The 57097-nt window shown below is 64.7% G+C and carries 46 protein-coding genes and 1 tRNA gene (1 of these 47 cut by a window edge); 18 read left to right on the top strand and 29 right to left on the bottom strand.

The window, feature by feature from the left end; translation table 11 throughout:
* Window positions 1-91: 91 nt before the first annotated feature.
* The 4 genes from DBR47_RS00005 to DBR47_RS00020 all read right to left on the bottom strand — a co-directional run bounded on the left by DBR47_RS00005 (window position 92) and on the right by DBR47_RS00020 (window position 5316).
* Complete coding sequence (locus DBR47_RS00005; protein ID WP_231512054.1) at window positions 92-1537, bottom strand: mannose-1-phosphate guanylyltransferase/mannose-6-phosphate isomerase; 1446 nt, start codon at window positions 1535-1537, stop codon at window positions 92-94.
* 25 nt (window positions 1538-1562) lie between these two features.
* Complete coding sequence (gene galE / locus DBR47_RS00010) at window positions 1563-2600, bottom strand: UDP-glucose 4-epimerase GalE (RefSeq protein ID WP_124445961.1); 1038 nt, start codon at window positions 2598-2600, stop codon at window positions 1563-1565.
* 12 nt (window positions 2601-2612) lie between these two features.
* Window positions 2613-3860: a hypothetical protein gene (locus DBR47_RS00015; RefSeq protein ID WP_124445962.1), complete on the bottom strand. Its 1248-nt coding sequence runs from the start codon at window positions 3858-3860 to the stop codon at window positions 2613-2615.
* A gap of 67 nt (window positions 3861-3927) precedes the next feature.
* Window positions 3928-5316: an undecaprenyl-phosphate glucose phosphotransferase gene (locus tag DBR47_RS00020; RefSeq protein ID WP_148090405.1), complete on the bottom strand. Its 1389-nt coding sequence runs from the start codon at window positions 5314-5316 to the stop codon at window positions 3928-3930.
* A 290-nt stretch (window positions 5317-5606) separates the two neighbouring features.
* On the opposite strand from DBR47_RS00020, the gene DBR47_RS00025 reads away from it, so the two are divergent.
* The 6 genes from DBR47_RS00025 to aspS all read left to right on the top strand — a co-directional run bounded on the left by DBR47_RS00025 (window position 5607) and on the right by aspS (window position 12301).
* Complete coding sequence (locus DBR47_RS00025) at window positions 5607-6071, top strand: hypothetical protein (protein ID WP_124445963.1); 465 nt, start codon at window positions 5607-5609, stop codon at window positions 6069-6071.
* Entirely contained in the window at window positions 6068-7624 is a 1557-nt protein-coding gene (gene ubiB, locus DBR47_RS00030) for a ubiquinone biosynthesis regulatory protein kinase UbiB (RefSeq protein ID WP_124445964.1), read from the top strand. The genes DBR47_RS00025 and ubiB overlap by 4 nt, the downstream gene beginning before the upstream one ends.
* A gap of 126 nt (window positions 7625-7750) precedes the next feature.
* Window positions 7751-9205, top strand: coding sequence for a sodium:solute symporter family protein (locus DBR47_RS00035; protein ID WP_124445965.1), 1455 nt, complete (start codon window positions 7751-7753; stop codon window positions 9203-9205).
* A gap of 140 nt (window positions 9206-9345) precedes the next feature.
* The gene (locus DBR47_RS00040; RefSeq protein ID WP_124445966.1) at window positions 9346-9669 is read left to right on the top strand and encodes an FmdB family zinc ribbon protein; all 324 of its coding nucleotides are present in this window, start codon (window positions 9346-9348) and stop codon (window positions 9667-9669) included.
* Window positions 9670-9708: 39 nt separating this feature from the next.
* Window positions 9709-10362: a DUF502 domain-containing protein gene (locus tag DBR47_RS00045; protein WP_124445967.1), complete on the top strand. Its 654-nt coding sequence runs from the start codon at window positions 9709-9711 to the stop codon at window positions 10360-10362.
* 139 nt (window positions 10363-10501) lie between these two features.
* Window positions 10502-12301, top strand: a complete 1800-nt coding sequence (aspS, locus tag DBR47_RS00050; protein ID WP_124445968.1) for an aspartate--tRNA ligase — start codon at window positions 10502-10504, stop codon at window positions 12299-12301.
* A 73-nt stretch (window positions 12302-12374) separates the two neighbouring features.
* On the opposite strand, the gene DBR47_RS00055 is transcribed toward aspS, so the two are convergent.
* Window positions 12375-13802 carry a hypothetical protein gene (locus DBR47_RS00055; protein ID WP_197046780.1) on the bottom strand — a complete coding sequence of 476 codons (1428 nt, stop codon included), beginning with the start codon at window positions 13800-13802 and terminating at the stop codon, window positions 12375-12377.
* Window positions 13803-13906: 104 nt separating this feature from the next.
* Between DBR47_RS00055 and DBR47_RS00060 the strand changes: the two genes are divergently transcribed.
* Window positions 13907-14641: a Crp/Fnr family transcriptional regulator gene (locus DBR47_RS00060; protein ID WP_197046781.1), complete on the top strand. Its 735-nt coding sequence runs from the start codon at window positions 13907-13909 to the stop codon at window positions 14639-14641.
* On the opposite strand, the gene DBR47_RS00065 is transcribed toward DBR47_RS00060, so the two are convergent.
* Window positions 14638-18108, bottom strand: coding sequence for a PAS domain S-box protein (locus tag DBR47_RS00065; protein ID WP_124445970.1), 3471 nt, complete (start codon window positions 18106-18108; stop codon window positions 14638-14640). The genes DBR47_RS00060 and DBR47_RS00065 overlap by 4 nt on opposite strands.
* Window positions 18109-18274: 166 nt before the next feature.
* On the opposite strand from DBR47_RS00065, the gene nudB reads away from it, so the two are divergent.
* From nudB to clsB, 3 genes are read left to right on the top strand one after another with little or no spacing between them, the layout of a single operon-like run.
* The gene (gene nudB / locus DBR47_RS00070; protein WP_124445971.1) at window positions 18275-18775 is read left to right on the top strand and encodes a dihydroneopterin triphosphate diphosphatase; all 501 of its coding nucleotides are present in this window, start codon (window positions 18275-18277) and stop codon (window positions 18773-18775) included.
* Window positions 18772-19599, top strand: a complete 828-nt coding sequence (locus tag DBR47_RS00075; RefSeq protein ID WP_124445972.1) for an endonuclease/exonuclease/phosphatase family protein — start codon at window positions 18772-18774, stop codon at window positions 19597-19599. Before nudB ends, DBR47_RS00075 begins: the two co-directional genes overlap by 4 nt.
* Window positions 19596-20912 carry a cardiolipin synthase ClsB gene (clsB, locus tag DBR47_RS00080; RefSeq protein ID WP_231512055.1) on the top strand — a complete coding sequence of 439 codons (1317 nt, stop codon included), beginning with the start codon at window positions 19596-19598 and terminating at the stop codon, window positions 20910-20912. The genes DBR47_RS00075 and clsB overlap by 4 nt, the downstream gene beginning before the upstream one ends.
* Window positions 20913-20961: 49 nt before the next feature.
* Here clsB and DBR47_RS00085 read toward each other — a convergent pair whose 3' ends face one another.
* The 5 genes from DBR47_RS00085 to hutU all read right to left on the bottom strand — a co-directional run bounded on the left by DBR47_RS00085 (window position 20962) and on the right by hutU (window position 28015).
* Complete coding sequence (locus tag DBR47_RS00085) at window positions 20962-21288, bottom strand: hypothetical protein (protein WP_197046782.1); 327 nt, start codon at window positions 21286-21288, stop codon at window positions 20962-20964.
* A gap of 204 nt (window positions 21289-21492) precedes the next feature.
* The gene (locus DBR47_RS00090; RefSeq protein ID WP_124445974.1) at window positions 21493-23391 is read right to left on the bottom strand and encodes a GGDEF domain-containing protein; all 1899 of its coding nucleotides are present in this window, start codon (window positions 23389-23391) and stop codon (window positions 21493-21495) included.
* On the bottom strand, window positions 23388-24473 hold the full coding sequence (locus DBR47_RS00095; protein WP_124445975.1) for an ABC transporter substrate-binding protein: 1086 nt from the start codon (window positions 24471-24473) through the stop codon (window positions 23388-23390). The genes DBR47_RS00090 and DBR47_RS00095 overlap by 4 nt, the downstream gene beginning before the upstream one ends.
* A 289-nt stretch (window positions 24474-24762) precedes the next feature.
* Complete coding sequence (hutH, locus tag DBR47_RS00100) at window positions 24763-26307, bottom strand: histidine ammonia-lyase (protein WP_124445976.1); 1545 nt, start codon at window positions 26305-26307, stop codon at window positions 24763-24765.
* A 25-nt stretch (window positions 26308-26332) separates the two neighbouring features.
* Window positions 26333-28015 carry a urocanate hydratase gene (hutU, locus tag DBR47_RS00105; protein WP_124445977.1) on the bottom strand — a complete coding sequence of 561 codons (1683 nt, stop codon included), beginning with the start codon at window positions 28013-28015 and terminating at the stop codon, window positions 26333-26335.
* 121 nt (window positions 28016-28136) lie between these two features.
* On the opposite strand from hutU, the gene hutC reads away from it, so the two are divergent.
* From hutC to DBR47_RS25310, 6 genes are all read left to right on the top strand, one after another.
* A complete protein-coding gene (gene hutC, locus DBR47_RS00110; protein ID WP_124445978.1) occupies window positions 28137-28877 on the top strand; it encodes a histidine utilization repressor in 741 nt (246 codons plus the stop codon).
* Window positions 28874-29416 (top strand): HutD family protein, encoded by a 543-nt coding sequence (locus DBR47_RS00115; protein WP_124445979.1) that lies wholly within the window; start codon window positions 28874-28876, stop codon window positions 29414-29416. The genes hutC and DBR47_RS00115 overlap by 4 nt, the downstream gene beginning before the upstream one ends.
* Window positions 29413-30645: an imidazolonepropionase gene (gene hutI / locus DBR47_RS00120; RefSeq protein WP_124445980.1), complete on the top strand. Its 1233-nt coding sequence runs from the start codon at window positions 29413-29415 to the stop codon at window positions 30643-30645. Before DBR47_RS00115 ends, hutI begins: the two co-directional genes overlap by 4 nt.
* Entirely contained in the window at window positions 30642-31451 is an 810-nt protein-coding gene (hutG, locus tag DBR47_RS00125; RefSeq protein WP_255420593.1) for an N-formylglutamate deformylase, read from the top strand. Before hutI ends, hutG begins: the two co-directional genes overlap by 4 nt.
* Entirely contained in the window at window positions 31448-32827 is a 1380-nt protein-coding gene (gene hutF / locus DBR47_RS00130) for a formimidoylglutamate deiminase (RefSeq protein WP_124445981.1), read from the top strand. The genes hutG and hutF overlap by 4 nt, the downstream gene beginning before the upstream one ends.
* A gap of 186 nt (window positions 32828-33013) precedes the next feature.
* Window positions 33014-34570 (top strand): methyl-accepting chemotaxis protein, encoded by a 1557-nt coding sequence (locus tag DBR47_RS25310; protein WP_124445982.1) that lies wholly within the window; start codon window positions 33014-33016, stop codon window positions 34568-34570.
* On the opposite strand, the gene DBR47_RS00140 is transcribed toward DBR47_RS25310, so the two are convergent.
* Together DBR47_RS00140 and DBR47_RS00145 are read right to left on the bottom strand one after the other, a co-directional pair.
* Window positions 34557-35630, bottom strand: a complete 1074-nt coding sequence (locus tag DBR47_RS00140; protein ID WP_124445983.1) for an asparaginase — start codon at window positions 35628-35630, stop codon at window positions 34557-34559. The genes DBR47_RS25310 and DBR47_RS00140 overlap by 14 nt on opposite strands.
* Window positions 35627-37171 carry a S10 family peptidase gene (locus tag DBR47_RS00145; RefSeq protein ID WP_124445984.1) on the bottom strand — a complete coding sequence of 515 codons (1545 nt, stop codon included), beginning with the start codon at window positions 37169-37171 and terminating at the stop codon, window positions 35627-35629. Before DBR47_RS00145 ends, DBR47_RS00140 begins: the two co-directional genes overlap by 4 nt.
* 42 nt (window positions 37172-37213) lie before the next feature.
* Between DBR47_RS00145 and DBR47_RS00150 the strand changes: the two genes are divergently transcribed.
* The gene (locus DBR47_RS00150) at window positions 37214-38062 is read left to right on the top strand and encodes a DUF429 domain-containing protein (protein WP_231512056.1); all 849 of its coding nucleotides are present in this window, start codon (window positions 37214-37216) and stop codon (window positions 38060-38062) included.
* Between the two features lie 16 nt (window positions 38063-38078).
* Here DBR47_RS00150 and DBR47_RS00155 read toward each other — a convergent pair whose 3' ends face one another.
* From DBR47_RS00155 to DBR47_RS00210, 12 genes are all read right to left on the bottom strand, one after another.
* Window positions 38079-38501 (bottom strand): DUF6916 family protein, encoded by a 423-nt coding sequence (locus tag DBR47_RS00155; protein ID WP_124445985.1) that lies wholly within the window; start codon window positions 38499-38501, stop codon window positions 38079-38081.
* Window positions 38488-39003 (bottom strand): GNAT family N-acetyltransferase, encoded by a 516-nt coding sequence (locus tag DBR47_RS00160; RefSeq protein WP_124445986.1) that lies wholly within the window; start codon window positions 39001-39003, stop codon window positions 38488-38490. The genes DBR47_RS00155 and DBR47_RS00160 overlap by 14 nt, the downstream gene beginning before the upstream one ends.
* Before the next feature lie 5 nt (window positions 39004-39008).
* Window positions 39009-39527, bottom strand: a complete 519-nt coding sequence (locus DBR47_RS00165) for a phage tail protein (protein WP_124445987.1) — start codon at window positions 39525-39527, stop codon at window positions 39009-39011.
* A gap of 10 nt (window positions 39528-39537) precedes the next feature.
* A complete protein-coding gene (locus DBR47_RS00170) occupies window positions 39538-40056 on the bottom strand; it encodes a phage tail protein (protein WP_124445988.1) in 519 nt (172 codons plus the stop codon).
* Between the two features lie 62 nt (window positions 40057-40118).
* Window positions 40119-40631, bottom strand: a complete 513-nt coding sequence (locus DBR47_RS00175; RefSeq protein WP_124445989.1) for a phage tail protein — start codon at window positions 40629-40631, stop codon at window positions 40119-40121.
* A gap of 37 nt (window positions 40632-40668) precedes the next feature.
* Window positions 40669-40965: a DUF6916 family protein gene (locus tag DBR47_RS00180; RefSeq protein ID WP_124445990.1), complete on the bottom strand. Its 297-nt coding sequence runs from the start codon at window positions 40963-40965 to the stop codon at window positions 40669-40671.
* Between the two features lie 2 nt (window positions 40966-40967).
* Window positions 40968-41708, bottom strand: coding sequence for a PEP-CTERM sorting domain-containing protein (locus tag DBR47_RS00185; RefSeq protein WP_124445991.1), 741 nt, complete (start codon window positions 41706-41708; stop codon window positions 40968-40970).
* A gap of 236 nt (window positions 41709-41944) precedes the next feature.
* A complete protein-coding gene (gene rocF / locus DBR47_RS00190; RefSeq protein WP_124445992.1) occupies window positions 41945-42865 on the bottom strand; it encodes an arginase in 921 nt (306 codons plus the stop codon).
* Between the two features lie 129 nt (window positions 42866-42994).
* Window positions 42995-43885, bottom strand: a complete 891-nt coding sequence (locus tag DBR47_RS00195; RefSeq protein ID WP_124445993.1) for a TIGR00730 family Rossman fold protein — start codon at window positions 43883-43885, stop codon at window positions 42995-42997.
* A 61-nt stretch (window positions 43886-43946) separates the two neighbouring features.
* Entirely contained in the window at window positions 43947-44708 is a 762-nt protein-coding gene (locus DBR47_RS00200) for a molybdopterin-synthase adenylyltransferase MoeB (protein WP_124445994.1), read from the bottom strand.
* 84 nt (window positions 44709-44792) lie between these two features.
* Window positions 44793-46241 (bottom strand): S41 family peptidase, encoded by a 1449-nt coding sequence (locus DBR47_RS00205; protein WP_124445995.1) that lies wholly within the window; start codon window positions 46239-46241, stop codon window positions 44793-44795.
* A gap of 245 nt (window positions 46242-46486) precedes the next feature.
* Window positions 46487-47638, bottom strand: coding sequence for an ABC transporter ATP-binding protein (locus DBR47_RS00210; RefSeq protein ID WP_124445996.1), 1152 nt, complete (start codon window positions 47636-47638; stop codon window positions 46487-46489).
* 173 nt (window positions 47639-47811) lie between these two features.
* Between DBR47_RS00210 and DBR47_RS00215 the strand changes: the two genes are divergently transcribed.
* Window positions 47812-49419, top strand: coding sequence for an iron ABC transporter permease (locus DBR47_RS00215; RefSeq protein ID WP_124445997.1), 1608 nt, complete (start codon window positions 47812-47814; stop codon window positions 49417-49419).
* A 306-nt stretch (window positions 49420-49725) separates the two neighbouring features.
* Here the strand turns inward: DBR47_RS00215 and DBR47_RS00220 are convergent.
* The 4 genes from DBR47_RS00220 to DBR47_RS00235 form a co-directional block, all read right to left on the bottom strand.
* Window positions 49726-49800 (bottom strand) — tRNA-Arg (locus DBR47_RS00220).
* Between the two features lie 73 nt (window positions 49801-49873).
* On the bottom strand, window positions 49874-54118 hold the full coding sequence (locus DBR47_RS00225; RefSeq protein ID WP_124445998.1) for a translocation/assembly module TamB domain-containing protein: 4245 nt from the start codon (window positions 54116-54118) through the stop codon (window positions 49874-49876).
* Between the two features lie 11 nt (window positions 54119-54129).
* Complete coding sequence (locus tag DBR47_RS00230) at window positions 54130-56088, bottom strand: autotransporter assembly complex family protein (protein ID WP_124445999.1); 1959 nt, start codon at window positions 56086-56088, stop codon at window positions 54130-54132.
* Window positions 56085-57097, bottom strand: the 3' portion of a protein-coding gene (locus tag DBR47_RS00235; RefSeq protein ID WP_124446000.1) for a VWA domain-containing protein. Its footprint extends 172 nt past the window's final position; 1013 of the gene's 1185 nt are visible here — the last part of the coding sequence; the start codon falls outside the window, past its right edge; its stop codon occupies window positions 56085-56087. Before DBR47_RS00235 ends, DBR47_RS00230 begins: the two co-directional genes overlap by 4 nt.

Consider the following 57097-nt stretch of genomic DNA (forward strand, 5'->3'; position numbering starts at 1 on the left):
AGACCAACGACGGCTAAAACGCTCATGACAATTCCTTGAGAGGATGGCTTTTTAATTGATGGAAAGACAAGATGACAAGGCTTGGCAGCGCTTACTGGCGGCCATAGCTGTCATCGAAGCGAACAATATCGTCCTCGCCCAAATAGGCGCCGGACTGGACCTCGATGATTTCCAGCGGCACCTTGCCGGGATTGGCCAGGCGGTGAGTCTGACCCAGAGGGATGTAGGTGCTCTGGTTCTCGCTCAACAAAATCGTTTTGTCACCGTTGGTGACCTCGGCCGTGCCGGAGACCACGATCCAATGCTCGGCGCGGTGGTGGTGCATCTGCAGGCTCAGGGTGGCGCCAGGCTTGACCATGATGCGCTTGACCTGGAAGCGTGAGCCCGAGTCGATGCTGTCGTACCAGCCCCAGGGGCGATGGACCTTGCGGTGCAGGGTTTGCTCCTCGCGCTTGGCGGCGTCCAGGCGGGCGACGATGTGTTTGACCTCCTGGCTGCGGGCGCGGTCGCTGACCAGCACCGCGTCGGCGGTTTCCACCACGACCACGTTCTCCAGACCCACGACGCTGACCAGGCGGCTGCTGGCATGGACCAGGGTGTTCTTGCTATCGCTAATCATGGCGTCGCCCCTGCTGGCATTGCCATCGGCGTCTTTGTCCGAGACTTGCCAGACGGCGTCCCAGGCGCCCAGATCGCTCCAGCCCGCATCCAGGGCCAGCATGCGCAACGGTAAATCGCTGCCGGGGCAGCGCTCCATCACCGCATAGTCCACCGACTCCGAAGGAATGGCGGCGAACTCGGCCTTGCCGGGGCGGACGAATTTGGCGTCGATCTTGCGCGCCTCGAAGGCGGCACGTGTCGCCGTCAAGATGTCCGGCCGGAAGCGCTGCAAGGCTTCAACCCAGCGGCTGGCACGCAGCACAAACATGCCGCTGTTCCAGCAATAGTTGCCGTCTGAGACATAACGCTCGGCGGTGGCGGCATCGGGTTTCTCGACGAACTGCTCGACCACCAAGCTCTCGCCCTCGGCGTGGCCGTGGATATAGCCAAAGCCGGTCTCGGCCCGGTCGGGTTTGACGCCCAGGATGACGATGGTGCCGTCGGCCGCCAAGCGCACGGCCTGCTGCAGGCTGGCCGTGAAGGCCTGGGGCTGGGTGACGGTTTGATCGGCCGGCGTGACGACCAACACCGGGTCTTGGCCGCTCTCAAGGGCTTGCAAGGCCGCCAGCGTCAAGGCCGGTGCGGTGTTGCGGCCCAGCGGCTCCAGCAGCACGGCACAGGGGTCTTGGCCGGCCTCCTGCAACTGATCAAGGATCAGGAAACGATGCTCTTCATTGCCGACGATCAAGGGCTGGGCCAGACTCAGATCGGGGGCCGCCAGGGCCGCCAGCCGAGTAGCCGCCTGCTGAAACAAGCTGGTGTTGCCGGACAAGATCAAGAACTGCTTGGGGTAGCGGGCGCGCGAGAGCGGCCACAAGCGTGTGCCGCTGCCTCCCGCCATGATGACAGGTTGAACCTGGATTGCTGAGTCTGTCATTGCCGTCCCTGTTTTTGCTGTTTTGTCAGACCGTCGTTTCGGACTTTGCGAAGCCGTTCGGATTCAGGCTTTGCCAACGCCAGCTATCCTCACACATACGGGCCAGGCCATGGCGGGCCTGCCAGCCCAGCTTGTCCTTGGCCATTTGCGGATCGGCATAGCAGGCCGCCACATCGCCGGCCCGACGGGCCACGATGTCATAGGGCACGGCGCGGCCGCTGGCGGCCTCGTAGGCCTTGACCAGGTCCAGCACGCTATAGCCCTGGCCGGTGCCCAGATTGACGGTGATGGACTCCTGGCCAGCCAGCAAGAAGCGCAGAGCCGCCACATGGCCCTCGGCCAGATCCTGCACATGGATGTAGTCCCGCACACCGGTGCCGTCATGCGTGGGGTAGTCATTGCCGAACACTTGCAGGCGTGCGCGGCGGCCCACGGCGACCTGGGCGACGTAAGGCATCAGATTGTTGGGGATGCCGCTGGGGTCCTCACCGATCAGGCCACTCTCGTGCGCGCCCACCGGGTTGAAATAGCGCAGGGCCGCGGTTTGCCATGTCGGGTCGGAGGCACCTAAATCGCGCAGAATCGTCTCGCCCATCAGCTTGGTAGCGCCGTAGGGGTTGACGGCCGACAGCGCCGCCTGTTCGTCCAGGGGCAGTTTTTCGGGCACGCCGTAGACGGTGGCGCTGGAGCTGAAGACGATGCGGCTGCAGCCATGTTGGCGCATCTGCTCGCAGGTATTGATCAGGCCGCCGATATTGTTGCGGTAGTAGTCCAGCGGCTTGGCGGTCGATTCACCCACGGCCTTGAAGGCAGCGAAGTGCACGACGGCGGCTGGGCGATGGCGGGCAAACACGGCGCTCAAGGCGGCCGTATCACAAACGTCTACTTTCTCGAACACAGGCGTCTGGCCGCTCAAGCGCTCCAAGCGCGCCAGCACTTCGGCCGAGCTATTGGAGAAGTTGTCGACGCCCACGACCGAGTAGCCGGCTGCTTGCAGAGCCAGCCAGGTGTGGGAGCCGATATAGCCGGTGGCGCCGGTCAGCAGAATGGTGGGCTTAGACATCGTTCTCAAAAATTACTTGACCATGATTTGGCCGTAGCAGCCGTAGTTGTTGCCTGAATAGGCATAGCCGGGGAAGCTGCTGTCACGCGATTGCCGCCCAAGCTGGCAGCCCAGGGTAATGCCGCGGGAGTAGGCCCAGCTAATGCCAAGGTTGTAGGAGCGATCCTTGTCGAAATCTGCCGCTGAGTTTTCACCCACCGACTGACTGCGATCGGTGTTGCTGAAACTCATACCCCCGGTGAGAGAGACTTTTGAGCTCAGCTCGTAGCTTGCATTGATCTGGACCGCATTGGTGAGGCGATCCTGGTCGTAGCTGCTGGTGATGGGGCCGCTTTGGAAGAGAGAAGATTCCAAGCCCGTGTCGCGACTTACTGAGGTCGAGATGTTCCAGCGCGCCGTTGGGCGCCAGTTCCAAGTCAGCTGACCCGTCAGGCCTGAGAAGGTGTTGTCGCCACCGACGGTGCGCTTGGACTTGCCCGAGCTCAGTCTCGCGTACAAGGAGCTCTTGCCACTAACGACCCAATCTGCGGTGAGATCGATTTCATCTCGTTCATAGGCTGCAGGCAAATAAACGAGCGGGGTGGCTTTCGGGTCGACGACTGAGTAGCGGGGGTAGTCGGTATTGGTTCTTCGCACACCCAGGCCAATTCGCAAGTCGATGCTGGGCTTGTAAAAAAGCCCCAAGGAATAGCGCTTTTGGTCGAACTCCAGTCGGGCGAACTCATCCAAGGTGAAGCGACGCTGGGCCAGGCCAAAACCACCTTCTAGCGTCAGTTTGGTCACCAAACCTAAGCGAACCACGCTGTCTAGTCGGTTGTTGGTCTCGATGTTCTTGGCAAACACCTGGGGAACGTTGCGATCAACGTTGTAGTTCGCCAGGGCTTGGCTGGTGCTGGCGCTGATGGTGCCTGAGAGCCGCTCGATAGTGGACCAGTCCAGCCCGCCCTTGAGGTTGTAGCCCAGATTGTTCAGGGTGCTGCTCTTGCGATAGCGATTGGCTTGTACGGACGCATCGACGAAGAGTCGTTGGCGGCCCAGATGCTGATCGATGCCGCCCAAGAGCGAGACGGTTGCCACCTCATCGCTATTGGCGTTGCTGCTTGCCCGGTAAATATTGGACACATGATTCAGGCTCAGCGAGGCGCCGTAGTAATACGGGCTTTGCTCCGCCCATGCCGTTGAGCTACCGAGGCAGGCCGCGCCCAGCAAGCCCAGGGCAGCGCTCAGACGCTGAATTCTTTTTGTGTTTGAGGCAGACATGGCAGTCCTTTTTGTTGGCAAGCCCTGAGCCGCGGGAAGGGCGGCAGAAGGCGTGGTCATCAATGCTTCAGTAGGCATTGCGGTCAAACACCATCAGCCGAGCGGTGCGCACAATGATTTGCAGATCCAGGGCCAAGGACCAGTTGCGCAAATACTCCAGATCCAGTTCGACCCGGGCCTTCATCTTGTCGATGGTGTCGGTTTCGCCGCGCAGACCGTTGACCTGGGCCCAGCCGGTGATGCCGGGTTTGACCTTGTGGCGAACCATATAGGCCTTGATCAGCTTGCGGTATTCCTCGTTATGCGCCACTGCGTGAGGGCGGGGGCCGACGATGCTCATGCGGCCTTGCAGCACGTTGATGAACTGCGGCAATTCGTCCAAGGAGGTGCGGCGGATGAAGGCGCCAAATGGTGTCACCCGCGCATCGCCCTTGGTGGCTTGCTTCACCACAGCGCCGTTGTCCTGGGCACGCATGGAGCGGAATTTGTAGACGATGATCTCTTCGCCATCCAAGCCGTTGCGGCGTTGCTTGAAGATGATGGGGCCGGGAGAGCTCAGCTTCACGCCGATGGCCACGGCCAGCAAGATGGGCGAGATCAGCACCAAAATCAGGCTGGCCAGCACCACGTCGCTGATGCGTTTGACTAACTCGTTGGTCCCCGTGAAAGGGGTTTCGCAGATGCCCACCACCGGCACGCCATTCATGTCCTGCAAGCGACCCTGGATGATGCTGATGCCGAACACATCGGGGACAAAGAACAGCGAAGCTGTCGTCCCCTGAATCTGCTCCAGCAGTTGCACGATACGAGGCTGCGAACCCAGGGGCAGGGTGATATAGACCTCGCGCACATTGTTCTTGCGCACAAACTCACTCAGCTCATTGAGCATGCCCAGCAACATGCTGGAGGCATCGGCGTGCAGTCTGTCGTCCTGCCGGTCATCAAAATAACCCAGGAAGTCGATGCCCTTGTCTGGGCCTTCACGCAGCGCGCGGGCCACCTTGACACCCAGAGGGCCTGCGCCCACGATGACCGCGCCGCGGCGCGCTCCCCGAGCAAAGTGGCGCCGTATATGTTTGCCAATCTCTAGCGCAATGACTTGCACCACGGGCGTGATCGCGGCCCACCACAGCAGCACATGGTCTTCGAAATAGCCCATGCTGTTGGTGGCATAGCCGCACAGCGCGAGGATGGCCAGCAAGGCCAGCCAGGCTCCCAAGACGTCGATGACGGCGCTGATCGTGTGGTCAGCAAAGCGGTTGCGGCCCGGGAAGGTGAGGGCAAAAACCAGCAGGCACAGGGTGAGGCTGGAGCGCAGAATGGGCTCGTCAAAATAGGCGTTGACGGCCAGATAGCACAGCACAATGATGCCGGGCTCAAGAAAGGCTGCGACCAGAGATTCGACGGATTGAGGCGCGCTATAGAACGTTCTTTTGTAACTTCTATCCTCGAACATTGATCCCTTGCTCCTTGGCGCCCTCGGCGCACAGGCACGGGGGCACGGTTGAATTCTTGCTGTTTGTTTTGAGCGATCCGCAGACACGCCCCTCCTTTTTCAGGAAATTGCCGCCGATTCTCGCTCAGAACCACAAGACTCTTGCTCACCCCCGCCCCCTAATTCGGCGGGGTAGCTTCACTGCCTACAATCTGATCATGATTCAAAACTGGTTCTCTCTTTTGACGCCTGCTCTGCAGGATCGTGCAATCCTGTTGCTTAATCATGTCATTTCGCGTGAAAGCCACGCCATGGCACGTTTGACACCTTTCGCGGGACGCTCCGTCTTGGTGCATTTGCAGGGTTGGCCCTCGATCTTGCCCCCGCTGCCCGATCTGGTCCTGGCCATCACGCCTGCCGGCTTGTTCGAGCGCATCCCGGCAGCCCATGAACCAGGCGCGGAGTTCCGTGCGGCCGCCGAGGGTGGCGAGGCCTTGCGGATTGAGTTGGATGCTTCCAACCCTGCCTTGCTGGCCTTGGGGGCCTTGACCGGCGACAAGCCGCGGGTCACGGTGCAGGGGGATGCCGCCCTGGCGGGCGAGATCAACTGGTTGATGGAGAACCTGCGCTGGGACATTGAGGATGATCTTGCCGCCCTGCTGGGCCCCGCCCCTGCGCACCAGCTGGCGCGCTGGTCCAAGGCCGTGGCAGGCGCTTTGGCTGCCCTGGCACGTGGCGCGGCTTCCTTCCAGCCGGGTGGACGCAGCGGCGCATGAGGTACTTTGCTCGCCTGCTGGTCATCGTCTGGACGATTATTCGTTTTGGCCTCGATGAGTTGGCCTTGTCTGGCCTGCGCCGTCGAAGATTCCAGTTACTGAGGCGTTTTGTTTCCTTTGGCCGCAGCTGGGAGCAGCCGCGCGGCGTGCGCCTGCGCCTGGCGCTGGAGCATCTGGGCCCCATCTTTGTCAAGTTTGGGCAGGTGCTGTCCACCCGCCGCGATTTGGTGCCGGACGACATCATCGAAGAGTTGTCCAAGCTACAGGATCGGGTGCCCCCGTTCCCGGCGGCTCAGTCGCGCGCCTTGGTGGAGAAGGCCTTCGGCCGGCCGGTGGAAGAGCTGTTTGGCAGCTTTGACGCCGAGCCTGTGGCCAGCGCTTCGATCGCGCAGGTGCATTTTGCGACGCTGAAGGACGGCCGCGAGGTGGCGGTCAAGGTCTTGCGCCCCGGCATGCTGGACACCATCGACGACGATATGGCCTTGCTGCGCACGGTGGCCGTCTGGGTGGAGCGGCTCTCGGCCGATGGCCGGCGCCTGAAGCCACGCGAGGTGGTGGCTGAGTTCAACAACTATCTGCACGATGAGTTGGACCTGGTGCGCGAAGCCGCCAATGCCGCCCAGCTGCGACGCAATATGGCCGGCCTGGATTTGGTGCTGGTGCCCGAGATGATGTGGGATATGTGCAGCTCCGACGTCATCGTGATGGAGCGCATGCACGGCGTGCCGATCTCGCAGTTGCAGAAGCTTAAGGATGCGGGCGTCGACATCCCCAAGCTGGCGCGGGACGGCGTCACCATCTTCTTCACCCAGGTCTTCCGCGACGGCTTTTTCCACGCCGATATGCACCCCGGCAATATCCAGGTGAGCCTGAATCCGGCGACCTTTGGTCGTTACATTGCCTTGGATTTCGGCATCATCGGCACGCTGACCGAGGTCGACAAAGAGTATCTGGCGCAGAACTTCATCGCCTTCTTCCGGCGCGACTACAAGCGGGTGGCCGAGTTGCACATCGCCTCGGGCTGGGTGCCAGCCGGCACGCGGGTGGACGAGCTAGAGAGCGCGGTGCGGGCCGTCTGCGAGCCGCATTTCGACCGGCCGCTGAAGGACATTTCCCTGGGCCAGGTGCTGATGCGCTTGTTCCAGACCTCGCGTCGCTTCAATGTGGAGATTCAGCCTCAGCTGGTGCTGCTGCAAAAGACGCTGCTCAATATCGAGGGTCTGGGCCGCCAGTTGGACCCCGAGCTGGATCTCTGGGCCACGGCCAAGCCCTTTCTGGAGCGCTGGATGAACGAGCAGGTGGGGTGGCGCGCCCTGATCAATCAGGTCAAGAAGGAGGCGCCGCGCTATGCCCAGCTCTTCCCCGAGCTGCCGCGCCTGCTGCACGATGCGCTCAAACAGCAGGGCAGCCGGCAGGACAATGCCGTCATGCTGGCCCTGATTCAGGAGCAGCGCCGCACCAACCGGCTCCTGCAAGCCCTGCTCTACGGGGCGGTGGGCTTTACCTTGGGTCTGCTGGGGGCAACGATCTTTCTGCGCACACACGGCTTCTGATCGGGTTTTCGAGGCCGGAGCTTAGTGCCTTCTGTGGCGATAATGCGCGCGCTCCAATTTTTCGGGCGCGCGGCGCCTGAACTCCCCCTCTTGCCCACTGTTCGCCTCAATTAAGAGCCTGATGCCATGCTTTTGACCCTCGTCATCGTCTACCTCCTGGTCACCATCGCGATCGGGCTTTGGGCCGCCAAACGGGTCAAAAACACCTCGGACTTCGCCATCGCCGGCCGCAACTTGCCCCTGGTGATGATCATCACCACCACGTTTGCGACCTGGTTTGGCTCGGAGACGGTGTTGGGCATCCCGGCCAAGTTCGTGCAAAGCGGCTTGAACGGCGTGGTGGAAGACCCCTTCGGCGCCGGCACCTGCCTGATCTTGGTGGGCATCTTTTTCGCCGCCAAGCTCTACCGCATGACGCTGCTGACCATCAGCGACTACTACCGTGAGCGCTACGGCCGGGCGGTCGAGGTGATTTGCAGCTTCATCATCATCTTGTCCTATCTGGGCTGGGTGTCGGCACAGGTCACGGCCCTGGGCCTGGTCTTCAATCTGCTCTCGGGCGGCGCCATCAGCATCCCCGTGGGCATGGTCATAGGCACCGCCTCCATCCTGGCCTATACCTTGTTCGGCGGCATGTGGTCGGTGGCGGTGACGGACTTTATGCAGATGATCATCCTGGTGGTGGGCCTCTCGGCCATCGCCATCTTTGCCGGCAATATGGCCGGCGGCGCCGACAAGGTGATCGATCTGGCCACTAGCAAGGATCTGTTCCGCTTCCTGCCCGAACCGAGCTTCCACGACATCGTCTTCTTCATCGCGGCGGCCATCACCATGATGTTGGGCTCCATCCCGCAGCAGGACGTGTTCCAGCGCGTGATGTCGGCCAAGGATGAGTACGCCGCCACCCGCGGCCCGGTCATCGGCGGCTTCTCCTACATCTTGTTCGCCTTTGTGCCCATGTTCCTGGTCACCAGCGCCCTGATCATCATGCCGGAGCGCGCTGCCCAGCTGATCGCGGAGGATCCGCAGAAAGTCATCCCCACGTTGGTGATGGAGCGCATGCCCTTCATCATGCAGGTGATCTTCTTCGGCGCTCTGCTGTCGGCCCTCAAGTCCACCGCCTCGGCCACGCTGTTGGCGCCCTCGGTGACTTTTGTGGAGAACATCTGGCGTCAGTTCTTCCCGCGCATCAGCGACAAGCAAGAGCTGCGCACCATGCGCGCCGCCGTGCTGATCTTCAGTGTCTGCGTCTGCGCCTATGCCATTGCCTTGCAGGGCACGCCCATCTACGAGATGGTGTCGGCGGCCTATCAGGTGACCCTGGTCGGCGCTTTCGTGCCCCTGGTTTTCGGCCTGTACTGGAAGCGCGCCAGCACCCAGGGCGCCATCTTCGCCATCGTGATGGGCATGTTGACCTGGTTGATTTTCCTGAACACCCCGGCGGGTGAAGTCTTCCCGGCCCAGCTGGCCGGTTTCCTGGCCGGCATCGCGGGCATGTTGCTGGGTTCGCTGGGCCCGCAAGCCATCCGCAATGTGCATGCTTCTCACCACAAATTGGCAGGCATCGAGCAAAAGGCTTGAGCTGAAGAGGTCGGGGCAGGGCGGCTAGCGCATCGCAACAGTCCTTGCCCCCTATAATTTGCGGTTTTGAATCAAGGGTTTAGCGAAGCGCGCGAACCTCGCTAACTTCCCTGACTTTGTTTAACGGACCACGAACAGCCATGCCTATCTACGCCTACCGCTGCGCCGAATGCGGTCACGCCAAAGACGTGCTTCAAAAGCTCTCCGATGCCCCGTTGACCACCTGCCCGGCCTGCCATGCCGAGGCTTTCAGCAAACAAATCACCGCCGCCGGCTTCCAGCTCAAGGGCTCGGGCTGGTACGCCACCGATTTCAAGGGCGGCGGTGCCGCAGCGACTTCGGCGCCGGCCACTGGCGCGGCGGCTGCCCCGGCCCCGGCCAGCAGCTCCTCCGACAGCGGCGCAAGCAGCACCAGCAGCAGCGGCCCGTCCACGGCCTGTGGCGGCTCCTGTGCTTGCCACTGAGCTTGCTGTCCTGAGCGCCGCGTGAAAACCATTGGGTTCATGAAAAAGTACATCATCACCGGCCTCCTGGTCTGGCTGCCCCTGGCCATCACCATCTGGGTGCTGCACTCGGTGCTGGGCGTGATCGACGGCGTGTTCGCCTCGATGCTGAGCGCTTCGCAGGCCGTGCTGCCCGCCTCCATGACCGAGAGCATCGAGCGCCTGCGTCATGTGCCCGGCTTGGGTCTGCTGATCCTGGTCAGCGGCATGCTGCTGACCGGCATGTTTGTGGCCAATATCTTTGGCCAGTGGTGGTTGATGCAGTGGGACCGCCTGCTGTCCAACATCCCCATCGTCAAAAGCATTTACAGCTCGGTCAAACAGGTGTCGGACACCTTGTTCTCCAGCAGCGGCAATGCCTTCCGCGAAGCGGTGCTGGTGCAGTACCCGCATCAGGGCTCCTGGACCATCGCCTTCGTCACCGGCAAGCCCTCGGGCGAGGTGGCCGAGGCCTTGGGCGGCGAGCATGTCAGCCTCTACGTGCCGACCACGCCCAACCCCACCTCGGGCTTCTTTCTGATGATGCCGCGCAGCAGCGTGCGGCCGCTGAAGATGAGCGTGGATGCCGCGCTCAAACACATCATCTCGATGGGGGTGGTGGCGCCGGAAGAAGACGCCCGCCCTTTGCAGGTGCCGCTTAATCAGAAGGGTTGAGCACCTGGCAGGTGTTCAGCCCTCAGAGCTTTCAACGCAGCTCCTAAGCGCCGAAGCGAATCGACTTTTTTGCCCTGCCCGCCCTGCTATCTGAGGCCTATGCGCGGTAGCGGTTTCAACCGAATTTTGGAGTGATCACATGAGAACTTGTTATGCCGGCCAAGTCAGCGAGAAGCTGCTGGATCAAACCGTTACCTTGATGGGCTGGGCCCACCGTCGCCGTGACCACGGCGGCGTCATCTTCATCGACCTGCGCGACCGCGAAGGCCTGGTGCAAATCGTCTGCGACCCGGATCGCCCCGAGATGTTCAAGGTGGCCGAAGAAGTGCGCAACGAGTTCTGCGTCAAGGTCATCGGCAAGGTGCGTGCTCGCCCCGCCGGCACCGAGAACGCCAACCTCACCAGCGGCAAGATCGAGGTGCTGTGCCATGAGCTGGAAGTGCTGAACGCCAGCGTCACGCCGCCCTTCCAGATGGACGACGAGAACCTGTCGGAAACCACCCGTCTGACCCATCGCGTGCTGGACCTGCGCCGCCCCTATATGCAGAACAACCTGATGCTGCGCTACCGCGTGGCGATGGAAGTGCGCAAGTTCCTGGACGAGCATGGTTTCGTGGACATCGAAACCCCCATGCTGACCAAGAGCACGCCGGAAGGCGCGCGCGACTACCTGGTGCCTTCGCGTGTGCATGACGGCATGTTCTTCGCGCTGCCGCAATCGCCTCAGCTGTTCAAGCAGCTGCTGATGGTGGCGGGCTTCGATCGCTACTACCAGATCACCAAGTGCTTCCGTGACGAGGACTTGCGCGCCGACCGCCAGCCCGAATTCACCCAGATCGATATCGAAACCTCCTTCCTGGGCGAAGAAGAAATTCGTTCCATGTTCGAGGGCATGATCCGCCACGTCTTCCGCAAGGCGCTGAATGTGGAGCTGGGCGACTACCCGGTGATGAAGTACGCGGACGCCATGCATTTGTACGGCTCCGACAAGCCCGATCTGCGCGTCAAGCTGCAGTTCACCGAGCTGACCGATGTGATGGGCGATGTGGACTTCAAGGTCTTCTCCACCCCCGCCACCACCAAGGGCGGCCGTGTCGTCGCCCTGCGCGTGCCTGGCGGCGCGGCCATGAGCCGTGGCGAGATCGACAGCTACACCGAGTTCGTCAAGATTTACGGCGCCAAGGGCCTGGCCTGGATCAAGGTCAATGAAGTGGCCAAGGGCCGCGAAGGCTTGCAGTCGCCTATCGTGAAGAACCTGCACGACAAGGCCGTGGCCGACATCCTGGCCCGCACCGGCGCTCAGGACGGCGACCTGATCTTCTTCGGCGCCGACCGTGCCAAGGTGGTCAACGACGCCATCGGCGCCCTGCGTCTGAAGGTGGGCCATAGCGAGTTCGGCAAGGCCAATGGCTTGTTCAACGATGTGTGGGCACCGCTGTGGGTGGTGGACTTCCCCATGTTCGAGCAAGACGAAGAAGGTGGCCGCTGGAACGCCGTGCACCATCCCTTCACCGCACCCAAGGACGGCCATGAGGACCTGATGGTCACCGACCCGGGTGCTTGCATCGCCAAGGCCTACGACATGGTCTTGAACGGCTGGGAGCTGGGCGGTGGCTCGGTGCGTATCCACAAGGCCGAGGTGCAGAGCAAGGTCTTCAGCGCCCTGAACATCAGCGCCGAAGACGCGCAAGAAAAGTTCGGCTTCCTGCTGGAAGCCCTGCAGTACGGCGCGCCTCCGCACGGTGGCCTGGCCTTCGGTCTGGACCGCATCGTCACCATGATGACCAAGGCCGAGTCCATCCGCGACGTGATCGCCTTCCCCAAGACCCAGCGCGCCCAGTGCCTGCTGACCGGTGCTCCGTCTAACGTCGATGACAAGCAGCTGCGCGAGCTGCACATCCGCCTGCGCAACGCCGTGGCCGCCACGCCCGCGGCCTGATTCGCTAGCGATTCAGCTGCCATGCAAAAGGGGTGCCGCGAGGCACCCCTTTTTTGTTTAGACCCGCTCGGGCTTAACGTTTTTCCAACAAGCAAGGCACGGCAATCTCAAACGCCGAGGTGGAGATATAGCTGCCGCGCGGGAAGTACTCACCCATGTCCTTGGCTTCATCACCGGGCTTGCCGATCGCCTGCACCGAGTGCTTGAAGTTCTGCGTGCCCAGCATATGGCGCAGCTGCAGCACGGTCACATCCTCGTCCACCGCGCCGTCACCGTCGTCCGCCATCGGCAGCCAGCTGACGCCGCACTGTGGGATGGCATTGCGCGGCCGGTCGGCCTTGCGGCTCAGCACCAGGGTGTAGTAACCGTCCGGCCCGACGGGGATGGCCTCGTCATGCACACAGGCATTGACCCGGGTGTTGGCAAAGCCCTGGTTGGAGCAGAAGGACCAGTAGCGCAACTCGCCCGTGCCCATCTTGGCGTCGCCGTTCAAGGTACGCGGCGTGGTCGGCGCCTTGCCGCGCACGACCAGCACCTTGCCCAGCTTGCGGTTGACGATGGTGCGGATGTATTGATTGTCTAGATTGGGATAGAAACCGCCCTCGCTGCGGCGTGCGTCCGCGGCCGGCGGTTTGCCCGTGTAAATGTCGTAAAGCGCCTGGCGGTCCAGCTGCTGGTGCCAGGTGGGCGGGTTGGTGGCGGGGAAGAAGGGCGACTTTTTGGCCGCCTCCTTCAGCAGTTCGTAATACTTGTCCATGGGCACGGCCATGGCGGCGGCGTCTAGCTGCAGGGGCTGGCGGGTGCGCAAGGCCTGGCATGTTTGCGAGCCGCGCAACTCACGGCCATCGGCCAGGGTCAGCACCGGCGTGGGCAGGCCAACACCGGCGCTCTCGTCCGTGCCCTTGTCCCCCGCGTAGATGCGGTAGAGCACCGCCTGCTGGCCAGGGCCGCCGCCATAGCGCGGCGCATGCAGCTGGGCCCGGTGCTCGCCGACCAAGTTCATGCCCGTCTTTATGCCGGCCGGGGGCGCGGCGTCCAGCACTTCCAGGCTGTAGCTGCGCTGCGTGCTCTTGCGGTCGGCGCCTTCCAGGAATGGGTTGCTGGAGCCGGGCAGGGGTTGGATCAGATAGTCCGCCACCGACTCGATGGGTCGGCCGGCGCCGTCATAGCTGATGAAGGACATATAGCGTGAGTGCGCAAACTTGCCTTCCAGACGCAGCTTGGCGCCGGCCGGTACGCTGAACACCGCCGCCCAGTAATAGGTGGCGGCGTCGGGGTAGGCGATGTTCAGATAGGGGTCGGCGCTGGCCGGGCCGCGGGCCCAGAAGCAGTCGCGCGGGCCCGGGATGGGGTCGGCACTGCTCGTCACGAGGGGGGCCGAGGCGGGCGCCGCGCTTTGCGCTTGGCTCGGCGGCGTCGCCAGGCCTAAGAGGCTCAAGAGGGCCGCGGCAAGGCCTGAGGCGGCTGGTTTCAAGGCTGGGCTGAAGGGCTTGAATTTCATTGGTTCTTCCTGTTTGCCCCTGTCTCATGGGGTCTCGCTGCAATGCTAGGATTCCCGCCAGCCGGTGTTTGTCCGGATTCAGACAAAGGTCTGTCGCCGTTCTCATGGTTAGTCCTAGTCCTGCCGCAAAACAAGCGCCGCAAGCCGCGCCCGTCGATGTCGAGGCCTTGCTGGCCCAGTCCCCCATCTTTGGCCTTTTGCCCGAGTCCGCGCGGGCCCGGCTGGCCGCCGTGTCGCGCCTGGAGTCCTACGACTGCAAGACCTTGCTCAATGCCGCCGATCAGCCCCTGGTCTGGCTGCGCCTGGTTTTGCACGGGCATATCGAAATCATGGCGCGCAGCGCGGCGGGCGAAGAGGCGGCCCTGATCGATGTGGGCCCGGGCGGCTGGGTCACCTGGGTGGCCTGTTTTGCCGAGCAGGCGCCCGAGCATGATTTCGTCAGCTCGGCTCAGCTGCGCTGCCTGGCCTTGCCGACCTCGGCCGTGCGACAGGCCGGCCAGCAGCACCCGCAGATCTTCCCGTCCATCATCGAGGCCATCGGCGTGCGTCTGCGCCTGCTGATGGAGTGGACGGGCCAATCCGTCATGCTGGCGCCGGAGCAGCGCATGGCGCGCCTGCTGCATGTGCTGGCGCGTGCCAACGGCAGTGTGGAGGGCAATCGCGCCAGCTTGCTGAGCACCCAGCAGGCCCTGGCCCGCCTGGCCCGCTGCTCGCGCCAGTCTGCCAACACCTTGTTGCGCAATCTGGAGCGCCGCCAGCTGTTGCGCGTCTCCTATGGGCGTTATGACATCGACGATATGGCCGCCCTGGCGGCCTTCACCGAGCAGGAGTTGCCTTAGCTTGCCGATGTGGCTGCCGCTGCCGGTACTTCGACTTCTTGCGGCGCGTTGAGCGGCAACTCCAGGCTGACCCGCGTGCCCTGGCCCAGCTCGCTGCTGATTGCGATGCGGCCGCCCAGCGGGCCGGTCACTAGGTTGTAGACGATGTGCAGGCCCAGGCCCGAACCACCCTGGCCCAGCTTGGTGGTGAAGAAGGGGTCGAACACCCGGGCCAGATGTTCGGGCGGCATGCCGCAGCCATCGTCTTGCAAGTCCAGCCTCACCCAGCCCTCGGCCAGGGTTTGAGCGCTGATGTGGATCACCCCGCCCTGGCCCGGCGCGTAAGCATGCAGCACGGCGTTGTTGATGATGTTCATCAGCACCTGGATCAGCGGGCCAGGGTAGCTCTGCAGGGTGATGCCCTCGGGCACCTCTTCATGCAGACGCACGCCGCTGCGGCGCAGGCTGGGGCCTAGGCTCAGCGCCGTCTCGTGCAGCACCGCACGCAGATCGAAGTCGCGGCGTTGGTGGCTGGACTGATTCACCGCCACCTGCTTGAAGCTGCTGATCAACTCATTGGCCCGGCGCAGGCTGGCGTCCAACATATCGCTGGCCTCGCGCAAGGTGACCAGGAAGTCGCTCAGCGTGCTGCGCCGCAAGCCGGCCTGCAAGCTGGTCTCGAACTGCTGCTGCTTGTCGCTCAAGGTGCTGGCCATCAGCAGGGCATTGCCAATCGGCGTGTTCAGCTCATGGGCCACGCCGGCCACCAGGCGGCCCAGCGAGGCCAGCTTCTCGGCGCGCACCAGTTCGCCCTGGGTGTGTTGCAGATGGTGCAAGGCCTGGTCCAGCTCGCCATTGCGCTTGGCCAGTTCTTGCGTGCGGGCGGCCACCCGCAGTTCCAGCTGGGCGTTGAGCTCGCCCAGCTCGGCCTCGACCTGCTTGCGGTGGCTGATGTCCACATCCATGCAGACAAAGCCCATGCGTCCCTCGGGCAGGGGCATGGCGAAGAGGGTGGCCATGACCCAGGGGCGGCTGCCATCGCGATGGTGCAGCTGCAGCTCCAGCGGCCCCACGGCCTCGCCGCTGCTGCGTATCTTTTGCAGATGGCCCATGAAGTCCTGGGCCTCCTGCGCATCCAGCAGGCCGACCTCTTCCAGGGTGCGGCCCAGGATCTCATGGCTGCTGGGGCCGAACAGGGCTTGCGAGGCGGGGTTCCAGTACAGCACCCGGCCCTGCTCGTCATACCACTGCACCGAGACGGCCGGCGTGTTCTCCAGATTGGTCAGCAGCTGCTGGCGGCTCAGGCGCACGGCGGCGGCGGCCTGCTCGTTTTCGGTGATGTCAAAAAAGCTCACCAGCAGGCTGTCGCCGACCCAGATGCCGCCCACGATATTGGTCAGCGGGCGCCCGTCCTTGGCGCGCAGCTCCACCTTGAGCGTGGCGATTCTGCCGTCGCGCAGGCGCGCGGCCTCGATGCGTTCTTGCCAGATCCGGCGGGTGCTGCGCCTGATTTGTTCATCCGGATAGGCCAGCAGCCACCATTCGGTGACCGTCGGGATGTCGTCCATGGTGAAGCCCAGCAACTGCACCCATTGCTGGTTGAGGGCCAGGATGCGGCCATCTTCGGCCGCATGCATCAGGGGCACCGGCGCGCTCTCGAACAGCTGGCGGAATCGTTGCTCGCTATCGCGCAGGGCTTGTTCGGAGAGGCGACTCTCGGTCACATCCAGATAGCTGGTCAGAATGATGCGCTCGCCCTGCACGTCAAGGTAACGTCCCGAGACCTCGCAAATCTTGACCGAGCCGTCGGCATGGCGCAGCAAGGCCTCGCGGCCCACCACCACCTGATCGCGCACCAGATCGGCAATGAAGCCGCTGCGTGCCTGCGGGTCCTCCCAGAAATTGAACAACAGGCCGCCGCGCCCATCGCAGCTGCCCGGCGCATAACCAAAGCAGTCATACCAGGCGCGGTTCCAAAAGGTCTGGCTCAGCTGCTCGCTCAGGGGCGAGCGCGCCATCGGCACGGGGGCCGATTCAAACAAGGCGGTGAAGCTTTGCTCGCTTTGCTGCAGCTGGCTTTCCACCTGCTTGAGCGCGGTGATGTCGGTGGCCACCGAGAGGATGAGCCGCTCCTCGTCCAGCTCGATCAGGCGCGAGGAAAACAGCAGCCAGCGCGTCTCGCCCTGGGCGTTCTGGATCTGGCTGCTGAGCCCGTCGACCCGGCCGGTCTGCAGCAGCAATTCGTGTTGGGCCTGCAGGTCTTGCTGGGAGCTGATCAGGTGGAAGTCGCGCGGCCCGTGCTGGCGGGCCTGTTGCCGGTCCACCCCCACCAGGCGCTCAAACGCGGGGTTGATGTCCAGATAGCGGCCGTCCGACACCCGGATCAGGCTGACCGGATGGGGGAAGACCTCGAACATCAGCCGAAAGCGCTCCTCGGTCGCCGCCAGCGACTGCGCCATGTGATTGAAGGAGCGGGCCAGCTCGCTGATCTCGTCATTGCCCACGACCGGCGCGCGGGCCTCTTTCTGCCCGGCTTGCAAGGCCGCATGGGCCTGGCGCAGCTGGCGCAGGGGCCGCACGACCACGCGGCGCGTCATCGCCGCACCGGCCAAGGCGAGCAAGGTGCAGGCCAGCAGGGCCAGCAAGCCCAAGCGCTGCTGCTCCAGGGCGCGGGCGAACAGGCTGCGCTCGGGCAGGGCGTAAATCACCCGCCATTCCAGCTCGGGCACACGCACCTGCAAGGCGCGCCAGGCCACATCGTCGATCTCGATGCGCGCCATCTTTGTCATCGCCAGCTGGGCCGGCCCCAGGGCCTGGATCAGGGCCGCCGCCTGGGGCGCACTGGCGGCCTTGGGCGCTTGCAAGGCCTCACCCGGCTCGCCCAGGCCGCCGGCCAGCAGGCGGCCGGTCTTGTCCAAGACCATCAGGTGAGCGTCACGCTGGGTGTTGTTGCCGATGGTGAAGGACAGCAACTGCTCCAGCTTCATGCTGCCGGCCAAGGTGCCTACTTTGGCGCCCTGACCGGCGTAGACCGGATTCATCACCAGCATCACCAGCTCGCCCGTGTCCTCGCTGAATACCGGGGCGGAATAGCTGGGGTTGAGTTGATTGAGCAGGGGCTGGAGCTGATCCTGCATATCGGGGTCGGGCAGCTCGGCGCCGCTGTGCATGCGCTCTTGCTGGTCAAAGAAGAAAAAGTTCTCGAAGCGCTCGGTGCTGCCGCGCCAGCGCTGCATGGCCTCGTTGCGTAGCCCCGCCTGGGGCCCGGCCAGGCCCTCGCTACGGGCCAGGATGCGCATGGTGTCCAAGGCGTCTTCCAGCCCCAGATTGAGACGGGCCACGCTTTGATTGAGGGTGGCGCGGGCCCGCTCTTCGACCTCTTCGCTGAGCGAGCGTTGCAGCAAATGTATGGCCAGATAGAGCGTGGAAGCTGCCGTCAACAGAATGGGCAGGATGATGCTGACGACGATACGAGGCAGCAGTTTCATGTGCTCTTCAGGCCTTTGCTCGGCGCCCAGGATACCGCGTAAGTCCCGCGCTAGGCGAGGCCGCTGTTGCGGATTGGCGCCGATGTGAAATACGTCGGAATTTCAGCCGCCTTGTTGCGCCGCCTTGGCTGCAGGTGGGCGGCATCAAAGAGGCTATGCTTTGGGCATGAGCGTCAGAATTGAACCCAGTGCCCTGAATCCCAGCTACAAGATCCCCGAGTCGGTGCTGGTGGTGATCCACACGCCCGAGCTGCAGGTTTTGATGCTGGAGCGGGCCGATCGGCCGGGCTTTTGGCAAAGCGTGACCGGCTCCAAAGATCATCTGGACGAAGCGCCGCGGCTGACGGCCCAGCGCGAGGTGCTGGAAGAAACCGGCATCAGTGCGGGCGATTTGCGCGACTGGGGCTTGGCCAACCATTACGAGATTTACCCCGTCTGGCGGCACCGTTATGCACCCGGCGTGACCCACAACACCGAGCATGTATTCGGCCTCACCGTGGCGGCCGACACGCCGGTGCGTCTGGCGCCACGCGAGCATCTGCAATACCGCTGGCTGCCCTGGCGCGAGGCGGCCGACCTGTGCTTCTCGCCTTCCAACGCCGAGGCGATTTTGCAGCTGCCGCGTTTTGTGACCCACCCGAGCCCGAGTCAAGCCATCACCCCATGAGCAGCAGTCCCGCCCTGAACGCGAGCTTGAGCCCAAGTGGCGCCACCCCAGCCCAGGATGCCAGTCCGCATCTGCGCGTGGCCACCTACAACATCCACAAAGGCGTGCGCGGCGTCGGGCCGCAAAAGCGCCTGGAGATCCACAACCTCAGCCTGGGGGTGGAGGCGCTGAAGGCCGATCTGGTGTTTTTGCAAGAGGTTCGGCAATTCCATCACCGCGAGGCCCAGCAGTTCCAGCGCACCTTTTTTGGCTGGCCCGAGCAGGGCCAGGCCGAGTTTTTGGCACCCGATGGCTATGAGGTGGCTTACCGCACCAATGCCGTCACCAAGCATGGTGAGCATGGCAATGCCTTGCTCTCGCGCTGGCCGCTGGGCGATGTGGGGCACCACGATGTGTCCGACCACCGCTTCGAGCAGCGCGGGCTTTTGCATGTGCCGGTGATGTGGCAGGGCCGCGAGTTGCACACGGTGGTCGCCCATCTGGGCCTGATGCACAGCGGCCGCCTGCGCCAGGTGCAGCGTCTGGTCGAGTATGTGCACAAGCATGTGCCGCCCGAGGCCCTGCTGGTGGTGGCGGGGGACTTCAATGATTGGGGCGAGCGCCTGGATGCCCCCATGCGCGCCCATGGACTGAGCCGGGCCAGCATGCCGGACGGGCGCTCACGCCTGGCCACTTTTCCCTCGCGCATGCCTTTTTTCTCGCTGGACCGCATCTACATCCGCGGCCTGCGCTGCGTGAATCTGCAGGTGCCCAAGGGCCCGGCCTGGGCCCGTATGTCGGACCACCTGCCCTTGCTGGCCGAGCTGGCGCTGGAGTCACCGTGAGCCAAGACAGCCCCACGGGCCACGAGCTGTCCGAGGCCGAGGCCTTGGCGACCTGGCATGCGCCGCATGGCGCCAGCTACCAGGGCGGCAACGAGGTCCAGCTGCTGCGTGGAGGCGATGAGTTGTTCCCGCTGCAGAACGAGGCCATCACCCATGCTTTGCACGAGGTCTGGCTCGCCACTTACATCTTCAACGACGATGTGGCCGGCCGTGATCTGGCCCAGGCCCTGCTGGCCGCGGCCGCGCGCGGCGTGCGGGTGCGGGTGGTGGTGGACGGCTTCGGCTCCAAAGCCAGCCTGCCCTGGTTGCGCGAGGTTTTTGCCGGCTCGCATGTGGCCTTGGCGGTGTTTCGGCCGATTGACCGCTGGTGGCGCTGGTTGCAGCCCGGCCAGCTGCGTCGCTTGCATCAAAAGTTATGTGTGGTGGACGGCCTGCAAGGCTTTGTGGGCGGCATCAATATCGTTGATGACCGCATCGACATCAACAAAGGCCCGACCGACCAACCCCGCCTGGACTTTGCCGTCAGCCTGCGCGGCCCCATCGTGCATGGCGTGGCCCAGGCCGCCCGGGCGGTCTGGACGCGCGCCTGGCTGGGCCGCGATTTTGGTGAGGAGTTGCGCGCCCTGGTGCGCAGCCCCGAGCCTGTAGCGCGACTGCGCCGCCTGGCTGAACGCCTGCGCATGCCGCGTGCCGCCGGCCGCCGCCAGCAAGAGGCGCAGCCGCTAGACCAGCCCCCGGTTTGCGCTGCATTTGTGCTGCGCGACAACCTGCGCCAACGCCGCACCATCGAGCGAGCTTATATCGAAGCCATACGCGGGGCCCAGCATCAGGTCGAGTTGATCACGCCTTACTTCTACCCCGGCCGAGCCTTTCGCCGCGCCTTGCGCGACGCCGCCCGGCGCGGTGTGCAGGTGCGCCTGCTGCTGCAGGGCAAGCTGGACTACCGCATCGCCGGCATGGCCGCCCAAGCTCTTTATGCGGAGTTGTTAGGCCATGGGGTGCAGATTTTTGAGTACACGCCCGCCTATCTGCATGCCAAGGTGGGGGTGGTGGACCAGGGCTGGGCCACGGTGGGTAGCTCCAATATCGACCCACTCTCCCTGCTGCTCAATCTGGAGGCCAATGTGATCGTGCGCGACGCCCCGTTTGCGCAGACCGTGGCGGCGCAGTTCGCCGCCGCCCTGGCCGTGTCGCGCCAGGTGGAGCTGAAGAATCTGGGCGGCAGCGGCCTGATCGGCATGCTGCGCCGCGCCCTGGTGGCCTGGGGCGCTTATGTTTATCTGCGCGTAGCGGGTGCAACGGGGCGGTACTGAAGCGCCACGTCTGAGGAAGACCTTGGGCAAACTTGGACAGCAGGGTCACTCATTCGTCCATGAACTGCCAGGTATCGGCGCCATCGAATTTGCGCACTCGAACAGAAGCGATGAGCGCGGGATCGAAGTTGCCAAGATTGACGCCATGCTTGCAGCCAGGTGTCGGGTCCAAGGGCTCCCAGTGGGTGACGCAGCCACAGGTTTTGCAATGAATGGTTCTCAGCGTCTTGTCGCCCCAGACGTAGGCGGCGGTTTCTGCTGGATGGCCCTCGATCTCCACCGTGCCGAACTCGAAGTAGACCCAGGGCCCGCCAATGCGGCGGCAGAGCGAGCAATTGCAATCGGTGCCGACCACCGGCGTCGAGGGCAGCTTCATCCGAACTGCGCCGCAGTGGCACGAGCCGTGGTGCATGGGTGATCTCCTTGAGCCGCCGTTTTGCGGAATGCCTGCTTTTTTGACGAAAGGTGGCAGACATATCGCGCTACCTCTCGCTTGGACTTTCAGTTTCTGTGCCCCTCAACGGAACCCCAATCCCGGATACAGCCCAGCACCGATGGGGGCACGCGTCAGCAAGAGATCTCAATCCGACACCCGATCCCGCCCGCTGCGCTTGGCGCGGTAAAGCGCGCCGTCGGCGGCTTCCAGGGCTTCGGCGATGAAGTGCTCGGGGCTGGTGCCGGCCTCGAAGCGGTCGGGGCGTACGCAGGACACGCCGGCGCTGATGCTGACTCTTTGCAGGGGTGAGCCCAGATGGGGGATGGCCAGATCGGCCACGCATTGGCGCAGGCGCTCGGCCTGGCCCAGGGCTTGCGCCAGATCGTGCTCGGGCACCAGCACGGTGAACTCCTCGCCGCCGACCCGGGCCGGCAACTCACCGGCGCGGTTGAAGGTCTGCTGGATCATGCGGCTGACGGCCACCAGGCATTGATCACCCTGGGCGTGGCCATAGGTGTCGTTATAGCTTTTGAAGAAGTCCACATCGATGGTTACCACCGCCAGCGAGGTGCCGCCGCGCATGGCCCGGCGGGTCTCCTCCAGCTTGACCTCGTCGAACCAGCGGCGGTTGGCCAGGCCGGTGAGGGAGTCGGTGTTGGAGCGTTGCTCCAGCTCCTGGTGCAGGCGTTGCAAGGCCAGCTGATCCTGCCAGTGGCGCATGATGTTGAACAGCATCTCGGCCGACATCTTGGCCATGCGGTCGTCGCGGAACACCCATTTTTCGGGCCGCGAGGACATGGCCAGCAGGAGCTGGGTGCCCGAGCTGCCGGTGAAGGCGCAGCAGACCATGGCCTGGATGCCGTGGCGCTGCATGGCGATGGCGCGCTGGGGCTCGGCGTCGGCCAGGCATTCAAAGCGCAGCACGATCCAGCCGCGCGGCAGGGGGCCGATCAGATCGGCCAGCAAGGGTTGGTCCAGGGCCACACCGGCCACGGTGTCGCGCGGCGCCAGCCAGACGAAGCGGCAGCTGGCCTGGGGCGCGCCCACCGGCTGCTCGGCGATGGCCAGGCTGCAGTCGCCGGAGTGGCTGGAGATGTCGCGCAGGGTGGCGCGGATCATGCCGGGGTACTCGTCCACCGCCAAGTTGAGAAAACGGCTGGAGCGGCGCGACATGGTTTCCAGATAGCGCGTCACCTCGTGCAGCTCGGTGGTGCGGCGGGCCACGGCCTGCTCCAGCTGTTCGGCACGGCGCTGGCGCTCGTCCACATAGTGCTGGATCTCGCCCTGCAGGGTGCGAAAGCCTTCCACCACCACATCCAGCTCGTCGCGCTGGGGGCGTGGCGGGCGAGCCAGCTCCAGCGTCGGCGTGGGCTTGCCGGGGGCCAGGGTGCCGGCGAAATGGGCCAGATCCTGCAAGGGCTGGTGCAGCTCGCGGCGCAGGATGCGCAGGGTCAGATAACCCAGCCCCAGGGTGGCCAGCAGGCCCAGCAGGCCGACCTGGGCAAAGGTCTGCATCAGCTGCTGGCGCAGATAGCTCTGGTTGAAGTCCAGGCTCAGCTGGCCCAGGGATTTGCCGCCCTTGGGGCCTGGCACTTCCAGGGTGATATCGCCTTGCTCGCCGGAGCGTTCGGCCTTGCTCAAGGCCTCGCCGGCCTGGAAGAACTGGCCGGTGCTGACGTTCAGGCGCACCGCCTGGATCTGCGGCGCTTTGGCGATGTCTTGCAGCAGGTGTTGGATGGCCAGGGGCTCGATGTCCCACAGGCTATTGGCCAGCAGGGGCAGGTGGGTTTCGCTGACTTTGCTGACGGCGGCCTCGAAGGCTTCACGCTCCTGCTTGTAGACCATGATCAGGCGCACGCCGGCCACCATCAAGGTGACGCCGACGCAAAGCCAGACGATGCGGCGCGTCAAGCTTTCCGCCAGCGAGCGCAAAGGGCGCAGATCGGGTGTCGCTTGCGGCGGCGGTGTGGGGGTCAGGCTTTCGTCCGGCCCGGCGCTGGGCGCGGGCAGGGAGCTGCTGAGGGGTTCGTGCAGCCAGTTCATTTGAGCAGCAGTTCGAAGTCGAACTCGTAGTGGCGGCGTGAGGGATTCAGCACGCGGCTATAGCCGCGGAAGTCGATCGCCCGGCCCTCGTTGGCAAAGCGGGCCAGAAAGCGCTCGGCGAGGTTTTTGTCAAACAAGATGAACATGGGCTTGCTGAGTTCCAGGCCCTCGTCGGCAAAGTCGCGGCCGTGGTGGTAGTCGTACAGCATCACCAGGCTCCAGGCGCCACACATAAAGTGCCCGCCCGCCAGGGCGCTGAGCCGCCCGTTGATCAGGGCTTGCATGGCTTCGGTGGAGGTGTTGATGCCGGAGACCAGCATGTCGCGGCCGGGCGTGAGGCGGGCATGTTCCAGCACATCCAGCACACCGAAAGCCATCTGGTCGCTGGCAGCCCAGATCAGGCGGGCCTGGGGGTGGCGGCGCATCAGCCAGCTCATCTGCTCGCCGGCCTTGTCGCGCCGCCAGTCGGCATAGACCTGCTGGTCCAGCACCACATCGGGCTGCTCGGCCAGGGCGCGCTGCATGCCTTGGTTGCGCTGCAGCGAGGAGGGGGTGGAGCGGTCACCGGCCAAGGCCAGCAGGTGCAGCTTGCCATCCGGCGCTTGCAGGCGCAGGCGCAGGCCTTCCTTGATGAGGGCGCGGGCGGTCAGGTAGCCAGCGTCCGAGCCATGCGGCTCCAGCGAACCGAGCAGGCCGCTGACGCCGCTGCGGGGCTCGCCAAACTGGGCCCGCTCTTCATCCGTCAGGCCGTTGAAGGCGGCGAAAGACTTGATGCCAGCCCGGTCCAGAATGCGCACGGTGCTTAGCAGGGTCTGCTTGTCATTGGTCAGCAGGGCGTAGTCGGGACGGCTTTCCTTGGGCCGGGCGGCCAGGCTGCGGGCAATCTCCAGCACGCGCAGATGATCGCGCTCGGCATAGATCTGTTCGAACTTGATGCCCAAGCTATTGGCCGCGGCCTGGGCGGCCTTGCCGGCGGTGACCCAATAGGTTTCGTCCGAGCGCCCTGGATTGATAAAGGTCACCGACAGCGCCAAGACCTGTTGGCAGAACATTCCACAGAGGAGGGCGATCAAGAATCTCATGGAATCAGGTGTCCGCTTGGGCTCTCATTGAGGGGGCTGGTCCTGCGTTTGGCTTGGAAGTCGATTGGCCGGAATCTTACGTTGGACTGACGCTGTCATCGTTCACGCTTTCACCCACTTCTGCGGGGTGCTCGGTCTTGCCCAAGCGTGAGTTTGAGGCTAAGCGCCGGCGCCGCGTGGCCCTAAAACGACAAAGGCGGCGTTGGAGCAAATCCAACGCCGCCTGTCGGCCTTTTCAGACCGTCTGTGCCCGGCGCTTGAGGGCGCCGGCGGGTCTAGTCATACCGCCTCAGGGCAGTACCACCAGGCCGGTGTCGCGGTCCAGCAACTGGGCCAGCTGGCCGCTGCCCACCAGCTCGAAGGCGTGCTCGATGTCCGGTGCCAGGTAATGGTCGCTGGGCATGGGCGGGCAGGTCTTGCGGACCAGGGCGTGCACCTCTTCCAGCGCGGCCGAGCTGGCCAGAGGGCGCAGGAACTCGATGCCTTGCGCCGCAGCCAGCAGCTCGATGCCGATGATGTGGCTGGTGTTGTCCAGCATGGGGCCCAGACGGCGGGCGCCGAAGGTGGCCATGGAGACATGGTCTTCCTGGTTGGCGCTGGTGGGCAGGCTGTCCACGCTGGCGGGGTGGGCCAGGCTCTTGTTCTCGCTGGCCAGGGCGGCGGCGGTGACATGGGCAATCATGAAGCCCGAGTTCAGGCCTGCGTTCTCGGTCAGGAAGGGCGGCAGGCGCGAGACGCTGGTGTCGATCAGCATGGCGATGCGGCGCTCGGCGATGGCGCCCACCTCGGCAATCGCCACGGCCAGGGCGTCGGCGGCCAAGGCCACCGGCTCGGCGTGGAAGTTGCCACCGGAAATCATCTGGGCCGTGCCGTCTTCATTGGCGAACACCAGGGGGTTGTCGGTGACGGCATTGGCCTCGCGCAAGAGTACTTCGCGCACATAGCGAGCCTGGTCCAGGCAAGCGCCCATGACTTGGGGCTGGCAGCGCAGGCAATAGGGGTCTTGCACCCGGTCATCGCCCTCGGCATGGGACTGGCGGATGGCGCTGCCGGCCAGCAGCTGGCGGTAGGCGGCGGCCGCCTCGATCTGGCCGGGTTGGCCGCGCACGGCGTGGATGCGGGCGTCAAAGGGGCCGTCGCTGCCGCGTGCCGCGTCCAGGCTGAGCGCGCCGCTGACGATGGCCGCGGCATAGACGTTCTCAAAACGCAGCAGGCCTTCCAACGCCAGGGCGGTGGAGGTTTGTGTGCCGTTGATCAGGGCCAGGCCTTCCTTGGCTTGCAGCACCAGGGGCGCGATGCCGTGCTTTTGCAGTTCGGCCAGGGCAGGGCGGCGCTGGCCATCGACCAGCATCTCGCCCTCGCCCAGCAGGGCCAGAGTCATGTGAGACAGCGGTGCCAGATCGCCCGAGGCGCCGACCGAACCTTGGGCCGGCACATAGGGGATCAAACCGGCGTTGAACACATCCAGCAGGCTTTGCACGACCTCGGGGCGCACGCCCGAGAAGCCGCGCGCCAGCGAGGCCGCCTTGGTGGCCAACATCAGGCGCACGACCGAGGGTTGCAGCGGCGCGCCCACGCCTACGCAGTGCGAGCGGATCAGATTGAACTGCAGCGTGGCCAGATCGGCCTTGCTGATGCGGGTGGAGGCCAGCTTGCCGAAGCCGGTGTTGACGCCGTAGACGGGGGCGTCACCGGCGGCGGCGGCCTGCACGACTGCGGCGCTGCGGCGGATGACTTCGGCTGCACTGGCGTGCAGGCTCAGCTGGACGCCGCCGTTACGGATGTCGCGCAGCTGGGCCAGGGTCAGATGGCCGGGGGTGATTTCGAGTTTCATGGGGCAGTCTTCGCTTGGGATGTTTTTACTTGTTCAGCATGGGCATGTTCAGGCCCCGCTCTCGGGCCGCCGTCTTGGCGATCTCGTAACCCGCGTCGGCATGGCGCATCACGCCGGTGCCGGGGTCGTTGTAGAGCACGCGCGAGAGGCGTTGGGCGGCGGCGTCCGTGCCGTCGGCCACGATGACCACGCCGCTGTGCTGGGAGAAGCCCATGCCCACGCCGCCGCCGTGGTGCAGGGACACCCAGGTGGCGCCGCCGGCGGTGTTGAGCAAAGCGTTCAGCAGCGGCCAGTCGGAGACGGCATCCGAGCCGTCTTGCATGCTTTCAGTCTCGCGATTTGGGCTGGCGACGGAGCCGCTGTCCAGGTGGTCGCGGCCGATGACGATGGGGGCCTTCAGCTCACCGTTCTTGACCATCTCATTGAAGGCCAGGCCGGCGATATGGCGCTCTCCCAGGCCCAGCCAGCAGATGCGTGCGGGCAGGCCTTGGAAGGCGATGCGCTCCTTGGCCATGTCCAGCCAGCGGTGCACCTGGGCGTGGTGAGGGAAGAGTTCCTTGATCTTGGCATCGGTCTTGTAGATGTCCTCCGGGTCGCCGGACAGGGCCACCCAGCGGAAGGGGCCACGGCCTTCGCAGAACTGCGGGCGCACGTAAGCGGGCACAAAGCCGGGGAAGTCGAAAGCGTTCTTCACGCCTTGCTCTAGCGCGACCTGGCGGATGTTGTTGCCGTAGTCCACGGTGGGGATGCCCATGGCCTGGAAGTCAAGCATGGCTTGCACATGCACGGCGCAGCCCTGTGCGGCGGCGGCCTTCAGTTCGGCATGTCGGGCGGGGTCGGCGGCAGCAGCCTTCCATTGCTCCACGCTCCAGCCTGCGGGCAGATAGCCGTTGATGAGGTCGTGGGCACTGGTCTGGTCGGTCACCAGATCGGGTTTGATGGCCGTGCCGGCACGGGCGCGCTTGACCAGTTCGGGCAGGATCTCGGCCGCATTGCCCAGCAGCGCGATGGAGATGGCCTTGCCTTCGGCGGTGTACTTCTTGATGCGGGCCAGGGCGTCGTCCAGATCCGTCGCTTGCTCGTCGACATAGCGGGTCTTCAAGCGGAAGTCGATGCGCGATTGCTGGCACTCGATATTCAGCGAGCAAGCGCCGGCAAAGGTCGCGGCCAGGGGCTGGGCGCCGCCCATGCCGCCCAGGCCTGCGGTCAGCACCCATTTGCCTTGCAGCGAGCCGCCGTAATGCTGGCGGCCAGCTTCGGCAAAGGTTTCATACGTGCCTTGCACAATGCCCTGGGTGCCGATATAGATCCAGCTGCCGGCCGTCATCTGGCCGTACATCATCAAGCCCTTGCGGTCCAGCTCGTTGAAGTGTTCCCAGTTGGCCCAGTGCGGCACCAGGTTGGAGTTGGCGATCAGCACCCGGGGTGCGTCAGCATGAGTCTTGAACACGCCAACCGGCTTGCCCGACTGCACCAAGAGGGTTTCGTCGGCTTCCAGCTTTTTCAGCGATTCGAGGATGGCTTCAAAGCAATCCCAGTTGCGAGCGGCCTTGCCGATGCCGCCGTAGACCACCAGGGCGTCGGGGTTCTCGGCGACGACCGGGTCCAGATTGTTCTGGATCATGCGGTAGGCGGCTTCGCTCAGCCAGTTCTTGCAGCTGAGGGTGGTGCCGGTGGGGGCACGGACGACGCGGGGCTGTGCGGACATGGGGTCTCCGATCGGGTTGGCCAAAGAGGATTGAGTGCAAGCACTCGGTCGAAAGAATTTGCAGAAAGAATGTGGCGAACTCTAGTTGTCTATACAAGTACAGTCAAGTAGGATTCAAGCCATGCCGAAAAAAACCTCTCCCTCCAGCAGCGCGCCGGCGCCGCAGTACCTGAAGGTCAAGAACCATCTGCGCGAGCGCATCGCCAGCGGGCATTGGGTGGCGGGGGATTTGCTGCCCTCGGAGGCGGAGCTGGTGCAGCAGTTCGAGGTCAGCCGCATGACGGTCAACCGGGCGCTGCGCGAGTTGACGCAGGAAGGCATGGTCGAGCGTCTGCAAGGTGTGGGCACGTTTGTGGCCCAGGCCCATCGCATGCACCGCATCTCCTCCACCTTGACCGTGCACGATGTGCACGACGAGATCAAGGCACGCGGCCACAAACATGAGTCGCGGGTGCATCTGTTAGAGAAAAAGCGTGCGACGGCCGCGCAGGCGGCGGACTTCGATTTGCCGCCGGGCGCGCCGCTGTTTCACAGCGTGATCGTGCACCTGGAGAACGGTGTGGCCATCCAGTGCGAGGACCGCTGGGTCAATGCGGCTTGCGCGCCCGACTATCTCGGCCGCGATTTCAGCCAGACCACACCCACCCACTATCTGTTGGAGGTGGCGCCGCTTTCGGAGGCGCGCTACACCATCGAAGCCTTGTTGCCTACGCCCGAAGAAGCCAAACTGCTGGGCCTGAGCAAGACCGAACCCTGCCTGGTGGTCAAGCGCCGCACCTTCAGTCGCGGCCAGACCGTGACCACGGTGCGCCTGACACATCCGGGCTCTCTCTACCTTCTGGAAGGAGCGTTTCAAGCATGAGCTGGAGCATTATTTCTGCGGCTGAAGTGAGCCCTCAGGCCTGGCGCAATGGCGGCGGTCAAACGCGTGAGCTGCTGGCCTGGCCGCATAGCAGCGACTGGGCCTTGCGCATCAGCGTGGCCGATATAGCGGCGGACGGGCCTTTCTCAAAGTTCGAGGGCGTGGACCGCTGGTTCGCCGTGCTGCAAGGCGAGGGCGTGCGCCTGGGTCAGCGTGAGCTGCGAGTGGGTGATGAGTTGCTGAACTTCGACGGCGCGCTGGCGCCGGCTTGCAGCTTGCTGGGCGGCCTGACCCGGGACTTCAATCTCATGCACAGGCGCGGCCAGGGCCGTATGCAGGTGCAAGCTGCAAGCCAAGGCCTGCTGCCCCAGGCCCGCTGGGTGGGCCTGTTCAGCGCCGAGGGTGGCCAGCTGCTGCATGGCGGCCGAGCCATGCCGCTTGCGCCCCTGAGCCTGGCCTGGTGCGAAAACCCCAGCGCCCAAGCCTGCGCTTTCGAGGGCAAGGGCCCGGCCTGGTGGATGACATGGAGCGAGGAATGACGGTGGACAGCACACGCACACTTTGGCAGCACGGCCATCTGGCCACTCTGGCGGGCGATCAGCCCTGGGGCGGGATTGCAGACGGCTCGCTCGTGACCGAGGGTGAGAAGCTGCTGTGGGTGGGGGCGGCCGATGCCCTACCTGCTGACTTGCTCAGCAGCGTCAGCCAAACCCATGATCTGAACGGTGCGCTGGTGACGCCCGGCTTGATCGACTGCCACACCCATCTGGTCTACGGCGGCCTGCGCGCTAACGAGTTTGAGTTGCGCCTCAAGGGCGCCAGCTACGAAGAGATCGCCCGCGCCGGCGGCGGCATTCGCTCCAGCGTCAGTGCCACCCGCGAGGCCAGCGAGCAGGCCTTGTTTGACTCGGCCGCTGCGCGCCTGCGCCAGCTGCTGAGCGAGGGTGTGACCACGGTGGAGATCAAGTCCGGCTACGGCCTCAATCTGGCCGCCGAGGCCGCCAGCCTGCGGGTGGCACGCCGCCTGGGGGTCGAGCTGGATGTGGCGGTGCAAACTACTTTTTTGGGCGCCCACGCCGTGCCGGCCGAGTTCGCCGGGCGGCAAGACGACTACGTCACAGCCGTCTGCGAATGGCTGCCGCAGTTGCAGGCCCAGGGCCTGGTCGATGCGGTGGATGCCTTTTGCGAGGGCATAGGCTTCACCCCCGCGCAGACGCGCCGGGTGTTTGAGGCGGCCAAGGCCCTGGGCCTGCCCGTCAAGCTGCATGCCGAGCAGCTCAGCGATCAGGGCGGCACCCAGCTGGCCTGCGAGTTCGGGGCCCTGTCTTGCGATCATCTGGAGCATTTGAGCGAGGCCGGTATCGAGGCCATGCGGGCCAGCGGTACGGTGGCCACCTTGTTGCCCGGTGCCTTCTACTTTTTGCGTGAAACCAAGCTGCCGCCCATCGCCGCGCTGCGCGCCGCCGGCGTGCCCATGGCCATCTCCACCGATCACAACCCCGGCACCTCGCCCACCTTGTCCTTGCTGCTGATGCTGAATATGGCCTGCACCCTGTTCCGTCTGACGCCGGAAGAGGCTTTGCGCGGCGCCACCCAGCATGCGGCGCGTGCCCTGGGGCTCCAGGACCGTGGTGTCTTGCAGGCCGGCTTGCGGGCCGACTTCTGCGTTTGGGATATCGCCCATCCCAATGAACTGGCCTATTTCTTTGGCCGCAACCCGCTGAACTTTTGCGTGCGCGGCGGGCAGATTCGAGGAGATTCCAAGTGACGACGAGCAGCCCCGTGTTCAAGCTCAGCCCGGGCAGCCGCCCCTTGCTGATCAGCATGCCCCATGTGGGTTACGAGATACCAGCCGATCAACACCACCGTTATGTGCCGCGCGCCCTGCAAAGCGAGGACACCGACTGGCATCTGGAAGCCTTGTACGGCGAGATCGCGCGCGAGCTGGGGGCCAGCCTGATCGTCCCGCGCTTTTCGCGCTATTTGATCGACCTGAACCGCCCGCCGGAGGACACGCCCATGTATCCGGGTGCGGCCAATACCGAGTTGTGCCCGACCCGTTTTTTCACCGGCGAGTCCCTGTATCTGGAGGGCCAAGCCCCCGATGCCGAGGAGAAGCTGCGCCGCCGCGAGCAGTACTGGCGCCCCTATCACCAGGCCTTGCAGGCGGAGTTGGATCGCCTCAAGGCCCAGCATGGCTATGCCTTGCTGTTCGACGCGCACAGCATCCGCTCCGAGCTGCCCTGGTTGTTTGAGGGCCGCTTGCCGGATCTCAACCTCGGCACGGTGGAAGGCAAGTCTTGTGACGCCGCCATCACCGCGGCTCTCGCCGATGTGCAAGCCTCGCAGAGCGTGTACAGCCAGGTGGTCAACGGCCGCTTCAAGGGCGGCTACATCACCCGCCACTACGGCCAGCCTGCGCATGCACAACACGCGGTGCAGCTGGAGATGTGCCAGCGCTGCTATATGAGCGAGCTGCCGCCCTACGCTTACGCACCCGAGCTGGCGGCCCAGGTGCAGCCGCTGATTCGCCAACTGCTCAGCCGCTTGCTGGACTGGAGTCCACGTTCATGATCAACAAGACTTTTTGGGCCGAACTGGCCTGGGTAGACGGCCGCTGGCAACGCGATGTGCGCCTGACGGTGGACGCCCGCGGCCACTGGCAGGAGATCGCGGTGGGCGCGCCCCGGCCCGAGGGTGTTGAGGCCTTGCCCGGCCCGGTGCTGCCCAGCTTGGTGGACACGCACAGCCACGCCTTCCAGCGCGCTTTTGCCGGCCTGGCCGAACGGCGCAAGTCGGGTGACGATGATTTCTGGTCCTGGCGCGACCGCATGTATGGCCTGGCCCTGCGGGTCACGCCGGCCCAGCTGCAAGCCATCGCCAGCCAGCTCTATCTGGAGCTGCTGCAGGGCGGTTACACCCAGGTCTGCGAGTTCCACTATCTGCAGCACCAGCCGGATGGCTCGGCCTACCCGGACGAGTTGGCCATGAGCTGGGCCCTGGCCGATGCCGCACACAGCGTGGGTCTAGGCCTGACCCTGCTGCCGGTGCTTTATGCCCGTGCCGGCTTTGGCCAGGCCGGATTGCGCGAGGATCAGCGCCGCTTTCGCACCGATGCGGCCTGGGTCTGGCAGGCCAGCCAGCGCATCAACACCGCCGGCCGGCCCTTGTTGAATGCCGGTGTGGCCCTGCATTCCCTGCGGGCGGCCAATGCCGATGACATTGCCCAATTGCAAGCCCTGCTGGGTGATGGCGATGTGCCGCTACACATCCATATCGCCGAGCAGATGCAGGAGGTACGCGACTGCCTCGCCCACAGCGGCCAGCGGCCGATGGAATATCTGTGCAATACCTTCAAGCCCGATGCCCGCTGGCATCTGGTGCACGCCACCCACAGCACGCGCAAGGAAATTGAGCAGGTCGCCCAGGCGGGAGCCAGCGTGGTGATCTGCCCCGGCACCGAGGGCAATCTGGGCGATGGCCTCTGCGATTTGCCGGGCTGGTTGAGCGCGGGCGTGCCCATCAGCCTGGGTTCGGACAGCCATGTCACCCGCGCTTGGGGGGAGGAGCTGCGTTGGCTGGAGTACGGTCAGCGCCTGGGCCTGCAGCAGCGCAATGTGGCTGCCTTGCCCGGCCACCAGCCCTCGACGGCAGCCCGCTTGTTTGAGGCGGTACGGGCCGGCAGCGCAGCGCCAGCGGGCTTCAAGCAATGGGGTTTGCAGGCGGGCGCGCGCGCCGACTTCCTGGTGCTGGACCGCCGCGCCTCGGGGCTTTTGGGCTTGCCCGCCGACTATCTGCTGGACGGCCTGGTCTTCGCGGCCCAGGGTCAGGTCTTGCGCGCGGTCTTTGTGGCCGGCAAGCAGGTCTTGCAAGACGGGCGGCTGCTGGATGCGCAGCGCGGCACTCAGCTGGCGCAGGCGTTTGAGGCCGTGATGCAAGATCTTTGCTGAGACTTTTGCAACACCGGCTCGCTTTTGATCCGGCATTTGTCGGGCCGAACCCGCAATCGAGGCTAACAACCCTTTTCCCGCCTGGGGCTTCCTGATAGCGTAGCGCCAAGACATGAGTTGCCGCCGCGTTGTCGCTGCGGCCTCGTGCCTGGCCCTTGGTGCCCATCAGCAGTCGGGAGAAGTCAGATGTTTTCGCTTCGCAACTACACCATCCGGGCCCGGCTTTATGCCTTGGCCGCCATGGCCATCGCGGCCATGCTGCTGATTGGCGGCTACGGCCTGCTGAGTCAGAGGCATTCTCGCGAAGACTTTTCGCACTATGTAGATAACGATGTAGAGGCGCTGACCCAGCTGGCCAATGTGCGGGCCGGCGTCGGCAATCTGCGTCGCTATGAGAAAGACCTGCTGATCAATCTGGGAGACCCCAAGGCCACGGCCAAATACCACGCCGATTGGTTGAGCGCCTTTGACAAATCGATCGAAGGTTTGAAGCTCATCGAGAAGCTGGATCTGGTGGAGGATTTGAAGCATTACCCATTGGACTTGATGAAGTCCCTGGGCGAGTACCGGCGCGGCTTCCTGGCCGTGGCCGAGCGCGCCGAAAGGAATGAGTTCGCTGACACCCATGCGGCCAATCAGGCGCTGGAGCCGGTCAAGGGACCGGTGCGCGAGGTGGACAAGATCTTGGCCGAGATGACGCTCAAGATCGACAAGAACTCCGAGAACACCTTGGCTGCCATCCGTGAGCAGGATCGTTTGATCCAGCTGGCCTTTGTCTTTGTTTTGATCGGCTGCGTGCTCTTGATCGGCATCTTCACCGCGCTCAATATCCGCTCCATCCTGCGCCCGCTGAAGGAGGCGGCCGATGCCACCTCGCGGATTGCCGAGCATGATTTGCGCCAGGCGGTTCGCACCAGTGGTCGGGATGAAACCGCCGTCATGATGCGCGGCGTGCAAGCCATGCAGGACTCGCTCAGCGCCGTGGTCAGCGGCGTGCGCGGCGCCACCGACAGCATCGCCACCGCCTCACGCGAGGTGGCCATAGGCAGCCATGATCTGAGTCAGCGCACCGAGCAGGCGGCCTCGAATCTGGAGGAAACCTCCTCGGCCATGGAGCAACTCACCGCCAGCGTGGGGCATAACGCCGAATCGTCTCGGCAGGCGAATCAACTGGCTCAAGATGCCGCCCTGGTGGCCCAGCGCGGCGGGCAGGTGGTGGGGGATGTGGTGAACACCATGGGCCGTATCAGCGAGTCTTCGCGCAAGATCAGCGACATCACCGCCGTCATCGACGGCATCGCCTTCCAGACCAATATCCTGGCCCTGAATGCCGCCGTCGAGGCGGCGCGTGCGGGCGAGCAGGGCCGCGGCTTTGCCGTCGTGGCGGCCGAGGTGCGCAGCCTGGCCCAGCGCTCGGCCGAGGCCGCCAAGGAGATCAAGACCTTGATCACCGCCAGCAGCGAGAGCGTGGAAAGCGGCGCTCAGCTGGTGGAGCGCGCGGGCGACACCATGCAGGAGATCGTGGCCTCGATCGGCCGGGTCAGTCACATCGTTTCCGAGATCAGCCTGGCCTCGAATGAGCAGAGCACGGGCATCAACCAGATCAGCCTGGCCATCGCCAATCTGGACGATATGACGCAGCAGAACGCGGCCCTGGTGGAGCAGTCCGCCGCCGCCGCGCAAAGCCTGCAGGAGCAGGCCAGCGCCTTGGCACAGTCGGTGGCGGTGTTCAAGCTGGCCTGAGGTTCAAGGCCTGCAAGCTTTTGCGCAAGTCGGCGCTGGCGCGCACCGCGCCCACATGGAGGCCGCGCCAGTTGTGCAGGGGCAGATTGGCGTTGCGGCTTAACAAGTCCGCCGCCGCAGGGCTGAGGTCCTGCAGCAAGGCCTGGGCCACGGCGGCCATGGCGCATTCGGCGCCGCGCACCTGGCCGTCGTCGATCTTCAAGGCCAGGCCCAGGCCCAGCTCGGGCAGGGCCGCGCAGTAGACGCCCTCGGCCCCGACCTTGCAGAACAGGCGCTCGCCCAGGGCCTGCATCAACACGGTGTCGAAACGGTCGGTGCCTGCCACGTAAAAAGGTTCTGCCGCCACGGCCTGGCGCAGGCGCTTGGCCGCCTGCGCATGCGCCGGGCTCAGGCCTTGGCCTGTGCCCACGCGAGCGAAGGCCAGGGCCAGATCGCGCAGGGGCACAGCAAAAGTGGGAATGGAGCAGCCGTCGGTGCCACGCGGTGCTCGCTCCAGATCGCGGCCGGTGGCGGCGCTCAGGGCGGCGGTGATCTCGCGCATCAGCGGATGCTCGGGGGCCACATAGCCGCGCGCAAACTCGGCCGGCTCGCGGCCTTGCGCCAAGGCCATCTGACAGGCCACGCAGACAAAGCCAGCATGCTTGCCCGAGCAGTTGTTGTGCAAGGCGCTGGCCTGCTCGCCCCGGCTCAGCATGCCGCGCAGCACTGGCTCGCGGCCGGGCCATTGGGTGCCGCATTCCAGCGCGCTTTCATCCAGGCCCAGCTTTCGCAGCAGGCCCAGGGACGTGGCCACATGGGCCGGCTCACCGCTGTGGGAGGCGCAGGCGATGGACAACTCGGCCTGGCTGAGAGCAAAGCGATCGGCCGCGTCGCTGGCGACCAGGGGCAGGGCTTGCAAGACCTTGACGGCGGAGCGGGGGAAGATGGGCCGCTCCACATCGCCCAGGGCGCAGACCAGATGCCCATCGGCATCCACCAGAGCCAGGGAGCCGCTGTGGCGCGACTCGACGGTGTCGCCGCGCAAGACCTCGACCAGGACGGGATTGTTGGGGGTGCTCACGCTGGGGTTCCTTTTGATTTCTTTGGGCTTGCCGAGTCTGCGCGCACAAAAAGGCGCAGCTCCTGAGCCATGCGTGCCAGCGAGGGCTGGTGGATATACATCATGTGGCCGGCCTCGAAATAGCTGACCTGGATCTGGCCTTGCAAGGGCGGGCGCAGGCCCAGATGGTTGAGGGTGTAGTCGCCCGCCGCATGGGGTGTGGCCAGATCGTAATAACCGCTGGCCACATAGACCCGCATCGTGGGGCTGGCATGCAGGGCGCGGCGCAGGCTGTCGCCCACATTGACGTATTTGTTCTCGAAGCCCTTCCAGGTCCAGCTCTGCCACAGGGGCGAGATCACCTTGTAGGGCGAGTCGCTCTTGAACTGCAAGGTCTCGAACAGCAGGCGGTTGATGCCCACGGCATAGGCGCCGACCAGATTGTTCATGCCGGCGTCTTCCTCGGCCTGCTCGCCCGCATCGTCGCGGTCTAGGCCTAGAAAGCGGCTGTCCAGTCGACCCACGGTCTGGCCGCGTTCGCGCAGCAGCTCCTTGAAGAAGCGGAACTCGGTCGGGCGCAGATCGCAGCGCAGCAGATAGGCGGCGGAGAGGCCGCTGAAACGCGCCAGGCCTTCGGCGATGCGCTGACGCTCCTCCGTGCCGAGTTTGGAGCCCTGGTGCAGGGCCAGCAGATAGTCGCCATTGGCAAAGGCCTCGGCCTCGGCCACCACAGTCTTCAAGGACTTTTTCTGCATGGCCGGGCTGAGAGCCTTGTGGTACCAGGCGGTGGCGGCGTAGGTGGGCAGGAAGAGCGGGTAGGGCAGCTCGTTGCCGTGATCGAAGCTGAGGGTCTGGAAGTCCACCGCCAGCGAGACCAGCATCAGGCCATTGACATGGATATTGTGTTTGTCCTGCAGATGGCGCGAGAGACCGGCTGCGCGCGTCGTGCCATAGCTCTCACCGATCAGGTATTTGGGGCTGGCCCAGCGGCCGTGGCGAGTCAGGTAGAGGCGGATGAATTCGCCCACCGAGTCCAGATCGCGCTGGTAGTCGTGGAACTCGGCCATCTTCTCACCCTCGGCCACACGCGAGTGGCCGGTGCCTACCGGGTCGATGAAGACCAGGTCGGAGTCCGTCAGCAGGGTGTGCTCGTTCTCGGTCAGGCCATAGGGTGGCGCGCCGCACTGGCCCATTTCATCGGTGGGCACGCGCTGCGGCCCCAAGATGCCCAGATGCAGCCAGACGCTGGAGCTGCCCGGCCCGCCATTGAAGCTGAAGGTGATGGGGCGCTGCTCGGCCGCTTTGCTGCTCTTGTTCTTCAGCGTGTAGGCGATGAAGAACACGCTGGCGCGTGCCTTGTCGCCCTTGAACTGGCCCTTGCCCTCGGGTTCGCTGGAGTCGGGCTCGCGCAGCACGACGGTGCCGCAAGTGGCCTGATAATGCAGGGTGTTCTTGCCGACCTGCAGCTTGTGCTCGGTCGTGACGATTTGTTCAAGCACCGGGCTGCTGGTGCTGGGTTTGCTGTCTGGCTTGCTCGTTTCCGGGCTGGGGGTCTCGCTCATCGCCGAAGTCTCCTGGCTGTTTCTATCGATACAGTGCTGTGGATGCACTCTATCTCTTCCTCCGCCCGGCCGGCTTTGCCCATGCCGCAACGCCTGCTAGGGCTTGATTTCAGCAGCGCGCCCAGCAAGCGCAAACCCGTGGTGATGGCGCTTGGCCATCTACAGGGTCAGGTCTTGCGTTTGGAACGCTTGCAAAGTTTTGACACGCTGGCGGCTCTGGCCGTGTTTCTGCAAGAACCCGGTCCCTGGCTAGGCGGTTTTGATCTGCCTTTTGGCCTGCCGCGCGAGCTGGTCGAACAACTCGGTTGGCCCCAGCAATGGGCCGGTCTGATGGACCATTTTTGCGGCTTGAGCCGCGAGCAGGTCCGCGCCACTTTCGCGGCTTTTTGCGCCGCACGCCCCGTGGGTGCCAAGTTCGCTCACCGCAGTTGCGACGGCCCGGCCGGCGCCTCGCCCAGCATGAAATGGGTCAACCCGCCGGTGGCCTTCATGATGCATGCCGGCGTGCCGCTGCTGCGCCAAGCCGGCGTGACGCTGGCGGGTGTGCATGAGGCGGACCCGCAGCGGGTGGCGCTGGAAGCCTACCCGGGCCTGTTGGCGCGCGAGATCCTGGGGCGGCGCAGCTATAAAAGCGATGACAAAGCCAAGCAGACGCCCGAACGTCTGATCGCCCGCAAGGACTTGCTGGAGGCCCTGGAGCAAGGGCGCAGCCGTCTGGGCCTGCGACTCAAGCTCACGCATGCCCAGCGCGAGGCCTTGGTGGATGATGCCAGTGGTGACCGTCTGGACGCGGTGTTATGTCTTCTGCAAGCGGGCTGGGCCCAGGGGCGGCCGCGTTGGGGGCTGCCAGACGGCATCGACCCCTTGGAAGGCTGGATTGTCAGCGCCTGAATGCCTAGCACTGCGCTCAGGCCAGCAGGCTGAAGCTGGCTTGCAGCCGGGCGTCGTGCTCAGTTGAGGGCGCTGCGGCTTGCAAGAACAAGGCGGTTTCTTGCGCGCTGGCCTTGTGTTGCAGGTGCAGAATCTGGCCGCTGCTTGTTTGAAGCGTCGCCGCCCCTGGCCCTTGCAGGGCAAAGCTCAGATGAAACTGCTGCAGCCCTGCTTGCGGCTGGGCGCAGGCCTCGCCCTGAACGGCGAGCAGCCGCAGGCTCAGCCCCGGCTGCCCCAGGACCTCAAAGCACTGGCCCACAAAAGCTTGCCAGTCAGCCAGGCTGTGGGCATCACGCAGTGGCGGCAGGGCTTGGCTACGGCATTCGGCCAGAGCCGCCACGGGAAGGCCGCCGCCCAGCAGGCCGGCGCAGCCGCTCAAGACAAATTCACGCTTGTTCATGATGGGCTTGCCTTTCACAGACTTCAGGTTGGGCCGTGGCGACGGGGCGCCACAGCATATGCAGATGCCGGCCTTGCTGGCCCTGAACTTCAAAGCCCAGGGCTTGATAAAGCCGCTGCGCCGGGTTGTTGATCTCGACATGCAGGCTCAGTGCCTGGCCTAGCTGGGTTGCCTGCGCTTGCAGATGGCGCAGGCATTGCCTGCCCAAGCCCTGACCTCGCCAAGGCGGCAGCAGGCTGAGGTCCAGCAGGCCTAGCTCGGTGGCCAGGCGAGCCAGCCACAAGCGACCGACGGCCTCGCCGTTGCTGAGGATGATGCTGTGTTCGGCTTGTGGATACTGCTGGTGGTAGAAGCTGTTCTGCGCCTGATACTGCATCTCGACAAAAGCCTGTACAGCCGCCTCATCCCAATCGCTCAGCAAGGCCAACTCGTCCGCGCGTGTGCTGGCGTAGACGGCCTTTAAAAAGGCTTGATCGGCCGGGGTCGCTGGGCGCAGCTGCATGAGGCTCAGCCGCGCGGTGGGTAGATGCCGACCAGGGCGATGATGAAGGTCAGCGTTAGAAAGGGCTGCAGATTGTTATGCGGCTGGCCGCCGCCCGCAGCACCCAGGGTTTGTGGGGCCATCAGCTGTGGCGTGCCTGAGGCGCGGTAGATATTGCCGCCATTGGTGGGCGACAAGGCCACGCTGGCGCTGGGCATGCCGGTGGTGGGGGCGAGTGCGGCCTTCAGACCGTGGCGGTGGGCAGGCATTTGGCTGGGCTGCAGGGTGATGGATTCACTGCCCCCAGTTTCACCCAACACGCGCTCGCTCAAGCCCGGCCCCGCACCCCAGAACATGGGCGAGCGGCCCGCCAGATTGGGCAGGCCAAAGGTGCTGCGACCATCGCCTCCAAAATTGGTGCCCAGCAAGGAAAACAAGGCGGTGTTCTGAGCGATGGGCAGCAACTGTCCGTCGCAGGTGGCCCAGCCGCGGGGCGGGAAGTTGCCCGCGAAGATACGGATCTCGGCGACAAAAGGATCGGCCATGCTGTGCTCCTCAAGCCTGCGAAGGGTAGATGCCAAACAGCGAGATGATGAAGCTCACCGTTTGGAAGGGGGCCATATTGCTGTGGGGCTGGCTGCCGCCCTGGCTCGTGATGGCCACCGCCGCCATATCGCTCGTGGGTTGGCCGCTGCCGTAGTACTGGGCGCTGCTCGATGCCGCCAATACGCCGGAGGGGCCGGCCGTGGCCACGGCCACCGTGCTGCTGGCCGAAAGCTGGTGGCTGTGGGCAGGGAGATGCGGGACCATCAAGGTGACGTCTTCTACACCGCCTATTTCTCCGAGGGTGTGGCCCCCTGAGCCAGGGCTTTGGCCTTGGTGCATGGGCAGGCGGCCGCGCAGATCGGGCAGGGCAAAGCTCTGCTGGCCGTCACCGCCGTAGGTGGTGCCGATCAGATTGAAGAGGGTCTCGTACTCCGAGATGGGCAGGGTGCTGCCATCGCAAAACATCCAGCCCGCGGGGGCGAAGTTGCCCCCGAACATGCGGATCTCACCCACAAAGGGATTGGCCATGGCGGTCCTTTCCTGTGCGCCTGGGGCGCGATTGATTGGCTGAGCCTCTCCGTACCGCCCGCTCAGTTGCGCGAGGGGAAGATGCCTTGCAAGGCGATGATGAAGCTGAGGGTTAAGAAGGGCTGCATATTGGTATGCGCTTGGCTAGCCCCGGTGTTCGTCACCGCGGCCGGATTGAGGGGGCCGACCGAGGTCGCCGCTGGGGCATAGATATCGCGTCCACCGCGGGCTTTGGCTGCCGGTACGGCCAAGCCTGGCACGCTGGCGTTGGCGATATCGCCGCTGGCCTGCAGGCCGTGCTGATGCTGGGGCATTTCGAGGGTCGTCAGGGTATGGGCTTCTTCACCTGCTCGGCTGCCCAAGGGCCAGGCATTGCTGCTGTAACGCGGAACGCGGCCGCGCAGATCCGGCAGTGCAAAAGTGACTCGCCCATCGCCGCCGTAGGTCGTGCCGAGGATGGAGAACAGGGCCTGGTTCTGGTTGATGGACATCAGCTGCCCATTGCAAAAAGCCCAGCCCCTGGGCGGGTAGTTGAAGCTGACGATGCTGATCTGGCCAAGAAACGGTTCAGACATGGTGTCTCCAATCTCTAGAAAGAGCCCAGCGAGAAGATCAGTTGAAAATGGCCTCGTACTGCCTGCCCTGAGCGTCGGCGCCGACGGGCACCAGAAATATTTCCAGCTCTCCGGGCTCGGCCCCGCTCTCACCGAGCTTGCGCAAGCTGTAGAGGCCTTGCTCAAGAGCGGGCTGGGCGGGCCCGGCAAAGAGCAGGGAAAAGGCCTGGCGTTGACCGGGTACGGCCGTCGCAGACAAGGCTCGGGCCTCTTGCAAGGTCAGCCGGATGGGCAGCTGAGCGCCTGGCAGCTCAAAGCCCTGGCCCAGCTCGGCCTGGAACTGGCTCAGCTCCATGTTCAGCTCAAGGGGCGAGTGTCTTTGTCCTGGCGCCTGCGCAGGCCCACGGCCAGCAGCAGGCCACCGCCCAGCAAGAGCACAGCGCTGGCCGGCTCGGGCACGGCTTGGGTGATCAGCTGGATGCTGATATCGGCGTAGCCGCCGCTTTGGCCGGTGCCTCGGTTCTTGAGCACCAGGCTGTCCAGGTCCACGCTGAACGAGTTGCCACTGAGCAGATGCACATAGCTGCTGGGTGTGCTGGGGCTTTGCAGGCCGCTGAAACCGGTGCTTAGGAAGCCATCTTTGTCGGTGATGCTAAGGCCCACGATGGTCTTGCCCGTGAGGCTGAGGTTGTTGAACTGGTAGCGGGCGTGAGCGCTGCTGTCACCCAGATAACCCGTCACCCATTGTTCATTGGGCAAACCTTCGTTGAGCACAGCGCCCACGCCAATGCGCAGATTGATGCTTTGGCCCTGGAAGCTGATCTGCTCCAGGCTCAGCATCCAGCCACCGATATTGCTGCCATCGCCAGGCGAGAGCTTGAGGCCGTCGGCACCGCTGACCTGGTCAAAGGTATTGATGGTGTTGCTTGCGTCACCGACCAAGCCACCCGGTGAAAACAGGCTGATGGTGACCGGGCCGTCAAAGGCCGCTTGAGCGGCACCGCTGGCGCCAAGGCCGGCCAGTGCGGCACTCAAAATCCAGGCCCAGCAAGGACGGGAGAGGCCGGCGAGCCGGCTGCGAGAGGAGGAAGGCTTCATACATCAGCTCCTTGGCAACGCAGTGTGTGAGCGCGTGACTTTGTTCACGAGTTCGCGATGCAATGTAGCCCTCATGGGGGACGCTGTCATCCCCTTGTTCTCGCATTCTTTGTGTAACGAACGAAAAAAAGGGGACCCGAAGGTCCCCGCTTTCTGTGCCTGCTTGCGTGTCAAAAGCAGGGCAAACTGACTTTCTCATCGGAGTGCTTTTGCTGTCTGCCGCAGGCAGGGCAAGCTTACTTCCTCATCAAGGTCGACTTGCCAAACAGCGACTCGATCAAATCCACCGCCACCTTGGCCGTCTTGTTCTGCAGGTCCAGGGCGGGGTTGAGTTCCATCACGTCCAACGAGGCCATGAAGCCGGTGTCGGCAATCATCTCCATGCACAGCTGGGCCTCGCGGTAGGTCGGGCCCCCGGGCACGGTGGTGCCCACGCCGGGGGCGATGTCGGGGTCCAGGAAGTCGACGTCGAAGCTGACATGCAGATGGGTGTTGGCGTCCAGCGTGGCCAGGGCTAACTCCATGGTGTGGCGCATGCCCATCTCGTCGATATAGCGCATATCGAAGACTTCCAGCTCTTGCTCGTGCACAAAGCGCTTTTCGCCAGCGTCCACGCTGCGGATGCCGATCTGGCGCACCCACTTGGGGTTGATGGCGGGCACCTGGCCGCCGATCTCGATCAGCTGTTGCGGGCCGAAACCGGCCAGGCAGGCCACGGGCATGCCGTGGATATTGCCGCTGGGGGTGAGGGCGCTGGTGTTGAAGTCGGCATGGGCGTCCAGCCACAGAATGCGCAGCTTCTTGCCCACCTCGCGGCAGTGGCGGGCCACGGCGCTGATGGAGCCCAGGCCCAGGCAGTGGTCACCGCCCAGCAAGATGGGCATGCGACCTAACTTCAATTCGGCATAGACGGCTTCGTGCACCGATTTGTTCCAGGCCGTCACCTCGTTCAGATGGCGGTAGCCGTCCACCGGCGGCAGCCAGGGGTTGGCCGGGCCCATCAAGTTGCCACGGTCCACCACGTCGACGCCGTGGCTCTCCAAGGTGGCAGCGAGGTCGGCCACGCGCAGGGCTTCGGGGCCCATGCTGGCGCCGCGTGCGCCGGCGCCGATATCGGTGGGAGCGCCGATCAATGAAACGGATCTGAGGGAGGTCATCTGGGGAGTCCTTGCTGCTGCAGCGCTCAGCAGTGGGACCTTTGGGGTGGCCTGCTCTGAGCGCTCATACTTGTTCATCAAACCAGCAGTCTATCGCCCCGGCCGCAGGTCCACCCGATGGCTGCGGTTTTAGACCCCGTCGCCGGCAGCGGGTTGGGCATGCAGATCGTAGGTCGATTCCAGCAGGGCCCAAGCTTCTTCGGCGGTTTCGACGAAGTGGAAGAGCTGTTCATCACCGGCGCTGATCATGCCCGTTTCGATCAGCAGCTCGAAGTTGATCAGCCGGGTCCAGAACTCGCGCCCGAACATCAGGATGGGGCGACGGCGGCATTTGCCGGTCTGGATCAACGTCATGGTCTCGAACAACTCGTCCAGCGTGCCGAAGCCGCCGGGGAAGCAGACCAGGGCGACCGAGCGCATCAGGAAGTGCATCTTGCGCATCGCAAAGTAGTGGAAGCGGAAGCACAGCTCGGGCGTGATGTAGGGGTTGGGGTGCTGCTCGTGTGGCAGCACGATGTTCAGGCCAATGCTCTTGCCGCCCACCTCGTAGGCGCCGCGATTGCCCGCTTCCATGATGCCGGGGCCGCCACCGGTGACGATGTAAATCGGGTCGGCTCGCTCGGCCGAGGCGCGGGTGACGATGGCGGCGAAGCGGCGCGCCTCTTCGTAGAAATGGCTCATGCCCACCTGGGCTTCGGCGCGCTTGATCGCGGCGGCGTCACCAAGCTTTTGAGCCGTCGCCAAGGCTTCCAGCGCGTCCTCACGCGGCTTGATGCGGGCGCTGCCAAACATCACGATGGTGGACTTGATGCCCTGCTCATGCTGGATCAGCTCGGGTTTGAGCAACTCCAGCTGCATGCGCACGGGGCGCAACTCATCTCGCAACAGGAACTCGCTGTCGTCGAAAGCGAGCTTGTACGCGCTGTTGGGGCCGGCGTAATCGGGTCGGGGCTGGTTGGCCCGGACTTCGTCTTTGGCGCTTGGGAAATTGCGCGCGGTCAGGTCTTTGCGTTTGTTCATGGAGGCAAGTGTCGCAGCCCGGCTGGGCCATGCGAAGGCAAACAAATGGGTAGTTTGCCCCTCAGTTTTTTGGGGAACAGACGGCGCAATTGGGGTCGGCCTGGGCGTGGATCTCGCTCCACTCCATGCGGCGGGCGTCCAGCATGAGCAGGCGGCCCGCCAAGCTATCGCCCAAGTTCAGCAGGCACTTCAAGGCCTCGGCGGCCTGCATGCTGCCGATGATGCCCACCAGGGGCGCGAACACGCCCATGGTGGCGCAGCGCACTTCCTCGACCGGGCTGTCCGGTGGGAATAGGCAGGCGTAGCAGGGGGCGCCAGGGCGGCGGCTGGCGCGGCTGTCAAACACGCTGATCTGCCCGTCAAAGCCAATGGCCGCGCCCGACACCAGGGGCTTGGCGTGGGCCACGCAGGCGCGGTTGATGGCCTGGCGGGTGGCGAAGTTGTCGCAGCAGTCCAGCACCACATCGGCCTGGGCCACCAGCGCGTCCAGCAGGGCGGCATCGGCGCGTTGCTGGATGGCTGTGACCTGCACCTCGGCATTGATGGCGGCCAGGCCCTGGCGGGCCGATTCCACCTTGGGGCTGCCGATGCGGGCCGTGCTGTGCACGATCTGGCGCTGCAGATTGGTGAGATCCACCGTGTCGTGGTCCACCAGGGTCAGGCGCCCCAAGCCGGCGCTGGCCAGGTAGAGGGCCACCGGCGAGCCCAGGCCGCCGGCGCCGATGATCAGTGCATGGGATTGCAGCAGGGTTTGCTGGCCTTCGACGCCGATCTCGTCCAGCAGGATGTGGCGCGAGTAGCGCAGCAGTTGCTCGTCATTCATGGGGTGCAAGCATAGTGGCTTGGTAAAAAACAAAGCCCGCCTGGACGGATCCGGCGGGCTTGCGCTTGAGTGCTGAGGCTGGGCTTACTCGCCTGGCTTGGCTTCGGGCTTGCGCTCCACGGCCGTCTTAGACACCAGCACGGTCTGGCCCTTGAGTTGGTTGAGCGCCTGGGTCAGCGGGAAGTCCTGGGCCGAGCCGAATTCGGGCAGGGGCTTGGGCGGCTCCAGCTTCTTGGCGTATTCGGCTTCAAGCTTTTGGCGGGCTTCCTCGCGGGCGGCTTCACGGGCCTTGTTGGCGGCTTCGTCCTTGACCTCGTCGGCGCCGCCCAGATGTTTCTCCAGATCGGCTTCACGGGTGCGGAAGGCGGCGAAGACATTGCCCTCGGCGGTTTCGTCCAGCATCACATCGGGCACGATGCCCTTGGCCTGGATGGAGCGGCCGCTGGGGGTGTAGTAACGCGCGGTGGTGATCTTCAGCGCGGTTTCCGGGCCCAGCTGACGCACGGTCTGCACGGAGCCCTTGCCGAAGGTCTGCTCGCCCATGATGATGGCGCGCTTGTGGTCTTGCAGGGCGCCGGCGACGATTTCGCTGGCCGAGGCCGAGCCACCATTGACCAGCACCACCAAGGGCACCTTTTTCAACGCTGCCGGCAGTTTGCGCAGCGGGTCGTTGCCGCCACGGCGGACGTAGAAGTCGGGGTTGGCCTTGAGGCTGGCCTTGGATTCGGGGATCTGGCCATTGGTGCTGACCACTTCCACGTCCTTGGGCAGGAAGGCAGCGGAGATGGCCACGGCGCCGTCCAGCAGGCCGCCGGGGTCATTGCGCAGGTCCAGCACCAAGCCCTTCAGATTGGGCTCTTGCTTGTAGATTTCTTCCAGCTTTTTGGCGAAGTCTTCGACCGTGCTTTCCTGGAACTGGCTGACGCGCAGCCAGGCATAGCCGGGTTCGACGATCTTGGAGCGCACGCTTTGGGCGTGGATCTCTTCGCGCACGATGGTGACGGGGAAGCTGCGGTTCTCGTTCTTGCGGTAGATGGTCAGCTGAACCTTGGTGTTGGCTTCGCCGCGCATACGCTTGACGGCTTGGTCCAGTGTGAGGCCGCGCACCGCCGTGTCGTCGATCTTGCTGATCAGGTCACCGCTCTTGAGGCCGGCGCGGAAGGCCGGTGAGCCTTCGATGGGGGAGACGATCTTGACCAGGCCGTCTTCCATGCCGATTTCGATGCCCACGCCGACGAATTTGCCGGTCGAGCCTTCACGGAATTCTTTGAAGTTCTTTTTGTCGAAGAACTGCGAGTGCGGATCCAGGCCGGAGACCATGCCGGCGATGGCGTCGTTGATCAGCTTTTTCTCGTCAACGGGTTCCACATAGTCGGACTTGACCATGCCGAAAACGGCTGCGAGCTGCTGCAATTCCTCCAAGGGCAGCGGCGAGAGGCTGCTGCGTGCATTGGCCTGGAATTGCATGGTGGTCAGCGCGCCGGCAACGGCCCCGACGGCGACCCATCCAGCAACTTTCAATTTGGCGCCCATGTTGCGAGTGTTTCCTAAGGGTGTGATCAATTAAAGCTCGGTGTGAATTCAGGCTGCAGAGGTTTTGACTCGCGCTGGTCAAGTATATGCGGCGCTTCCAGGCCAACACCTCGCAGACACCCCTATTTGACGGGCTAAATCGCGGCTTTCAAGTGAACAAAGAGACGAAATCGTGTCTGATTTGTAGCAGCTGCGTGCACGGCTTGTTAGCTTTACTCGCGCAACACCTTGGCTTTACTTTGACTTTACTTTGGCGCCAGGGCCGGGAAGGTCACCACATGGTCCACATTGACGCGAATGCCTATCCATTCGCCCAGCTGATGATCGTGATGCGAGGGCACATGGGCCATCAGCTGTTCGCCCGAGGCCAGGCGCAGGGTGTAGAGAAAGTCGGCGCCGCGGAAGATCTTGCGCTCAATCTTGGCCTGCACCGGCGCCAGATCGTCGTGCACGATGTCGTCGGCGCGCAAGAGCACATCGCAGCGGCCGCCGGGGTAGGCGCTGGCCAGCGCGCAGGCCTCAACATCCTTGAGGCTGCCCACGGGGGTTTGCACCAGCGGGCCGTCCTCGCCCGCCACGATACGGCCGGGGGTGAACACGCCGTGGCCGATGAAGTCGGCCACGAAGCGGGTGGCTGGGCGGTGGTAGACGGTGTAGGCCGCGTCCCATTGCTCCAGCTGACCTTGGTGCATCACGCCCACCACATCGCCGATGGCAAAGGCCTCGGCCTGGTCGTGGGTGACGAAGAGAGCGGTCGTGCCACTGGCTTGCAGAATGCCGCGCAGCTCTTGCGACAAGTGCTCGCGCAGATCGACGTCCAGGCTAGAGAAGGGCTCGTCCAGCAAGAGCAGGCGCGGGGCCGGCGCCAGGGCGCGGGCCAAGGCCACACGCTGCTGCTGGCCGCCGCTGAGCTGGTGCGGCGCGCGCTTGGCCGCATGCGCCAGGCCCACCAGTTCCAGCACCTCCTGGATGCGCTGGGCGCGCTCGCCGCGCGCCAGATGACGCAGGCCGAAGCCCACGTTATCGCTGACCGAGAGATGCGGGAAGAGGGCGTAATCCTGAAACACCATGCCGATGCGGCGGGCCTCGGGCGGCAGATGAAGGCCCAGGCTGGCATCGGCCAGCGCCTCGCCGGCAATGCTGATGCGGCCGGTCTCCAGCTGTTCCAGGCCAGCGATGCAGCGCAGCAGCGAGGTCTTGCCGCAGCCCGAGGGGCCGATCAACACGCCAATCTGCCCGGCCGACAAGCTCAGGCTGACCTGATGCACCGCCTGGCCAGGCTGGCGGCCCATGCCAGCGGCGGCAGTGGCGAAGGAGGGGGCTTGGGACTTGGCGACGCCGGCCGCGGCCGCAGAGCCCGGATAGCGCAGCCCGACGCGGTCGAGTGCAAGAAACATGGGCCTTATGATAGCGCCCCGGCGGAAAAATCTAAATGCGCATCGTTCGCATTGTTGACGCTCCTGACCGCTCATTGACGGAAATCAAGCGGAATCGCGCTGTTTTCTCCTCCACTGCTGGTTTGGCTTGTATTTGGCCCCAGCCGAACTTTTTGAATCCGCCTCCGCTGCGCATGTTGCGACTGATCACCCTTGTTTGTTTCGCCCTGGCCGTGCCCGTGCTGGGGATTCTGGGCTCCTGGCTGGTGCTGGACGCGCAGTCCTGGGCCATGTTGCAGCACCAGTTCGCTACCGTCTTGCCGGGCTATGCCTGGGCTTCCTTGCTGCTGTGCGCGGGCGTGGGCCTGGGTGTGGTGCTGCTGGGCGGGGCCACGGCGGCGGCAGTGAGTTTGTTCGACTTTCCCGGCCGACGCGTCTTCGAATGGGCCTTGCTGCTGCCCATGGCCATGCCGGCCTATGTGGCCGCCTACGCATACACCGACGCCTTGCAATACAGCGGCATGCTGCAAATGACGCTGCGCGCTTGGACCGGCGCCCAGGGGGCGCTCTGGCCCGATGTGCGCAGTCTGCCCGGCGCCATCGCCTTGTTCATCGTCTGCCTCTATCCCTATGTCTATCTGCTGACCCGCACGGCTCTGAATGAGCGCGCCGTGGGCTTGATGGAAACTGCCCGCTTGTTGGGCGCTGGTACCTTGCGCCGGGTGCGCGAGGTGGCCTTGCCCCTGGCCCGGCCGGCCTTGGCAGCGGGCCTGGCCCTGGCTTTGATGGAGACGCTGGCGGACTACGGCGTGGGCGCGTACTTCGGCCTCACCACCTTGACCACCGGCATCTACAAGGCCTGGCTGGTGATGAATGACCGCATGGCTGCGGCCCAGCTGGCCTCGGTGCTATTGCTGCTGGTGGCCGGGCTCTTGTGGCTGGAGCGCCGTTCGCAAGCGCGTCTGCGCTTCGCCGGCAGCCGCAGTGGTGCCCTGCATGCGGCCGAGGCCCGGCCCATGCGTTTGCGCGGCTGGGCGGCAGCCGCTGCTTTGCTGCTGTGCAGCCTGCCCATCTTGCTGGGCTTTGTGTTGCCTGTGGTCGCCTTGCTCAAGCTGATGTGGCTGGAGGCCCGCTACGGCGAATTCGGTCTGCCGCTGGAGCGCTTTGTGCAGTGGGGCCTGACCAGCTTGAAGCTGGCCGGCATTTCCTCGGTGCTGGCGGTGGCCATGGCCTTGGTGCTGGCCTATGCCCAGCGCATGAGTGCGGGCGGGGTCTGGCTGAAGGGCGCCACCCGCATCGTCTCCCTGGGCTATGCCGTACCGGGCGCGGTGATCGCCGTGGGCATTCTGCTGCCCTTGGGCTGGCTGCAAGAACATGCGCCCCAGCTGGGCCTGACCTCCATCATCACCGGCACCATCACCGGTCTGGTCTACGCCTATCTGGTGCGCTTCTCGGGCGTGGCTTTGCAGTCGGTGGAGGCGGGCTATTCACGCATCTCCCGCAATGTGGACGAGACCGCCCGTCTGCTGGGCGCCAGCCGCCGCCGTTTGTTCATGGAGCTGCATGCGCCCCTGCTGGCGCGTTCGGCGCTCGCCGCGGCCTTGCTGGTGTTTGTGGATGTGATGAAGGAGCTACCCGCCACCCTGGTACTGCGGCCCTTCAACAGCGACACCTTGGCGGTGGTGGCCTATCAGCTGGCGCGGGATGAACGCTTGGGTGAGGCCGCCTTGCCTTCGCTGGCCATCGTCATCGTCGGCCTGGTGCCGGTGTTGATGTTGTCGAGAGCGCTGAGGAGGGGGTGAGGCGGGGGCTGGGGCAGGGGCAGGGAGATGACCCGGCTGATTTCCCAACTCAAGTCCAAGAGCCCACCGGGCAGTCGGGCTTGAGCATAGGGTCAGGCAGATGAATTCGGCTGATCTTCCAACCCAAACTCAAGAGCCCACCGGGCGTCTGGCGTTGCACATTGAGTGGTCAGATGAACCCGGTTGATTTCCCAACTCACATCCAAGAGCCCACCGGGCGTGTGGGTGTGCGCGTGGGTAGGGCGGACAAACCCGGCCGAACTTCCAACCCAAATCCAAGAGCCCACTGGGATCTTGGATTTGGGTTGGTCCCTCCGACAGGAATCGAACCTGTATTTGCCGCTTAGGAGGCGGCCGTTCTATCCATTGAACTACGGAGAGATCGCCCTGAGACAGGGCGGCGCGAATTCTCGCATGAGTTGAGGGCGTCTCTGAGCAAGCTCGGCCGGCCGCCTCACTCCCACTTCCACTGCCAGATCAAATCCACCGCGTTTTCATCGCCCGATTGAGCGCGCAGGGTGAAGCGTTGGGCGATGCGGTAGATCACCTGCCAGACGCCCGTCGTGGCGTTGAGGCCGCGCTCATAGCCCACATACCAGCGCTCGGACAGGTACTTGCCCACCCGCACCACCGTGCCTTTGACATCGCTGCCTTGGCCGTCGATGGCCAACTCGTCCAGGCCCACGGTCTTTTTGAGCTTGCTGGTCATGCTCTCGCCGTCACCGCTCAGCAAGGCCATGGCGGCGCTTTGCAGCAGGGCGTTGTCCCCGCCTTCGAGTTGATCGGGCGCGCGGCCCAGCAGCAGCCAGGAGAGCTTGGCGCTGTCCATCATCTCGGGGTCGGAGTAGAGCTTGACCCGCGGGGCTTGCGCCGTGCCGGTGACGGCCACACCCACCTTGACCTCCTCGTTAGGCATGGGCCGCAGGGCCAGCACGTCCAGGCGCGGGTTGTCGATCACGCCGCCAAAGGTGATCAGGCCTTTTTCCACCGTCAGCTTCTGGCCATAGGCATCGAAGCTGCCGTCCACGGTCTTGATCACGCCGTGCAGGGCCGGGCCGGTGGCGGCCTGGCTCAGGGCCAGATCACCGGCCAGCAAGGTGTCGATGCCATGGCCACGCACCCGCAGCTTCTTGCCCAGATTGATGCCGACCTTGACCTTGATGGCGCGCTTGGATTTGGGCGCTTCCGCCACCAGCTCGCGGCGGCTGCCGGGGCGGCGCACCTGCACATCGGCGCCCAGCTCGGGCGCGTTGCCGCGCGAGAAATCGAACAAGCCGTCTTCCACATCCAGCTTGCCCTGCAAATCCAGGGCCTGGGCGTCCAGCAAAAGCTGCACCTGGCCGTTGATGGCCAGGCGGCGGTCCACCCGGCGCAACACGGCAAACTTCTTGGCCTCTAGCTGAATCTCGGCCTTGGGCGTGGCGCCCAGCTGCATGCTGCCGCTGCCGCTCAACTCGCCGTCTCCGGCGCGCACCTTGAAGCTTTCCAAGGTGGCGCGGCCACCGTGCAGATTGAGCGCCAGCTCGCCGTCCCGCATGTCCACCCCCATCAGCGGGTTGCGCAAGGCCAGCTTGGAGGCGCTGGCCGAGCCATTGATCTCGGGCGCGCGCAGCAAGCCGCCAAAGCTGGCACTGGCATGGAAGCCGCCGCCCATGCGCCAGCCGGCCGGCACCCAGGCACCCCAGGTGCTGAGGTTGGCGACCTGCGCCTCCAGTACCCCTTGCAGCTGCGAGTTGCCGCTGGGCCACAGGCTGCCGTCGCTGTTGCGGGCGGTCAGGGCGCCGGCCAGGGCGCCGACATTGCTGCCGGCCATGGATTGCGTCAAGTGCCAGAGGCCCGGGCTGCCGATCAGGCCTATGCGCATCTCGGAGAGGTTCAGCTTTTGCGTGCCGCCATCGTCGGTGACGCTCAGGTCGCCGCCGCTGCGCTCCAGGGCGATGTCGACATTGAGCCGGGGTTGGGTGGCGACGCGGGCATAGCCGCCCACCACCAGATCGCCGCCCCAGCCGAAGTCGGGCTGCCAGCGTGCCAGCAAGGGCGCCACGGCCAAGGGCTCTAACTGCAGATCGACGCGGCCTTGGTCGCCGCCTTGCCAGGCCAGCTCGGTCCAGCGCAGACCGGCGCCCAGCAGCTCCAAGCGGCCGGGTTTGAGCGCGGCTGCTTGCAGCTGTGCCTGCGGCCCCAGGTTCAGGGCACCGGCCAGATTGCGGGCCTGCAGCCAGGGCTCCAGCTTGGCTTCTTGTGGCCGGGCCAGCATTTGGCCTTGCTCGAACTGCCAACGCCCGCCCTGGTGCCAGAGCAGGCCCGGTGCGCCGCTCAATCCGCCTTGCAAGCTTAGGGTCAAGGGTCCTTTGGCGATCTGTTCCTTGGGCTGACCCGGTGGTATCAGGGCCGGCGGAATCTTGCTTTCGCCCAGGGCATTGAGCTGCAGCTGGTGCTTGGCCCAGCTGCCCAGCAGACTCAGGCTGGCCTTGGGGCTGCTAAAGCCGCTGGCTTGCAACTGCTCCAGATTGAAGCGGGCTTGCAGGGGTGCGTCGAGGCCGCTGGCCAGCTCCCAGCGGCCCTGGGCCGAGGCCAGTTGCAGATGGTTGTCCTGTGTTTCAAACAACAGGCCCTTGGCCTGCAGATCGGCCTCGCTGCGCCAGTTCCAGCCGCTGGGGTCTTGTTTGCTGGGCGTCTCGGCCTTGGCATTCAGTTTCAGGCCGGCCATCAAACTGCCGGCCAACTTGGACTTGGGGGCGAAGCTGCTCAGCAGCGGCTGCAGCCCGGCCAGCTGGGGCGCGCGCAGGTCTAGCGCGGCTTGCCATTGCTCGCCCGGCATCAAGTCCGCGCGGCCTTGCAGCTGATTGCCGTCTAACTGAAGATCCAGGCGGGCCAGCGGTGCCGAGCCTGCCGCGTGCTCGTAGCGCAGCAGGCCGCTGCTGGCGACACCGCCCAGGGTGCTGGGTTTCAGCTGCAGCTGGGCCGTGCCCAAGGGTGCTTGTTGTAAGAGGCTGGCCTTGGCCGGAGTTGGGCCGCTTTGCCCGCTTTGTAAATGCGCGCTGAGCTCGGCGTCCAGCACTTGAGCGCTTTGTTGCCAGGCGCTGCCGACCTCGCCATGCCAGTAGGGGCGCAGATCGGGGGCTTGGGCACGGGCCTCGGTCTTGAGCGTCCAGCCCAGCCTCAGGCTGCCCGCCTCGCGCAGCAGCAGTTCGGCGCGCGCGTTCAGCTGGGCTTCACCGGAGTTGAGTTTGAGAGCCTGAACATCGATCGCCTTGGCGCTGGCCTGGGCTTGCAGCTGCAAGGAAAGAGGCAAGGGCGCGGCCTTGGCGCTGCTGGCCACGCCGGCTTTCAGGGGCGCGGCCTGGGCCTGCCACTGCCCGTCCAGCTTGGCGCTGATGTTTAGCGGGGCGCTTTCTTTTGCCCCCATCTGGCTCAAGCCCTGGGGGCTGCTGAGTTCGATCTTGCCGCCTGCACGCAGAGGGCGCAGGGCTTGCAGCAAGCCTTCGCCGCGCAAGTCTTCCAGAGCGATATTGAGCTTGGCTCCCTGGCTGTTGGAGTTGCTGCCGCTCGCCCGCAGCCGGCCGGCCGGCGTTTGCGCGCTGCCCAACAAGGCGTCCAGGCTCTTGATCTGCAGACTGGCCGGGTCTTGGGCCAAAAAGCTCAGATTCAGATCGAGCTTGCGCAGCGGCAGGCGCTGCTCGTCCCAAAGCCCGGCCGCGCCATTGCTCAGGGCGGCGGAGACCGCCACCTTGAGCTGTTCTTTGGCATCGGCCTTGGCCTGGATCTGCGCCTCGCCGCTGAAAGACGTGCGGGGCAGGCCGGAGACCAGGGCCGAGAGGTCCAGATTGCGGGTGTTCAGCTGCAGGCCTTGCAAGGGCCAGGCAGCGAAGGGCGCCAGCTGGGCTTGGGCGTCCAGCTCTTGGGCCTGGGCGTCCACCTTGGCTTGCAGGCGCAGGGCTTGTAGCGGGCCGCTGGCCTGCACCTGGGCGCGCCAGGCGGGCAGGCCTTGCTCGGCGCTAGGCAGGGATTCGATCTGCAGGGTCGAGCTCAGGCGCAGCTCGCCCGCGCTTTGGATCTTGGCCTCGCCGCGGGCTTGCAGCAGGTCCCAGGCCAGATGCTCCAGCTTCAGCTGATGTTGCTCGCCTTGCTCGGCACTCAGGGCCAAGCGGGCGCGCAGATCGCGCAAGGGCTTGTCGCCCAGTTCGGCGCTGTGCAGTTCTTGAATGCTCAGGGCATCGAGCTGCAGACCGACCGGGATCAGGAGATCGGCGGGGGCCTTGGCCGGCTCTTGGGAAGGTTTGATCTTGAGCGTCAGCCTTTGGATTTGCAGGCTTTGCAGATGCACATCGGCCCACAGCCTGGGGCTGTGGTTCCAGGCCAGGCTCAGACCCTGCCATTGCAGGCCCAGCAGCTCGATGCTGTCGCTGCTTTTGAGATCACCAGGCAGGCTGTAGCGCAGGCGCTCGGCAGAAAAATCACCCAGCAAACTACCCTTGGCCGCGTCGACCTCCAGGCCCGGCACCTTGCTCAAGAGCCAGGCCGTGCCCGGCTCGGTGGCCAGGGTCCACCAGGCCGTGCCACCCATGGCACCCACCAGTGCCGGCGCGGCCAACAAGGCCAGGATCAGGCCGCGACCGCCCCGTTTTGTTTTCGGCGGTGCGGCGCTGGGTTCGTTGGGGGCCGGCGAGGCGGGAGCCTCCTTCGCTTGTTCACTCATGGGGGGCTCGCTCACAGGGCAATGCCCACGCTGAAATGTATGCGCCACTTTTGCAGGGATTGGGCGCGGGCAAAGTCCAGGCGCAGCGTGCCCAGGGGGCTGCGGTAGCGCAGACCCAGTCCATAGGCCAGCTCGGGCTTGAAGCCGCGCCAGCTCATGGCGGCCTGGCCGGCGTCCACAAAGCCGGCGCCCAGCAGATCGGGCAGGGAGGGCATCAAGGCATGGGCCAACTCCAGGCTGCCGGTCCACATCACCTTGCCGCCGGTCGGGTTGCCGTCCGCATCCACCGGCCCTAGATCGCGCAGGCCATAGCCGCGCACCGAGTCGTCACCGCCGGCACGGAAACGCAAGGCCTCGGGCAGGCCCACATCCTCGCGGGCGTAGATCTGCGAGAAGCTGGTGCGTGCATTGCCAAACCAGCCGCCGGGCAGGGGCTGGTAGCCGTGCAGCTGCAACTCGCCGTGACCGAAGGCGCCGCTGCTGGAGATGGAGTTGTCCGCCCGGCCCAGGCCCAGCAGCAGACTGGCCGTGTAGCCCTTGGTCGGCACCAGCGTGGAGTCCACCCGGCGCCAGGTCCATTGCACATTGCCGGAGACGGCGCCGCTGCTGATGACCTGCTCGGGGTCGGACTCGCGGGCGCGCAGTACTTCGAGGTAGTAGATGCGGTCTTCCTTGTCGGTCTCGCGCAGGCGGCCCAGGCGGGCGCGCAGATTGACGGAGACGCGGTCGCCGTCCGGCAGCCGTTCGATGAAGAGGGCGCCCAGATTGCGCTGCATATCGGTCTGCGGGTGGGAGGTCAGTTCCCAGTCCAGCGAGGGGTTGTCCTGGCTGGCCTTGAGCTTGAGACGGGAGCGCAGGTCCAGGCCCCAGGGGCGGCGGTTGGTGTAATCCAGGCCCAGGCGCGGGCCATTGGTGGTGCTGAGGCCCAAGCTGGCGGTGAGCTGCTGGCGCGGGGCCTCGCGCACATCGACCCAGACCGGGGTGGTGACACCGCCCGCTGTTGGCGCGCTGGCGCTGGCCTCGGCGGGAGAGGTGGCAGAAGTGGCGGAAGTGGCAGAAGGGGGGGCTGGTTCCAGCTCCGGTCGGATATTGACGTTGACGCTGTCGAACAGCGTGGTCTTGACCAGGCGCTCCTGGAAGTCCAGCAAGGCCCGCTCGGTATAGGGCTGGCCAACACGGTAGCCGGCCAGGCGCTCGATGGCGGCGCGGGGCTGGTTTTTGAGGCCCTCGATGCGCAGCTCTCCCAGGCGGTAAAGCGGGCCGCTGTCCAGCACCACTTCCAATTCGGCCGCATTGTTTTCCGCATCAATGGCGGCGGTGGACTTTTCCAGCTTGGCCGTTGGGTAGCCCTGGGCGCGCGCGCGCCCCAGCAAGCCGCTCTTGGCGCTGGACCAGCGGCTTTGCACAAAGTCCTCGCCTTCCTTCATGGACCAGGCTTCTTGCAAGCTCTCACGGATGCGCTGGGCGCGAGCCTCGGCCCGGGGGGCGGATTCGGCGCTCAGCGATGTGGGTGTTTGCAGCTCGCCGACAAAGCCCAGGCTCAGCTTCTTGACCACGGTACGCGGGCCGGGGTCCACCTTGACGGTGACGGTGATGGGGGTTTGCCCAAAGTCGCGCGAGGCTTCCACCTGGGCATTGAAATAGCCCTCGGTCTCCAGCAAGGCGCGGGCTTGCTCCGGGGCGGCGGCGGTCAGGCGGCCCAGCTCTTGGGTGCTGAGGCGTTGGTCTTCGGGGGTGTTGCGAAAGCGTGCCAGATCCAGATGCTCTTGCAGCAGGTTCTTCAAGCCCGAGGGCGCTTGCACCTCGAGCTTGTACTCGGCGACTAGGCGCGGCTGGCCGGCCGTTTCGGCACTCTTGGCGGCGGCGTTCTTGGGCAGCAGCTCGCTGAGGCTGGAGCAGCCGCCGAGAAGGCTGAGGCTGAGCAGGCTCAGGCCCAGAGCGGGCCACAGCGGCCGTGGTGGGGCACTCATTTGCTCAACAAACGCATCGCGCCTTCCAGGCCGGCCAGGGACAGGGGGAACATGCGCTGATGCATGAGTTGCTGAATCAGGGCCACGCTTTGGCGGTACTGCCAGACGCCCTGAGGTTCGGGATTGATCCATGCGTATTTGGGAAAGGCATTGGCCAGTCTTTGCAGCCATTCGGCGCCGGCCTCTTCATTGTTGTATTCGACGCTGCCGCCGGGCTGCAGGATCTCGTAGGGGCTCATGGTGGCGTCGCCCACAAAGATCAGCTTGTAGTCCCGGTTGTACTTGCGAATGATGTCCCAGGTGGAGGTTTTCTCGGCAAAGCGGCGGCGATTGTTCTTCCACACAAAGTCATAGACGCAGTTGTGGAAGTAAAAGAATTCCAGATGCTTGAACTCGGCCTTGGCGGCGGAGAACAGCTCCTCGACCCGGTGGATATGTTCGTCCATGGTGCCGCCCACATCCATCAGCAAGAGCACTTTGACCTTGTTGTGGCGCTCGGGAATCATGCGGATGTCCAGCATGCCGGCATTGGCCGCGGTCTTGTGGATGGTGTCGTCCAGGTCCAGTTCCAGCTCCGAGCCTTCGCGGGCAAATCGGCGCAGGCGGCGCAAGGCCACCTTGATATTGCGGGTGCCCAGTTCCAGGTTGTCGTCGTAGTCTTTGTAGGCGCGTTGGTCCCAGACCTTGACGGCGCTGCGGTTGCGGCTCTTGTCCTGGCCTATGCGTATGCCCTGCGGGTTGTAGCCATAGGCGCCGAAGGGGCTGGTGCCGCCCGTGCCTATCCATTTGCTGCCGCCCTCGTGGCGTTCCTTCTGCTCCTCAAAACGCTTTTTGAGCGTCTCCATCAGCTCGTTCCAGCCCATTTTTTCGATGGCGGCCTTTTGCTCGGGCGAGAGTTCCAGCTCCAGATGCTTGCGCAACCATTCCAGTGGCACGTCTTTTGAGAAGTCGGTCAGCAAGTCCACGCCCTTGAAGTAGGCCGAGAAGGCACGGTCGAATTTGTCGTAGT

It is taken from the genome of Paucibacter sp. KBW04 (assembly GCF_003852425.1).
GTDB lineage: Bacteria > Pseudomonadota > Gammaproteobacteria > Burkholderiales > Burkholderiaceae_C > Paucibacter_A.

Bases quoted from the DNA above. Each gene is read 5' to 3' on its own strand.
- DBR47_RS00195 (WP_124445993.1), bottom strand. From the start codon at position 43,885: ATGAACAAACGCAAAGACCTGACCGCGCGCAATTTCCCAAGCGCCAAA.
- hutC (WP_124445978.1), top strand. From the start codon at position 28,137: ATGCCGAAAAAAACCTCTCCCTCCAGCAGCGCGCCGGCGCCGCAGTAC.
- DBR47_RS00020 (WP_148090405.1), bottom strand. From the start codon at position 5,316: ATGTTCGAGGATAGAAGTTACAAAAGAACGTTCTATAGCGCGCCTCAA.
- DBR47_RS00005 (WP_231512054.1), bottom strand. From the start codon at position 1,537: ATGACAGACTCAGCAATCCAGGTTCAACCTGTCATCATGGCGGGAGGC.
- DBR47_RS00200 (WP_124445994.1), bottom strand. From the start codon at position 44,708: ATGAATGACGAGCAACTGCTGCGCTACTCGCGCCACATCCTGCTGGAC.
- DBR47_RS00115 (WP_124445979.1), top strand. From the start codon at position 28,874: ATGAGCTGGAGCATTATTTCTGCGGCTGAAGTGAGCCCTCAGGCCTGG.
- DBR47_RS00025 (WP_124445963.1), top strand. From the start codon at position 5,607: ATGGCACGTTTGACACCTTTCGCGGGACGCTCCGTCTTGGTGCATTTG.
- DBR47_RS00090 (WP_124445974.1), bottom strand. From the start codon at position 23,391: ATGAACTGGCTGCACGAACCCCTCAGCAGCTCCCTGCCCGCGCCCAGC.
- DBR47_RS00060 (WP_197046781.1), top strand. From the start codon at position 13,907: ATGGTTAGTCCTAGTCCTGCCGCAAAACAAGCGCCGCAAGCCGCGCCC.
- DBR47_RS00015 (WP_124445962.1), bottom strand. From the start codon at position 3,860: ATGTCTGCCTCAAACACAAAAAGAATTCAGCGTCTGAGCGCTGCCCTG.
- DBR47_RS00165 (WP_124445987.1), bottom strand. From the start codon at position 39,527: ATGGCCGATCCTTTTGTCGCCGAGATCCGTATCTTCGCGGGCAACTTC.
- ubiB (WP_124445964.1), top strand. From the start codon at position 6,068: ATGAGGTACTTTGCTCGCCTGCTGGTCATCGTCTGGACGATTATTCGT.
- rocF (WP_124445992.1), bottom strand. From the start codon at position 42,865: ATGACCTCCCTCAGATCCGTTTCATTGATCGGCGCTCCCACCGATATC.
- hutH (WP_124445976.1), bottom strand. From the start codon at position 26,307: ATGAAACTCGAAATCACCCCCGGCCATCTGACCCTGGCCCAGCTGCGC.
- DBR47_RS00230 (WP_124445999.1), bottom strand. From the start codon at position 56,088: ATGAGTGCCCCACCACGGCCGCTGTGGCCCGCTCTGGGCCTGAGCCTG.
- DBR47_RS00145 (WP_124445984.1), bottom strand. From the start codon at position 37,171: ATGAGCGAGACCCCCAGCCCGGAAACGAGCAAGCCAGACAGCAAACCC.
- DBR47_RS00065 (WP_124445970.1), bottom strand. From the start codon at position 18,108: ATGAAACTGCTGCCTCGTATCGTCGTCAGCATCATCCTGCCCATTCTG.
- hutU (WP_124445977.1), bottom strand. From the start codon at position 28,015: ATGTCCGCACAGCCCCGCGTCGTCCGTGCCCCCACCGGCACCACCCTC.
- DBR47_RS00035 (WP_124445965.1), top strand. From the start codon at position 7,751: ATGCTTTTGACCCTCGTCATCGTCTACCTCCTGGTCACCATCGCGATC.
- DBR47_RS00075 (WP_124445972.1), top strand. From the start codon at position 18,772: ATGAGCAGCAGTCCCGCCCTGAACGCGAGCTTGAGCCCAAGTGGCGCC.
- DBR47_RS00040 (WP_124445966.1), top strand. From the start codon at position 9,346: ATGCCTATCTACGCCTACCGCTGCGCCGAATGCGGTCACGCCAAAGAC.
- DBR47_RS00155 (WP_124445985.1), bottom strand. From the start codon at position 38,501: ATGAACAAGCGTGAATTTGTCTTGAGCGGCTGCGCCGGCCTGCTGGGC.
- hutI (WP_124445980.1), top strand. From the start codon at position 29,413: ATGACGGTGGACAGCACACGCACACTTTGGCAGCACGGCCATCTGGCC.
- DBR47_RS00215 (WP_124445997.1), top strand. From the start codon at position 47,812: ATGTTGCGACTGATCACCCTTGTTTGTTTCGCCCTGGCCGTGCCCGTG.
- DBR47_RS00210 (WP_124445996.1), bottom strand. From the start codon at position 47,638: ATGTTTCTTGCACTCGACCGCGTCGGGCTGCGCTATCCGGGCTCTGCG.
- aspS (WP_124445968.1), top strand. From the start codon at position 10,502: ATGAGAACTTGTTATGCCGGCCAAGTCAGCGAGAAGCTGCTGGATCAA.
- DBR47_RS00055 (WP_197046780.1), bottom strand. From the start codon at position 13,802: ATGAAATTCAAGCCCTTCAGCCCAGCCTTGAAACCAGCCGCCTCAGGC.
- DBR47_RS00205 (WP_124445995.1), bottom strand. From the start codon at position 46,241: ATGGGCGCCAAATTGAAAGTTGCTGGATGGGTCGCCGTCGGGGCCGTT.
- DBR47_RS00225 (WP_124445998.1), bottom strand. From the start codon at position 54,118: ATGAGTGAACAAGCGAAGGAGGCTCCCGCCTCGCCGGCCCCCAACGAA.
- DBR47_RS00185 (WP_124445991.1), bottom strand. From the start codon at position 41,708: ATGAAGCCTTCCTCCTCTCGCAGCCGGCTCGCCGGCCTCTCCCGTCCT.
- DBR47_RS00085 (WP_197046782.1), bottom strand. From the start codon at position 21,288: ATGAAGCTGCCCTCGACGCCGGTGGTCGGCACCGATTGCAATTGCTCG.
- DBR47_RS00045 (WP_124445967.1), top strand. From the start codon at position 9,709: ATGAAAAAGTACATCATCACCGGCCTCCTGGTCTGGCTGCCCCTGGCC.
- DBR47_RS00170 (WP_124445988.1), bottom strand. From the start codon at position 40,056: ATGGCCAATCCCTTTGTGGGTGAGATCCGCATGTTCGGGGGCAACTTC.
- hutF (WP_124445981.1), top strand. From the start codon at position 31,448: ATGATCAACAAGACTTTTTGGGCCGAACTGGCCTGGGTAGACGGCCGC.
- DBR47_RS00160 (WP_124445986.1), bottom strand. From the start codon at position 39,003: ATGCAGCTGCGCCCAGCGACCCCGGCCGATCAAGCCTTTTTAAAGGCC.
- DBR47_RS00180 (WP_124445990.1), bottom strand. From the start codon at position 40,965: ATGGAGCTGAGCCAGTTCCAGGCCGAGCTGGGCCAGGGCTTTGAGCTG.
- DBR47_RS00150 (WP_231512056.1), top strand. From the start codon at position 37,214: ATGCACTCTATCTCTTCCTCCGCCCGGCCGGCTTTGCCCATGCCGCAA.
- DBR47_RS25310 (WP_124445982.1), top strand. From the start codon at position 33,014: ATGTTTTCGCTTCGCAACTACACCATCCGGGCCCGGCTTTATGCCTTG.
- DBR47_RS00175 (WP_124445989.1), bottom strand. From the start codon at position 40,631: ATGTCTGAACCGTTTCTTGGCCAGATCAGCATCGTCAGCTTCAACTAC.
- nudB (WP_124445971.1), top strand. From the start codon at position 18,275: ATGAGCGTCAGAATTGAACCCAGTGCCCTGAATCCCAGCTACAAGATC.
- DBR47_RS00095 (WP_124445975.1), bottom strand. From the start codon at position 24,473: ATGAGATTCTTGATCGCCCTCCTCTGTGGAATGTTCTGCCAACAGGTC.
- galE (WP_124445961.1), bottom strand. From the start codon at position 2,600: ATGTCTAAGCCCACCATTCTGCTGACCGGCGCCACCGGCTATATCGGC.